The sequence below is a fragment of the Sporosarcina sp. HYO08 genome (genome assembly GCF_001563475.1).
Lineage (GTDB): Bacteria > Bacillota > Bacilli > Bacillales_A > Planococcaceae > Sporosarcina.
Genome location: NZ_LPUT01000028.1, coordinates 115343 through 173013, shown reverse-complemented (window position 1 = coordinate 173013; position 57671 = coordinate 115343). Strand labels below are relative to the sequence as shown.

The 57671-nt window shown below is 41.4% G+C and carries 54 protein-coding genes (2 of these 54 running past the window's edge); 17 read left to right on the top strand and 37 right to left on the bottom strand.

Annotation, left to right across the window (positions count from 1 at the left end; genetic code table 11):
- A protein-coding gene (locus AU377_RS12225; RefSeq protein ID WP_067408046.1) for an aspartate kinase crosses the window boundary here: on the top strand, positions 1-366 show its final stretch. 366 nt of this gene lie to the left of the window's left edge; the window shows 366 of its 732 coding nt (coding positions 367-732); the start codon falls outside the window, past its left edge; it ends in the stop codon at positions 364-366.
- 2 nt (positions 367-368) lie between these two features.
- Here AU377_RS12225 and AU377_RS12220 read toward each other — a convergent pair whose 3' ends face one another.
- The gene (locus tag AU377_RS12220) at positions 369-1445 is read right to left on the bottom strand and encodes a CAP domain-containing protein (protein WP_067408045.1); all 1077 of its coding nucleotides are present in this window, start codon (positions 1443-1445) and stop codon (positions 369-371) included.
- 285 nt (positions 1446-1730) lie between these two features.
- Between AU377_RS12220 and AU377_RS12215 the strand changes: the two genes are divergently transcribed.
- A complete protein-coding gene (locus AU377_RS12215) occupies positions 1731-2096 on the top strand; it encodes a YugN family protein (RefSeq protein WP_067408044.1) in 366 nt (121 codons plus the stop codon).
- A 114-nt stretch (positions 2097-2210) separates the two neighbouring features.
- Positions 2211-3269: a sporulation integral membrane protein YtvI gene (gene ytvI, locus AU377_RS12210; RefSeq protein WP_253724481.1), complete on the top strand. Its 1059-nt coding sequence runs from the start codon at positions 2211-2213 to the stop codon at positions 3267-3269.
- A gap of 32 nt (positions 3270-3301) precedes the next feature.
- On the opposite strand, the gene AU377_RS12205 is transcribed toward ytvI, so the two are convergent.
- The 7 genes from AU377_RS12205 to cyoE form a co-directional block, all read right to left on the bottom strand.
- Positions 3302-3763 (bottom strand): DUF420 domain-containing protein, encoded by a 462-nt coding sequence (locus tag AU377_RS12205; RefSeq protein ID WP_067408042.1) that lies wholly within the window; start codon positions 3761-3763, stop codon positions 3302-3304.
- 82 nt (positions 3764-3845) lie between these two features.
- Positions 3846-4769, bottom strand: a complete 924-nt coding sequence (gene ctaG, locus AU377_RS12200; protein ID WP_067408264.1) for a cytochrome c oxidase assembly factor CtaG — start codon at positions 4767-4769, stop codon at positions 3846-3848.
- A gap of 507 nt (positions 4770-5276) precedes the next feature.
- Entirely contained in the window at positions 5277-5624 is a 348-nt protein-coding gene (locus AU377_RS12195) for a cytochrome C oxidase subunit IV family protein (protein WP_067408041.1), read from the bottom strand.
- 1 nt (position 5625) lies between these two features.
- On the bottom strand, positions 5626-6252 hold the full coding sequence (locus AU377_RS12190; RefSeq protein ID WP_067408040.1) for a cytochrome (ubi)quinol oxidase subunit III: 627 nt from the start codon (positions 6250-6252) through the stop codon (positions 5626-5628).
- The gene (locus tag AU377_RS12185) at positions 6252-8126 is read right to left on the bottom strand and encodes a cytochrome c oxidase subunit I (RefSeq protein WP_067408039.1); all 1875 of its coding nucleotides are present in this window, start codon (positions 8124-8126) and stop codon (positions 6252-6254) included. The genes AU377_RS12190 and AU377_RS12185 overlap by 1 nt, the downstream gene beginning before the upstream one ends.
- A 35-nt stretch (positions 8127-8161) precedes the next feature.
- The gene (gene coxB, locus AU377_RS12180; RefSeq protein ID WP_067408038.1) at positions 8162-9226 is read right to left on the bottom strand and encodes a cytochrome c oxidase subunit II; all 1065 of its coding nucleotides are present in this window, start codon (positions 9224-9226) and stop codon (positions 8162-8164) included.
- A gap of 99 nt (positions 9227-9325) precedes the next feature.
- Positions 9326-10243, bottom strand: coding sequence for a heme o synthase (gene cyoE, locus AU377_RS12175; RefSeq protein ID WP_067408037.1), 918 nt, complete (start codon positions 10241-10243; stop codon positions 9326-9328).
- A 340-nt stretch (positions 10244-10583) separates the two neighbouring features.
- Here cyoE and AU377_RS12170 point away from each other — a divergent pair, with 340 nt between their 5' ends.
- Positions 10584-11483, top strand: coding sequence for a heme A synthase (locus AU377_RS12170; RefSeq protein WP_067408036.1), 900 nt, complete (start codon positions 10584-10586; stop codon positions 11481-11483).
- Positions 11484-11698: 215 nt separating this feature from the next.
- On the opposite strand, the gene pyc is transcribed toward AU377_RS12170, so the two are convergent.
- The 3 genes from pyc to AU377_RS12155 form a co-directional block, all read right to left on the bottom strand.
- On the bottom strand, positions 11699-15136 hold the full coding sequence (pyc, locus tag AU377_RS12165; protein ID WP_067408035.1) for a pyruvate carboxylase: 3438 nt from the start codon (positions 15134-15136) through the stop codon (positions 11699-11701).
- Between the two features lie 19 nt (positions 15137-15155).
- Positions 15156-16322 carry an FtsW/RodA/SpoVE family cell cycle protein gene (locus tag AU377_RS12160; RefSeq protein ID WP_067408034.1) on the bottom strand — a complete coding sequence of 389 codons (1167 nt, stop codon included), beginning with the start codon at positions 16320-16322 and terminating at the stop codon, positions 15156-15158.
- A gap of 190 nt (positions 16323-16512) precedes the next feature.
- Positions 16513-16794, bottom strand: a complete 282-nt coding sequence (locus AU377_RS12155; RefSeq protein WP_067408033.1) for a YlaN family protein — start codon at positions 16792-16794, stop codon at positions 16513-16515.
- A 287-nt stretch (positions 16795-17081) separates the two neighbouring features.
- Here AU377_RS12155 and AU377_RS12150 point away from each other — a divergent pair, with 287 nt between their 5' ends.
- Both AU377_RS12150 and AU377_RS12145 read left to right on the top strand, forming a co-directional pair.
- Positions 17082-17582, top strand: a complete 501-nt coding sequence (locus tag AU377_RS12150; RefSeq protein ID WP_067408032.1) for a hypothetical protein — start codon at positions 17082-17084, stop codon at positions 17580-17582.
- A gap of 12 nt (positions 17583-17594) precedes the next feature.
- Complete coding sequence (locus tag AU377_RS12145; RefSeq protein WP_067408031.1) at positions 17595-17798, top strand: YlaI family protein; 204 nt, start codon at positions 17595-17597, stop codon at positions 17796-17798.
- A gap of 25 nt (positions 17799-17823) precedes the next feature.
- Here AU377_RS12145 and AU377_RS12140 read toward each other — a convergent pair whose 3' ends face one another.
- Positions 17824-18162 (bottom strand): YlaH-like family protein, encoded by a 339-nt coding sequence (locus AU377_RS12140; RefSeq protein WP_253724479.1) that lies wholly within the window; start codon positions 18160-18162, stop codon positions 17824-17826.
- A gap of 177 nt (positions 18163-18339) precedes the next feature.
- Positions 18340-20184 carry a translational GTPase TypA gene (gene typA / locus AU377_RS12135; RefSeq protein ID WP_067408030.1) on the bottom strand — a complete coding sequence of 615 codons (1845 nt, stop codon included), beginning with the start codon at positions 20182-20184 and terminating at the stop codon, positions 18340-18342.
- A gap of 116 nt (positions 20185-20300) precedes the next feature.
- Here typA and AU377_RS12130 point away from each other — a divergent pair, with 116 nt between their 5' ends.
- Positions 20301-20486: a DUF5325 family protein gene (locus AU377_RS12130; RefSeq protein ID WP_067408029.1), complete on the top strand. Its 186-nt coding sequence runs from the start codon at positions 20301-20303 to the stop codon at positions 20484-20486.
- 72 nt (positions 20487-20558) lie between these two features.
- Here the strand turns inward: AU377_RS12130 and AU377_RS12125 are convergent, their stop codons facing one another.
- The gene (locus tag AU377_RS12125) at positions 20559-21350 is read right to left on the bottom strand and encodes an inositol monophosphatase family protein (RefSeq protein WP_067408028.1); all 792 of its coding nucleotides are present in this window, start codon (positions 21348-21350) and stop codon (positions 20559-20561) included.
- A gap of 143 nt (positions 21351-21493) precedes the next feature.
- Positions 21494-21691: a hypothetical protein gene (locus AU377_RS12120; RefSeq protein ID WP_067408027.1), complete on the bottom strand. Its 198-nt coding sequence runs from the start codon at positions 21689-21691 to the stop codon at positions 21494-21496.
- Between the two features lie 156 nt (positions 21692-21847).
- On the opposite strand from AU377_RS12120, the gene AU377_RS12115 reads away from it, so the two are divergent.
- Positions 21848-22474 (top strand): YktB family protein, encoded by a 627-nt coding sequence (locus AU377_RS12115; RefSeq protein WP_067408026.1) that lies wholly within the window; start codon positions 21848-21850, stop codon positions 22472-22474.
- Between the two features lie 172 nt (positions 22475-22646).
- Here AU377_RS12115 and AU377_RS12110 read toward each other — a convergent pair whose 3' ends face one another.
- The 10 genes from AU377_RS12110 to AU377_RS12065 form a co-directional block, all read right to left on the bottom strand.
- Positions 22647-22925: a UPF0223 family protein gene (locus AU377_RS12110; protein ID WP_067408025.1), complete on the bottom strand. Its 279-nt coding sequence runs from the start codon at positions 22923-22925 to the stop codon at positions 22647-22649.
- 13 nt (positions 22926-22938) lie between these two features.
- A complete protein-coding gene (locus AU377_RS12105; RefSeq protein WP_067408024.1) occupies positions 22939-23901 on the bottom strand; it encodes a nitronate monooxygenase family protein in 963 nt (320 codons plus the stop codon).
- Positions 23902-24096: 195 nt separating this feature from the next.
- Entirely contained in the window at positions 24097-25569 is a 1473-nt protein-coding gene (locus AU377_RS12100) for a helix-turn-helix domain-containing protein (protein ID WP_067408023.1), read from the bottom strand.
- Between the two features lie 161 nt (positions 25570-25730).
- Positions 25731-26990, bottom strand: a complete 1260-nt coding sequence (hutI, locus tag AU377_RS12095) for an imidazolonepropionase (protein WP_067408022.1) — start codon at positions 26988-26990, stop codon at positions 25731-25733.
- Positions 26987-28666 (bottom strand): urocanate hydratase, encoded by a 1680-nt coding sequence (gene hutU / locus AU377_RS12090; RefSeq protein WP_067408021.1) that lies wholly within the window; start codon positions 28664-28666, stop codon positions 26987-26989. The genes hutI and hutU overlap by 4 nt, the downstream gene beginning before the upstream one ends.
- Before the next feature lie 258 nt (positions 28667-28924).
- Positions 28925-30337, bottom strand: coding sequence for a dihydrolipoyl dehydrogenase (gene lpdA, locus AU377_RS12085; RefSeq protein ID WP_067408020.1), 1413 nt, complete (start codon positions 30335-30337; stop codon positions 28925-28927).
- A 4-nt stretch (positions 30338-30341) separates the two neighbouring features.
- Positions 30342-31670: a dihydrolipoamide acetyltransferase family protein gene (locus AU377_RS12080; RefSeq protein WP_067408019.1), complete on the bottom strand. Its 1329-nt coding sequence runs from the start codon at positions 31668-31670 to the stop codon at positions 30342-30344.
- A 121-nt stretch (positions 31671-31791) separates the two neighbouring features.
- Positions 31792-32769 (bottom strand): alpha-ketoacid dehydrogenase subunit beta, encoded by a 978-nt coding sequence (locus AU377_RS12075; protein ID WP_067408018.1) that lies wholly within the window; start codon positions 32767-32769, stop codon positions 31792-31794.
- A 3-nt stretch (positions 32770-32772) separates the two neighbouring features.
- Positions 32773-33888: a pyruvate dehydrogenase (acetyl-transferring) E1 component subunit alpha gene (pdhA, locus tag AU377_RS12070; protein WP_067408017.1), complete on the bottom strand. Its 1116-nt coding sequence runs from the start codon at positions 33886-33888 to the stop codon at positions 32773-32775.
- Between the two features lie 336 nt (positions 33889-34224).
- On the bottom strand, positions 34225-34851 hold the full coding sequence (locus AU377_RS12065) for a YkyA family protein (protein WP_067408016.1): 627 nt from the start codon (positions 34849-34851) through the stop codon (positions 34225-34227).
- 172 nt (positions 34852-35023) lie between these two features.
- Here AU377_RS12065 and def point away from each other — a divergent pair, with 172 nt between their 5' ends.
- The 3 genes from def to AU377_RS12050 all read left to right on the top strand — a co-directional run bounded on the left by def (position 35024) and on the right by AU377_RS12050 (position 37698).
- Positions 35024-35581 (top strand): peptide deformylase, encoded by a 558-nt coding sequence (def, locus tag AU377_RS12060; RefSeq protein ID WP_067408015.1) that lies wholly within the window; start codon positions 35024-35026, stop codon positions 35579-35581.
- A 236-nt stretch (positions 35582-35817) separates the two neighbouring features.
- Entirely contained in the window at positions 35818-36027 is a 210-nt protein-coding gene (locus tag AU377_RS12055) for a DNA-dependent RNA polymerase subunit epsilon (protein ID WP_067408014.1), read from the top strand.
- 3 nt (positions 36028-36030) lie between these two features.
- Positions 36031-37698: a ribonuclease J gene (locus AU377_RS12050; RefSeq protein WP_067408013.1), complete on the top strand. Its 1668-nt coding sequence runs from the start codon at positions 36031-36033 to the stop codon at positions 37696-37698.
- A 44-nt stretch (positions 37699-37742) separates the two neighbouring features.
- Here the strand turns inward: AU377_RS12050 and AU377_RS12045 are convergent, their stop codons facing one another.
- From AU377_RS12045 to AU377_RS12030, 4 genes are all read right to left on the bottom strand, one after another.
- Positions 37743-38402, bottom strand: a complete 660-nt coding sequence (locus AU377_RS12045) for a TrkA family potassium uptake protein (RefSeq protein WP_067408012.1) — start codon at positions 38400-38402, stop codon at positions 37743-37745.
- 170 nt (positions 38403-38572) lie between these two features.
- Positions 38573-39031, bottom strand: coding sequence for a redoxin domain-containing protein (locus AU377_RS12040; RefSeq protein ID WP_067408011.1), 459 nt, complete (start codon positions 39029-39031; stop codon positions 38573-38575).
- Positions 39032-39110: 79 nt separating this feature from the next.
- Positions 39111-39656, bottom strand: a complete 546-nt coding sequence (locus tag AU377_RS12035; protein WP_067408010.1) for a peroxiredoxin — start codon at positions 39654-39656, stop codon at positions 39111-39113.
- A gap of 192 nt (positions 39657-39848) precedes the next feature.
- A complete protein-coding gene (locus AU377_RS12030) occupies positions 39849-40172 on the bottom strand; it encodes a hypothetical protein (protein WP_172794062.1) in 324 nt (107 codons plus the stop codon).
- A 221-nt stretch (positions 40173-40393) separates the two neighbouring features.
- Here AU377_RS12030 and AU377_RS12025 point away from each other — a divergent pair, with 221 nt between their 5' ends.
- The 6 genes from AU377_RS12025 (at position 40394) to AU377_RS12000 (ending at position 46060) form a co-directional block, all read left to right on the top strand.
- Positions 40394-40936 (top strand): helix-turn-helix domain-containing protein, encoded by a 543-nt coding sequence (locus tag AU377_RS12025; RefSeq protein WP_067408009.1) that lies wholly within the window; start codon positions 40394-40396, stop codon positions 40934-40936.
- A 25-nt stretch (positions 40937-40961) separates the two neighbouring features.
- Positions 40962-42068: an ABC transporter ATP-binding protein gene (locus AU377_RS12020; protein WP_067408008.1), complete on the top strand. Its 1107-nt coding sequence runs from the start codon at positions 40962-40964 to the stop codon at positions 42066-42068.
- On the top strand, positions 42058-42882 hold the full coding sequence (locus AU377_RS12015) for an ABC transporter permease (protein ID WP_067408007.1): 825 nt from the start codon (positions 42058-42060) through the stop codon (positions 42880-42882). The genes AU377_RS12020 and AU377_RS12015 overlap by 11 nt, the downstream gene beginning before the upstream one ends.
- Positions 42866-43666, top strand: coding sequence for an ABC transporter permease (locus tag AU377_RS12010; protein WP_067408006.1), 801 nt, complete (start codon positions 42866-42868; stop codon positions 43664-43666). The genes AU377_RS12015 and AU377_RS12010 overlap by 17 nt, the downstream gene beginning before the upstream one ends.
- Positions 43663-44736: a PotD/PotF family extracellular solute-binding protein gene (locus AU377_RS12005; protein ID WP_067408005.1), complete on the top strand. Its 1074-nt coding sequence runs from the start codon at positions 43663-43665 to the stop codon at positions 44734-44736. The genes AU377_RS12010 and AU377_RS12005 overlap by 4 nt, the downstream gene beginning before the upstream one ends.
- 124 nt (positions 44737-44860) lie before the next feature.
- The gene (locus AU377_RS12000; RefSeq protein ID WP_067408004.1) at positions 44861-46060 is read left to right on the top strand and encodes an MFS transporter; all 1200 of its coding nucleotides are present in this window, start codon (positions 44861-44863) and stop codon (positions 46058-46060) included.
- Between the two features lie 70 nt (positions 46061-46130).
- Here the strand turns inward: AU377_RS12000 and AU377_RS11995 are convergent, their stop codons facing one another.
- The 8 genes in view from AU377_RS11995 to AU377_RS11960 are tightly spaced (at most 20 nt apart) and all read right to left on the bottom strand, a layout consistent with a single transcriptional unit that may run on beyond the window.
- Positions 46131-48719, bottom strand: coding sequence for a VWA domain-containing protein (locus tag AU377_RS11995; RefSeq protein ID WP_067408003.1), 2589 nt, complete (start codon positions 48717-48719; stop codon positions 46131-46133).
- Positions 48703-50460, bottom strand: coding sequence for a BatA and WFA domain-containing protein (locus AU377_RS11990; RefSeq protein WP_067408002.1), 1758 nt, complete (start codon positions 50458-50460; stop codon positions 48703-48705). The genes AU377_RS11995 and AU377_RS11990 overlap by 17 nt, the downstream gene beginning before the upstream one ends.
- A gap of 15 nt (positions 50461-50475) precedes the next feature.
- Positions 50476-51348 carry a DUF58 domain-containing protein gene (locus AU377_RS11985; protein ID WP_067408001.1) on the bottom strand — a complete coding sequence of 291 codons (873 nt, stop codon included), beginning with the start codon at positions 51346-51348 and terminating at the stop codon, positions 50476-50478.
- Complete coding sequence (locus tag AU377_RS11980) at positions 51345-52340, bottom strand: MoxR family ATPase (RefSeq protein ID WP_067408000.1); 996 nt, start codon at positions 52338-52340, stop codon at positions 51345-51347. Before AU377_RS11980 ends, AU377_RS11985 begins: the two co-directional genes overlap by 4 nt.
- A gap of 20 nt (positions 52341-52360) precedes the next feature.
- A complete protein-coding gene (locus tag AU377_RS15555) occupies positions 52361-53824 on the bottom strand; it encodes a hypothetical protein (protein WP_067407999.1) in 1464 nt (487 codons plus the stop codon).
- A 19-nt stretch (positions 53825-53843) separates the two neighbouring features.
- The gene (locus tag AU377_RS11970) at positions 53844-54695 is read right to left on the bottom strand and encodes an ABC transporter permease (protein WP_082732037.1); all 852 of its coding nucleotides are present in this window, start codon (positions 54693-54695) and stop codon (positions 53844-53846) included.
- Position 54696: 1 nt separating this feature from the next.
- A complete protein-coding gene (locus tag AU377_RS11965; protein ID WP_067407997.1) occupies positions 54697-55626 on the bottom strand; it encodes an ABC transporter ATP-binding protein in 930 nt (309 codons plus the stop codon).
- Positions 55623-57671: the 3' portion of a hypothetical protein gene (locus AU377_RS11960; RefSeq protein ID WP_067407996.1), read on the bottom strand. Its footprint extends 354 nt past the window's final position; the window shows 2049 of its 2403 coding nt (coding positions 355-2403); the start codon falls outside the window, past its right edge; it ends in the stop codon at positions 55623-55625. The genes AU377_RS11965 and AU377_RS11960 overlap by 4 nt, the downstream gene beginning before the upstream one ends.

The window sequence follows — 57671 nt, the reverse complement described above, 5'->3', positions numbered from 1 at the left end:
AATCGTACACTGAAGAAAACCAATTGCTTAATTATCCCTGGATTTCAAGGAATGAATCAGTCAGGTCAAGTAATGACGCTTGGAAGAGGCGGAAGCGATTTAACAGCGATTGCACTTGCAGCTGCGTTGGAAGCCTCTCACGTTGAATTTTTCAAAGATGTTCCGGGCGTAATGACAAGTGACCCACATAAAGTTGCTAATAGTGTGAAGTTAGATGTCCTAAAAATGGATCAATTTATGCCCCTATTAAATTGTGATCGACCGATCATTCAAATACGCGCCGCGAAATTTGCTTCTAAAAAAGCGATTCCCCTATATATTAGAGGAATCGCGGGGACAGAAAAAGGAACTTGGATTTTACCATAGCCTTATTTCTTTTGGTTATTCTTTTCGGCAGCGTTCATCCGAACAAAAACTTGTGTGTAATAATGTCCGTAAGCACCCGTTCCCAAATGCGTAAAATTTTTATCGAGTAAGACACTCCGATGTGCCGGAGAATTATGCCAGCCATGAACTGCATCAATCGCATCAATATAGTTGAAAGCAATATTTTCTCCGGCTTTCTTTTGCTCTACCGCCACTTCTTTCAATCGATCAGCCAGGTTGCCAGCTACTGGTGATTCATGAGAGAAGTAATTTTCTAGAGCCATATCCTTACTATGTGCTCTCGCGATCAACTCCAGTTGATCATTTTTTTTCAACTTAGCAAATCCATGTTTTTCTCTATATACGTTCGTCAATTCAAATATTTGCCGTTCCATCGCTCGGTCAACTTCTAATTGAACAGTTGAGGATGGACGAATAAATGTAATGATTTCCCCCATATATGTCATATCATACGGCTGGTGGATGACAAGTGTCACAGGATCGATAAAACGAATCGCCTCCAGCTCTCCATCTTCATCATCGATATAAAGATGGGCATATAGATTTTCATACGCAATGAGTAAACGGTTTTTCCTATCCTCACTATTCAGCGTAAAAGTGTACACACTTCCATCGATTTCAACATTGATTTCTGATTCTACGATCGTAAAACGATAAATATCTTCTACACTTTGACCAATTTCAAACGGCTCAACCATTGCCGCATAATCAGCACTGTAAACTTGATTAATCTTTCCATCTTTTACGCCAACCATCATTTTCGGTATATTTGTATAAATCCACCAGTCATAATCAAATTCTGACGGCTCTATCCGATTCGGTTTTCCGATCTCCTTGGAAAGACTTTCTGCACTTTTTCCAACCCAAGTCGATAAGCCTTTCTCCGGGCGAGCAGTTCTCTCTCCGCCATTACTTTCTCCCATATCCGGAACAGGAAGAGCAGTGCCATGCTGAACCGGTGATTCAAGCGGCTTGTTTTCTTTTACGCGATTCTCCATATAGTAAATAATGATAAGAACGATTAGAAGTAATACACTGACCCTCAAAAGGACTTTCATTTGTATTCCTGCTTTCATACTATTTATTAGGCATAAAACTTACATTTCAAAAAATAAAAGTAATTATATATTTTTATTATACCTTATTCGTTAATTGTTTCAGTAAAAGTCTTCCATTTCTTTTATAGCGGCCGATCCTTCTAAAGGAAAGGACTCCATACGTTCAAGTGAAGTTTTTTGGAATTTTATGTGACACAATGTTGTCATTGCAACTGCTTGGAATATGATCTATGATGAAGAGGTATAGTAATTTGTCTGAATGAACTAAAAAGGGGGACAAGTATTATGTATATTGAAAATACAGAGCTGGAAAATTTCGTTACCGATTTATCCGTACTTGATGAAATCATGCTAAAGCACGACCTTGTCCGTGCGGGACAATGGGATTATGAACGTGTAACATACGATAAAAAATATGTTGTAAAAGAAGGTACATACTATTTAAGAGTGTTTGGTGTCGCTATTGAAGGAGATGTCGATACACGCAAGGCAACAATCAAACTAAAAAAACCTGTGCTTGGAAAATATTATTATCCATTCGGCGTTGAATACGGCGATGATGAGATCTTTCCAGAAAGCCTTGTGAAGGACTGTGAGACAACGCTAAAAGCTGTCTACGAAGTTCTTCAACCCTATAACCTTCAAAAATAATCCCACTGCCGGAGAGCCCATTCTCCGGTTTTTTTCACCCCGATTTTCACGACTACTAAGACGTCTCTATTTTGGTTATAATTAAATTATTGAATGGTCTGGGGGAATGTTTTTTTGTCTAGATGGCTTACAAAGCGTAATTTGATCGTAGCGCTTACTATTCTATTGATCATCCTAATCTCTGTATTTATCGTACCTGTATCAATTCCAATTATTTTAGCTCTTTTAACCGCGATTATAATTGATCCCCTTGTTGTTCTTGCACAAAAAAAATTCAAAGGGAATCGTAAAATTTCTGTCATATCTGTTTTTATCTTCATTTTAGCAATTTTAACAGCCATTCTTTATTATTCAGTCACTTCCCTTTTCGGAAAAATTATTCAATTCACCAAAGAGGCGCCTGATTACTTTAACTCTCTATCAGGTGTTTGGATTGATATGCAGAGTAAACTATTTCAGTACACAGCCGATATGCCTTCTGAAGTTGTTTTAGCAATCCAAATAGAACTCGAAACAATTTTCGACTCTATGCAAGAAGCTATTCTTAGTTTTTTAAGCTATAAAAAAATTCTTGCCTTAATGACGGATATCCCTAATTTTATCGTAAGCCTGATTGTCTTTATGATTGCTTTGTTCCTTTTTATGCTAGAGTTACCAGAGTTGAAAAAAATGCTCTTTAGACATCTTACGACGGCGACAGCTGAAAAAGTACGTATTATGATTGCTAGATTAAATTCTGTCCTTTTCGGCTTTATGAAAGCACAATTACTTGTCAGCCTCATTATCCTCGCCGTAACATTTATCGGTTTACTCTGGATTGCCCCTAAATATGCAGTCATTATGTCAATTGTTATATGGATCATTGATGTGATTCCTATTTTAGGATCTATTATTATTCTTGCCCCATGGTTTTTGTATCAATTTATAAGCGGGGATATTGCGACGGGAACAAAACTAGCAATCCTGGCAGTCATTCTACTCATCATTCGGAGAACAGTCGAACCAAAAGTAATGGGAACACAAATTGGACTACATCCACTTCCTACGCTAATTGCCATGTTTATCGGTTTAAAGCTAATTGGATTTCTCGGTTTCTTTGTAGGACCACTTATTGTGATCTTGTTCACGACCGCGCGTGAAGCTGGTATTATCAAATTAAATTTCAGAATATAAAAAACACACCCTCTATTGAAGGTGTGTTTTCATTATGTGCCAAAAATCGCCTTGATCGTTGACGTTGTCGCTCCGCCAGTATAAATAACATAGAGCAGCAAATAGACTACCACACCGGTGATGGCTGTGAAAAACCATATAATGCTTGTCACAGGGCCAAGTTTCCGGTGTTTCTCAAGTCGATCTTTTAAGCCTAGATATATTGTCATGACGCCAAGAACCGCTCCCATCGTTGCAAGAACGATATGAAAAACGAGGAACACGGTATAGTAAATTTTTAAGTGTTCCGGACCGCCGAACGCAGTGTTGCCAACTAAAATTGTTCTAGACATGTAAATGATAAAGAACAATAGTGCTGATCCCGCGGCAGCAATCATTGTTTTTTTATGCGCCTCAATTTTCCTTTTTCTTATTAAGTTCCACCCAATTGCAACTAATACAGCCGAAAGAACGATAAAAAACGTACTAATTGTGGGCAGGAATGGTACACTCATGAACGATTCCCCTTTAAACTTATCACGAAGATTGCACGATCAATTGATCTTCCAGATAAGGCAAAATGAACTACTTTTCATTTTATCCATGCATTGTCAATTTTTGGCGCTCGAGCAAATCACGCTTTGTAATTTCATCGGCATTTTCTCGTTCGTGTCGATACCAAGCGATGAAAATTTTACCGATGACGACAACGTAAATTACTTCCTGGATCACCTTCATTAAAATACCGCCTAATTGCTGGTCATATAATGTCGGCATATTTGTAAACAGTTCCGGACCTGAAATACCTAATCCAGATAAGCCAGAAAGCGTGCTAGCAGGCACACATAATGCCATTGCCTTTAACCATGCTTCTCCCGAACTATACGTTTCGTATACAGGAACATCGACGAAGATAATAAGTGAACAAGCAGGCGTAATCAAAATCGCACTTAAAATAACATAACCAATCTTCTTCAGACCGTGCAGACGCGGCTGACCTTCCAATGTATTGACAATTGGCCACCATAAAAAAAGTGCAGAAATAAATAACGTTATCGTAAAAAATGCATGCAGAACAATGTTAAGTTTTACTTGATCGAGAACAAACGGGTGATGATACATAGAAAACATTAAGGCAAAGACGAGTAAACTGATAACTGGTTTCGTGAAAAGACGGATGATCCAATTTAAAATTGAAATATCCAAGACTTTTCTCCACATCCAGTTCGGAATTCCTATGATCAAAAAAGGAGCAGACATTAAGAGTAAAATTGCCATTTGTGCCATGTGAACAGAGAACAAAATATGTCCAAGTAAGTCGACAGGGGACCCTTTAACAATATATAGAACAATCATAGACGCTATAAAATAACTAATCTGCTTACGTGTGACAGGTTCACTTCCAACGAAACGGTGTCTCCACTTCATAGTAAATAGAAAGTACAATACACACAAAAGTACGATAGAAAGTAAAAAGTACGGACTCCATAACGCTCTAAATCCGAATATACTTAAAGGCATCATTACGCTCTCTCCTTCAAAAAGTCTCCCCTTTATTATAGAACGTATGTTATATGAACACAATGAACGAACTTTGACAAAATAAAAAAGCGGAAGCGGCCTGGGAGCTGCGACAGGCGTTGGAGGGCTTGCGGATAAAGGTACTTTTTGCCTTTATCAACAAGACCGAAACGACCCGAGCAGCTGGCCGCTGTAGCTAGACAATAGAAAAGCGGAAGCGGCCTGGGAGCTGCGACAGGCGTTGGAGGGCTTGGGGATAAAGGTGCTTTTCGCCTTTATCAACAAGACCGAAACGACCCGAGCAGCTGGCCGCTGTAGCTAGACAATAGAAAAGCGGAAGCGGCCTGGGAGCTGCGACAGGCGTTGGAGGGCTTGGGGATAAAGGTGCTTTTTGCCTTTATCAACAAGACCGAAACGACCCAAGCGGAGGGCGCCTACCGAGATGCAGCAGGCATAAAACAACTTGAAAAACCTGCGGATCCCCATCGTCCGCAGGTTTTACGGTAATTACCACCAAGTAATTACGATATAACCAAGGAGCATACTAAATGCGAGCAACATACCTGTGTACATAAATAACTTCGCAAAGCCATGTCCTTTTTCATTCATATGCATGAAATAATACAATTGTAAACCGACTTGAACTGCTGCAAATAGTAGCAAAATAGGAATTACAAAATATTTGGAAAACCCAAGGATATCTGCATTAAATGCGACAACCATTGTAAACGATACAAGCGTCAGGAAAATCATAAGCGAAAACATAATGATTTGCGCTTGCATAGATTTTTTCGCTCGTCTTTTCTCCAATTCATATTCAACCGGTGACTTTTTATAAATTTGGATGTCCGCCATATTAACCTACCACTCCCATCAAGTAGACTACAGTGAAGATAAATACCCAGACGACGTCAATAAAGTGCCAGTATAGCGAGAATGTATAATACTTCGTCGCGTTATACAAGTTTAGTCCACGCTTCGCGTTACGGAAGATTAGTAACGTAATCCAAACAAGACCGATTGCGACGTGGAAACCGTGCGTTCCAACCAATGTAAAGAATGCAGAACTGAATGCACTATTGTTATACGTAAAACCTAACTGTGCGTAATGTGCGAACTCATAAACTTCTAGCATTAAGAAGCCTAAGCCTAAAAACGCCGTAACAGAAAGCCAAATTTGCATCTTTTTGAAGTTATAGTTTTTCATATGATACATCGCAAACACACTTGTCAATGAGGATGTTAATAATAGCATCGTCATGACGAATACAAGCGGCAACTCATAGAGTTCCTGTGCCGAAAACTCTGGGCCAGAAATTCCTTTGTCTTTCAGTGCAATGTAAACACCGAACAGCGTCGAGAATAGAATAACCTCTCCAGCTATGAATAGCCAGAAACCAACGAACTTGTTCTTTGCTTCTAGCGTAGCCCGCTCCGGATTAGCCGGCCACGTTTCAGGGGTAAACTTCTTATTTAAATCCATTAAATTTTACCCCCTTTTTCCTTTAAATCTTTTAGAACTTGTTCTTTCTTAACATAGAAACCTAAGTCGTCTTTCAGTGAACGTGCAGACATTGTCGCAAATGTGAAGAATAGACCTAGAACAAGTACTGGCAGTCCCCATGATGTCTCTAAACGATACATTGCACCAAACCCAGCTACGAATATCCCTAATGTCATAAGGAATGGGATAATCGAACCATTTGGCATGTGGATATCTTGAACTGGCTCGGCTGGTGTTAAACCAGATTCGTTCCCTTCTTGCTTTTCAATCCAAACAGAGTCAAGTCCACGAACAAGTGGTGTTTGAGCAAAGTTATAGAATGGCGGCGGAGACGGAATTGCCCACTCAAGTGTACGTCCATCACCCCATGGATCGTTTGGAACTGGTTTCTTCTGCACATGAGATTTGATCACGTTAATCAAGAAGATAATGACCCCAATACCCATTAACATTGCACCTATTGTACTGATGAAGTTGGCCGAGTTCCAGCCTTGACCATCCATATACGTCCAAACACGACGCGGCATTCCCCAGAACCCTAACCAGTGTTGGATTAAGAATGTCAGATGGAAGCCGATGAAGAAAAACCAGAATGTCCATTTACCAAGTGTTTCACTTAACATGACACCGAACATTTTCGGCCACCAAAGCGTCATTCCAGAGAAAATTCCTAGAACAACCCCTCCTACGATTACGTAGTGGAAGTGCGCAACAATAAAGTAAGAATCGTGCAATTGATAGTCAAGAGGTGCTGCCCCTTGCATGATCCCCGTAACGCCACCCATAACGAAAGATGGGATAAAACCAAGTGCATAAAGCATTGGTACAGTAACTTTAATGCTTCCGCCCCAAATGGTTAGTAGCCAGTTAAAGATTTTAACACCTGTTGGTACAGCAATCGCCATTGTAGCAACCGCGAAGATTGCGTTCGCTGTCGGTCCAAGACCAACTGTGAACATATGGTGAGCCCATACCATGAAACCTAAGAAACCGATTAATACTGTTGCGAAAACCATTGAAGCATAACCGAATAGACGTTTACGTGCAAAAATCGGGAATACTTCAGAGAAAATACCGAAAGCCGGTAAAATTAGAATATATACTTCAGGGTGACCGAAAATCCAGAAAATATGCTCCCAAATAATTGTATTTCCACCCATCGTATGGTCAAAGAAGTTTCCGCCAAACAAACGGTCAAATGTTAACATGAACAAACCAATTGTTAACGGCGGGAATGCGAATAAAATAAGTGCTGATGCAACAAACGTAGTCCAAGTAAATAGCGGCATACGCATGTAAGTCATCCCAGGTGCACGCATGTTAATAATTGTAACAAGGAAGTTAATCCCTGCCATTAACGTACCACCGCCGGCAATTTGAAGTCCGATGGCATAGAAGTCAATTCCATGTCCTTCAGATGTAATTGCAAGTGATGTATAAGATGTCCATCCTGCATCTGGAACTTGCCCGAAAAACCATGATAAGTTTAAAAAGATTCCACCAAAAATGAACATCCATAGGCCTAATGAGTTAATAAATGGGAAAGCAACGTCCCGTGCCCCAATTTGGAGCGGCATAATGGCGTTCATTAAACCAAACAAGATCGGCATGGCCGCTAAGAAAATCATCGTCGTTCCGTGCATCGTAATCAATTCGTTAAAAAGACCTGCACTGACGAGATCGTTGTTCGGCTTAAGGAGCTGTAGACGAATGATTAGTGCTTCAATTCCTCCGAGGACAAAGAAAAACAATCCGCCAAGGAGATAAAGAATTCCAATCTTCTTATGGTCAACTGTCGTCATCCAGTCCCAAACCGTTGCGCCAAAACTTCTTTTTTGAGCAACTGAACTCAATGTGTTTACCTCCTCTGTTAATTCACATTAATAAATTATTCTTCAACTTTTAATCCCATCAAGTAAACTGCAAGTGCATCTAGCTCTGCTTCTGAATATTGTGGGAAAGATGGCATTGTATTGCCAGGTTTGTATTTCTGTGTATCTTTAATCCATTCTTTTATTGACTCTTCAGTATGATCCATGTAACCCGCTACACGGTTACGGTCACCAAATGTTGCCAAGTTCGGTCCAGCAGCGCCTGTCGTTCCGACACCAGATACCGCGTGACACCCAATACAACTTTGTGCAAAGAGTGCTTCTCCGTCAGTTGCATCGGCATCTGCCATCTGACCGTCAGTTGCTTGCATTGCGACAACCCACTGATCAAATTCTGCACGAGGCATCGTTTTCACCTTGAAGTCCATTAATGCGTGAGAGGGTCCGCATAGCTCAGCACATTTACCGTAAAACACACCATCTTTAAGATTTTTCGAGTCTTTTTCAAATGTTAGATAAAACTTATTGACGTTCTCTACGTTCGTATCAAGTTTACCGCCTACAGCTGGAATCCAGAATGAGTGCTTCACATCCGCAGCGAGTAAATTGAAATAAACTTTTTCATCCATTGGGACAACTAGTTCTTGCGCTGTCACAATTCCTAGATCAGGATATTCAAATTCCCACCAATATAATTTCGCCGTTACATCAACGACAAGGTTTTCTGCATTTCCATCTTCATCCACAGCGCCCATAGCTGTTACATCACCCAGTTTATAAGTATAGTAAACCGTTGGCACTGCAAGAATTAGAACGAGGATAATCGGAATTGTTGTCCAGATAAGTTCTAACGTATGACTTCCTTCAACTTGCTCCGGCATGTGATCCTCACCTACCTTCGAACGTCTAAAACGAACGAGTGAAATTAAGTAGATGATAACGACTACAATGATTACGAGTAACATAATTGCAGACGACAATAACAGCAAATTGAATTGATCTTGACCAACTTGACCTGCCGGTAGAAGCGTGGAAAGTTCTTCTTGTCCACAGCCAGCAAGGAAGACAGTAAGCGCTGCTAATAGAGAAAAGAGACGCCAATTTTTGAGTCTTTTCATCACGTAATGATACCTCTCTTTCTGAAAATTGTTTTCTAATCCTGGAGACTGCTGACCTCTCTATGATGAATTCTTATTAATAAAGAAAGAATTCCGAATTTTTTAGATGAATATCGAGAAAATAATCATCGCAACAAATAAAATCGTCATGTAATTCAGGGAATAAATAAACATCGATGTTGCCCATTTCAAATCTTCTTTTACTTTAAAACCTTTCAACGCTAAATATAGCCATCCTGCATTTAATACTGTAGCTAGAATGATAAAGCCGATACCAAGGTCAGATAGTAAGAATGGTAATGGGAATAAGAGCAACACCCATCCTAACATTGATTTTTTCGTTCTGGCAAATCCCTTTACAACAGGCAACATAGGAATGTTCGCCGCCCGGTACTCCTCCGTGCGCCGCATCGCAAGTGCGTAAAAGTGAGGCGGTTGCCAAATGAACATAATAAGGAACAGCGCCCATGCACCTGCACCAAGCGATGGTTCAACTGCTGCCCAGCCAATTAGCGGCGGAATCGCACCAGAGATGCTGCCAACAACAGTATTGCTTACATGCTTTCGTTTAGACCACATGGAATACAGCACAACATAACTAAATACACCGATCAATCCCCACACACCAGCTGCTGTTGAAGTTAAAAACAAGAGAACCTCACCAACAACGACAAATGTTAGGGCAAGAATGAGTACAGCCGATGCATTAAATCTTCCTGTTACCGTCGGCCGTGATTTTGTTCTTGTCATAATCGGGTCAATATCACGGTCAATTAGATTGTTTAGCGCCGCGGAACCTGCGAGAATGAGTGCCGATCCTCCAAGCGTAAAGACAAGGATATCGATATGCTGCACGAAGCTTTTACCCGTTAACTGAAACGCCAAAAACAAACCTGTGAAAACTGTTATGAGATTTGAATTGACAATACCAATTTTTATAAGTGCCAGGAAGTCCTTTAGCACAGAATTTGTTTCAACTTCTGTCTGAACCGACGTCGAAACAATTCGCCCATTTGTCACAGTACCCCTCCTTTCCTACATGGTCCAAGATGTAAATTGCCATTACAAATTGGAATTAAGTCATTTTTATCCAAAATAACCTATATTCCGCGGAACATTGACACTGCTACTCCTTCTAATGTCTATGATAGATCATTTCAATAGGTCATTTGTGAAGTCAAAGGGTCTTTTTTATGAACATTTTGTGAAATAAGGGTTACACATCTCCTTTTTAACCGTTTTTCATTGTTATTTCAAGCCTTTTTCGCTATTATCAAAATTGCAGAGGTATTATTGAAGTGCTAGAAACTTCTCAAAAAGTAACTTACGATCGTTATTATGAAAAGTAGGTGTCTTATTTTTGCAGTATAATAAATTCTTGAAATGGTTTGCAGTTGCTTCAACGATCGGGATGCTTTTGATCCTTCTTGGCGGCGCTCTTGTGACAAAAACAGATAGCGGTCTCGGGTGTGGAAGACATTGGCCTGGCTGTAATGGAAATCTTATTCCAGACGAAATTACCCCTGAAGTTTTAATTGAATTTTCTCATCGTCTTGTCACGGGCGCGGTTGGGATTTTCATTCTCGTATTGTCAATTTGGTCTTGGAAAGCAATTGGACACATACGCGAAACTAAATTTTTAGCATTCATGGCTGTGTTCTTCCTCATCCTGCAAGCGTTAATCGGTGCGGCTCAAGTTTTATGGGGACAAGGTGACTTTATCCTTGCGCTCCACTTTGGTATATCCCTAATCTCTTTTGCTTCCGTATTTCTATTAACGCTTCTAGTATTTGAAGTAGATCAGAAATTTGATACGGACAAAATCAATATCGGCAATAAGTTGAAATGGCATACGATCGGTGTCTCTGTATATTCTTATATTGTTGTCTATACAGGTGCCCTTGTGCGGCACACCGAATCAGAATTGGCTTGCGCCAGCTGGCCGCTATGTCGAAATACATTTGAATTACCGGGCGATATGTATGAATGGATCCAAATGGGACATCGTGCAGCAGCGTTTTTAATATTCCTTTGGATCGGTATCATTGCATTGCATGTCATCCGACATTATCGCGATCAGCGTGCAATCTATTGGGGTTGGCTCACTACATTTGCGCTCGTCACGCTTCAATTGTTAACCGGAATGACTGTCGTTCTCACGAAGCTTAACTTATACGTTACACTGTTACATTCGTTATTTATCACACTTATGTTCGGACTATTAACTTATATGCTCTTACTAGTTTCCAGGAGTAAATAACTTACGGAGAGACTGCCCATTGCGGCGGTCTTTTTTAATATATGTGTTCCGTTATTTAGATAAGAAATAAAAGTTGTAAAAGTTTTATAACTTTTGTCTATCTAGTGAACTTTCGAATTGTGTATGAACACGAATATTTTTAAAGGGAGTATTAGCCCATTGGAAAAAGGAGTACCTGTATCTCGGCACTCCTTTTTCTTTATGGCTTTTTACAATCAGTCTTCTAACTCGATTAATAAATCTCCTGTTACGATCGAGTCGCCAGCTGTCACATAAATATCTTTCACAACCCCATCGTATGGCGCCTGAATCGTTGTTTCCATTTTCATTGCTTCTGTAATGAGCAGGTGCTCACCGCGTTTTACTTTCGCTCCAACATCTACTGCTACCTTCAATACCATTCCAGGCATTGTCGCCGCAATATGTGATCTGTTGGCAGGATCCGCTTTTACTTTTCGAACTTGATCCGTTTCCACGCTTAGATCCTCAATAATAATTTCACGTGGCTGACCGTTCAATTCAAAGTAAATAACACGTGTAGCATCAGATTGCGGTTCTCCGATGGAAACAAGTTTGATGATTAATGTTTTTCCTTTTTCAATCTCAACTTCGATTTCTTCTCCTATACGCATTCCATATAGGAATTCAGGCGTACTAATAACGGAAACGTCCCCAAACTGCTTATTCATCGTGGAATACTCTTCAAAGACTTTCGGGTAAAGTGCATAAGCCAATACATCATGACTTGTCACTGGACGCCCTAGCTTCTCGTTCAATTCACCGCGCAGCTTCTCAAAGTCAACTTCTTCCAAAAGTTCGCCTGGTCGAACTGTAATGGCTTCACGCTCTTTTAAGACAACTTTCTGCAGTTCCTTCGGGAAACCGCCATAAGGCTGTCCAATATACCCTTCAAAGAATTCAATAACTGATTCCGGGAAGTCAATTGTTTCGCCGCGTGTAATAACACTTTCTTCGTCCAAATTATTTTGAACCATGAATAGCGCCATATCACCTACAACTTTTGATGATGGTGTCACTTTAACAATATCACCAAATAGCATGTTCACACGGGAATACATATTTTTAACTTCTTCCCAACGCTCCCCAAGACCTACACCTTTCGCTTGTTGCTGTAAGTTCGAGTATTGGCCTCCTGGCATTTCATGCACATAGATCTCAGAATGTGGGCTAATCATCCCACTTTCGAAATGCTGATAATATTTACGAACATCTTCCCAATAGTAGGATAGATCTTCTAGCGCTTTAACGTCTGCACGTACTTTACGCTCATTACCTTGCATTGCATAGTAAAGCGAGCTTGCTGAAGGTTGTGATGTCAATCCAGACATCGCGCCAAGCGCTGTATCGACAATGTCAACACCTGCTTCAATCGCTCTGCCGTACATAAAGATGCCGTTGCCGCTCGTATCATGAGAGTGCAAGTGAATTGGAATATCAATCGTTTCTTTCAGTTCAGAAATGAGTCGGTAAGCCGCTTCAGGTTTTAACAGTCCCGCCATATCTTTAATCGCAAGGATATGAGCACCTGCAGCTTCTAATTCTTTTGCCATTTCTTTGTAATAATTGACCGTGTATTTCGCACGGGAATCATCCAAAATGTCTCCTGTATAGCAAAGAGCTGCTTCTGCAACTTTCCCTGATTGACGAGTTGCATCAATCGCAACTTCCATTCCTTTAATCCAGTTCAAGCTGTCGAAAATACGGAAAACGTCTACGCCAGCTTCCGCTGATTCGCTAATAAATTCACGGATCACATTATCTGGGTAGTTTGTATAGCCAACCGCATTTGCACCGCGAACAAGCATTTGGAACATGACGTTTGGAATTTGCTCACGAAGTTTGAGCAGTCGATCCCATGGACTTTCTTTCAAGAAACGGTACGCGACGTCAAACGTTGCTCCGCCCCATAATTCGAAAGAAAATAGATCAGGCATCAATCTAGCCGACTCAGATGCGATCGCAGTAATATCTGCTGTACGCAAACGAGTAGCAAGCAATGATTGGTGCGCATCACGGAAAGTAGTGTCTGTTAATAAGACGTCGTTTTGCTCTTTAATCCAATTAACGAGACCTTCTGCACCGCGTTCATCTAAAATTTGTTTTGTACCTGCCGGCGGCGGTGTTAATAGATCAACAACCGGCTTGCGTACTGGATGGAATACTGGCTTAGACTGTTTTTCTAGTCCAGGGAATCCATTGATTGTTACATTTCCTAGGTAATTTAACAATTTCGTTCCGCGGTCTTTACGGTTCGGGAACAAAAATAGTTCAGGTGTTGTATCGATAAAGCTTGTATCGTAATCGCCCGCTAAGAATTTCTTATGTTTAACGACATTTTCCAAGAAAGGAATATTTGTCTTAATACCTCGAATACGGAACTCCACTAAGTTTCGGTTCATTTTATTTGCCGCTTCTTGGAATGTATTGCCCCAAGTAGATACTTTAACAAGTAAAGAATCGTAGTACGGTGTAATAACAGCACCTTGGAAGCCATTTCCTGCATCTAGACGAACACCAAAACCTCCGCCCGAGCGATAAACAGCTAGTTTACCTGTATCAGGCATAAAGTCATTCAATGGATCTTCAGTCGTTACGCGGGATTGAATTGCATAGCCGAACAAAGGAATTTGATCTTGTGATGGAATTTTCGAATCCCCTTCATGCAAGTTTTGTCCATCTGCAATGCGAATTTGTGCATGAACGATATCAATTCCGGTTACCATTTCCGTGATCGTATGCTCAACTTGAATACGAGGGTTTACCTCAATGAAGTAAAACTCATCGCCAGCTACAAGAAACTCAACTGTACCTGCATTCAGATATTTTACGTTTTCCATCAATTGCACAGCAGCATTACAAATTTTTTCACTTAAGCCATCAGGAAGTGAAATGGATGGTGCAATTTCAACCACTTTTTGGTGACGGCGTTGAATCGAACAATCGCGTTCGTAAAGATGAACGACATTACCGAATGAATCGCCAAGAATTTGCACTTCAATGTGCTTTGGCTTATTGATAAATTTTTCAACGTACATTTCATCGCTACCAAAAGCTGATTTTGCTTCTGATTTGGCACGCTCATACGCTTCGACGACCTCGTCCGCGTTATTCACGATTCGCATACCGCGACCACCGCCGCCTAAGGAAGCTTTAATGATGATTGGATAGCCATACGCATCACCAAACGATACAACTTCGTCGACGGAGGAAACTGGCCCATCACTGCCAGGAATAACCGGGATTCCCGCATTAATCGCTTGCGTTCTTGCTTTCACTTTATCCCCAAACATATCAAGATGTTCGGATGTTGGTCCGATAAAGATAATTCCCTCTTCTTCAAGGCGACGAGCAAACTCCCTATTCTCTGCAAGGAAACCATAGCCCGGGTGAACCGCATCTGCCCCAGAGTCTTTTGCAATCGCAATAATGCCCTCAATGTCTAGGTAGGCATCGATTGGTTTTTTCCCTTTCCCCACAAGGTACGACTCATCCGCCTTGTATCGATGGAATGACCCACTGTCTTCAGTTGAATAAATTCCAACTGTCGAAATATTCAGCTCGGTACAAGCACGGAAAATACGAATGGCGATTTCTCCGCGGTTAGCAACAAGAATTTTCTTAATCTTTTCCATCCACAAGGCACTTCCTTCTCTATTTGTTTTTTTCATATTTCACGAACATTGATACATTCATCAATATTCCTAAAGACAAAGATAACAGAATAACTGAAGTTCCGCCATAGCTAATAAACGGCAGGGGTACCCCTGTAAGCGGTATCAACCCTGTTAGGCCGCCCAAATTCACAAATGTTTGAATTCCAATTACACTGCCAATTCCTGCCGCTAACATGCGGGCATGGGGATCTTTTGCCCTCAAAGCAATAACAAATGCCCTTAAAACGATAAAACCTAATCCCCCTATGACAATAGAGGTCCCTAATACGCCTAACTCTTCAGAAATAACCGCCATAATGACATCGGTATGCGGTTCCGGTAAATAACCCATTTTTTGAACGGAGTTGCCAAGCCCCAGCCCCTTAACACCGCCAGCACCAATCGCGATATACCCATTGGCAATTTGATAACCCGAGCCTTGTACATAATCAAAAGGATTTAGGAATGATAGCAATCGTCCTACTCTACTCTGCGTCATGACTTTGTCCCACACAAAGTAGTAGATAATAATCGCCACCGGAATCATGAAGATCGCAACAAATCCGCTTAATTTCGCAAAGGTTTTTGCCTTAATACCACTTGCCGCCATGACACATAATGCCGTCATGACAATAATGAATGATGTACCTATATCGGTTTCCAACATAATCGATCCGATGACAATTGCAAGAATGGTCATTGGCGGTCCAATTGATTTGTTTATGCTGTCGATCATGCCCGACTCATATTTTTTCGCGAAAACACTTGAGAAATAGACGATCATTACAAGCTTTGCCACCTCGGATGGCTGCAAACTTCCGAAAGGTGTGTTAATCCAACTATTTGCCCCTACATGATCTCCTGTCCCAATAATATGGACAAGTGGCAGCAAAACAAACATGATCGTGACCATCGTCACCATAATTACTTTTCTCTTATAATTTTTATAGGGAAAGAAAGCTGCCAAAAAAAAGGCAGGTAAGGCTAAACAAAGATTGACTATTTGTTTACGAAAGAACAAGTTTGCCTCTCCCTTATAAAGATTGACAGCGGTTCCCATACTCGCGCTATAAATCATAACAAGCCCAAAAAGACAAAGGACTAAATAGACAAAGAAAAGTGGAAAGTCAAAATAGCGCAAGATTCTTTTAGCATAATTCTTCATAATTCAAACCCCATTTTTAATCTTACTTTTATAAGTTCTACTATTATATATAAGTTTTACTGCTATAAAATGTTGATTTTTCTTCCTATAAAGTTCATTTATCGAACTGCTCGTTTTGAGGCGCTTGTTTTTTCAACCGCAACAAGTTAAACAAAAAACTCAAACCTTTTTGTCAGTTTGAGTTTTCAGCTTATTCCCTCGTATATAATTCGTGTAAGACGTTCATTTCTTTTTCTAGCAAGGAAAGAATCTCATTTCCTTTCGCACGCTCAATTAGTCCAAGTTTTACAGCAAAATCAATTTCACGGGACAGCCCGTACATTTGTGTATCTAACACTTCTTCATAAAGTGGGCATTGCGGCATCGTCAAATGATCCATTTGCACTTTAATCAGTTGAGCAATCTTATCAGCATCAGCCTGAAGCTGCTTCAATGCCTTTTCTTGATAGGTTTCTTGCAATTCTATATCCATGAGGACGCCCCCCACCAACCTTTTATCGCTTGATTGATACATTTGTTGAATAAATTGTATCTTTTGATAGGAAAAAATGCAAGCTTTTCCCTTTCTTCACATTTGCTCTTAAGAAGAAAAACTTTTCCCAAACGGCTGAAAACGCTATACTAGGAGAAATGGCATTTTTACTTACCTTGACAAATACATTTTCCGGGGTAAGTAAAGCCTCCGGCCGATGCCACAGATTTTGATTAGCATTCGTGTTCTTTATGAACATAGAACCTTTTATATGGGGGTAACATCATTTGGAAACAATTATACCGATCAAAGGCAATGTGCGTTATTCAATCACACTCGATCCGACCGTCTGGATTTTTGATGATCGTCGAATTGACTTAAATACGTACTTTTCGGAGCTACGTAGCGAAGTCGATGAAATAGAAGAATATAAAAAAGACATGGGCAGTCACTGGTCCCGTGAAATAATGGAAGGCGCTACTTTCCCGCCGACATTGAAAACAGAAAAGATTTACGAGAAAACAAAAATGTTAACGGGAACTTTCGGGATTTTTCTACATAATTTCTTAAAAATTGCAGAACCGGATGAACATGCGAAAACATTAGTTTTTGAAACATCGGAGGGCAAAGAGCATCGTTTTCCTTATGATCAAAGAGAAGAGATCATTTTTAAATTTAGTCAGGAAGGAAAACCGCTAGTTGATGACGGACCTGTTCATTTACTCTTAAAAGACGGTTCCAATCAAGACCATCCCATTCGAAATATAATGGCAATCCGAGTTGAATAAGGAGAGATTTTTATGCGTGTGAAATGCGTCATTTGCGAACAAGTAGGTCAGCTACCCGACCACGCTCCGCTTGCAAAGAAACTAAGAAATCGTCCGATTCATACTTATATGTGTGAGCAGTGCCATGATCGCATTACTGAAAAAACAATCGCACGAATCGCCACCGGCAATTTTATATTCAGACGCAGCTCACATCCAACGGAAGAGGATTTTTAACGAAGTAAAAAACGACTCGGTTGCCTTACGCAACCGGGTCGTTTTCCCCTTTGTATTCTTTTAACCTTCGAACACGGTAGATGATCAAAATAAGTGCTGCTACAATAAGTCCTTCTACAATTGGCAGGAAAAAGGCGAGGAAAGTTAAAACGAGACAGCCGAAAAACAAAAATATATAAATGACAAGGCTTTGAAGAGGATGAAGCTTTTTCGCAAAACCTAGTTTGTAAACGATCGCAGACATCAGAAGAACGAGACCAAACAAGATATAGCCCGCAATTGTATAGGAAGGCATCACTTCATAAATAAAGCGCGCAATCCCAGACATTCTGCCAAAAACGAACTCTGTATCCTCTACTTTCATTCCATATACATTCCTTTCTTAACCTCACTACATAGAAGCGAAATACTTATACCATATTAACATACTGCTGCATTCAAAATGTTTCATTCGCTTTAATAAAAGCAGCATTGTTCGAATTTCGACACAATGCTGCCTTTATTAATTGTAGGTATTCATTTGGCCTTTTTGTTAGCCAACTTAAGATTCGGCAAGTTTTTTCTTTTTCTGAATTCGCTCGCGTTCATTTTTATCCAGAACTTTTTTACGAAGTCGAATCGATTCTGGTGTAACTTCGCAGTATTCATCGTCATCCAAATATTGCAGTGCTTCTTCTAATGACATGATACGTGGCTTTTTAGTTGTGACCGTTTGATCTTTCGTCGCCGAACGAACATTTGTGGCTTGTTTTGCACGTGTTAAGTTAATCGTTAGGTCAGTGTCCCGTGTATTTTCACCAACGATCATTCCTGCATAAATAGGTGTTCCGGCTTCGACAAACATCGTACCTCGATCTTCTAGTTGCGAGATACTATACGGAGTCACAGCGCCATTTTCCATTGACACAAGCACGCCATTACGCCGGCCGCCAACTTTTCCGTGCACGATTGGTTTATACGTGTCGAACGTGTGATTCAAAATTCCGTAACCATGTGTCATTGTTAAAAATTCCGTTGTATAACCAATTAATCCACGTGCCGGCACTTGGAAAACAAGACGAACTTGTCCATTTCCATTATTAATCATATCAAGCATTTCGCCTTTTCGTGCACCAAGCGATTCAATGACAGCGCCTGTGTATGCTTCAGGTGTATCGATCTGAACACGCTCATATGGTTCACATTTGACACCATCAATCTCACGGATAATGACTTCTGGTTTTGATACTTGCAGTTCATATCCTTCGCGTCTCATGTTTTCGATCAGAATGGAAAGATGCAGTTCACCGCGTCCCGAAACAACCCAGGCGTCTGGAGAATCGGTCGGTTCAACTCGCAGTGAAACGTCCGTTTCCAACTCAGCTTCTAGGCGTTCTTCAATTTTTCTTGCTGTCACCCATTTACCTTCTTTCCCTGCAAATGGACTATTATTGACAAGAAACGTCATTTGAAGTGTAGGTTCATCAATATGCAGTGCCGGAAGTGCTTCTGGATGATCTACCGGACAAATCGTTTCACCAACATCTATCGCTTCCATTCCGGAAACGGCGACAAGATCTCCAGCAAATGCTTCTTCAATCTCGACACGCTTCAATCCTAAAAATCCAGCCATTTTTGTTACTCTGAAATTTTTGATCGACCCGTCCCGTTTTAAAACGGAAACATGCTGTCCGACTTTCATCGTTCCACGGAAAATCCGTCCGATCCCAATACGGCCAACGTAGTCGTTGTAGTCGAGTAACGAGACTTGGAATTGCAGCGGCTCCTCTCGATTGTCTATTGGCGCGGGAATATGTTCAATAATGGAATCATATAGAACTCTAAGCGTTTCTTCTTGCGTTTCTGGATCCGGGGAAAGACTTGCCGTTCCATTGAATCCGGATGCATAAACAACTGGAAATTCAAGTTGCTCATCATTCGCATCCAGTTCAATAAATAATTCAAGCACTTCATCAACAACTTCTGTCGGACGCGCAAAATCCCGGTCTATTTTATTGACAACGACGATCGGTTTTATATTTTCTTCAAGCGCTTTTTTCAAAACGAAGCGGGTTTGCGGCATACACCCCTCATAGGCATCAACAACAAGCACGACACCATCTACCATTTTTAAAATCCGCTCGACTTCACCGCCAAAGTCGGCATGTCCCGGCGTGTCTAATATGTTGATTTTTGTTTCTTTATAATGCACCGCAGTATTCTTTGCTAAAATTGTAATTCCACGTTCACGTTCAATATCATTCGAGTCCATTGCCCGGTCATCGACTTGCTCATTCGACCGGAAAATCCCTGATTGTTTTAAAAGCTGGTCGACAAGTGTTGTTTTTCCGTGGTCAACGTGTGCGATAATTGCAATATTACGTAAATCTTCACGTTCTTTTAACATCGTTTCACTCCATTAGTCTTTTTTCGGATGGTTAACTGTGTTATTATAGCACATAGGCTTTCAATGCAAAATTATTTTCTCGATAATTTGATAAATAAAAAATGGAGGGTGTTTTTTTGAAAAACGTAAAATGGGTTTTCGTTTTTTACTCCATTGCCGCAATTGCTGCCATGTCTGCAATTGGGATCGCTGTTGCGATGCGCAGCTTCTTATTCGCATTCATCGCATTTTTTGCACTTATGTTCATTATGGGCAACGGCTTTAAGACGAAAAAGAATATGCGTGAGCAAGGATTATTATAACGTCCAGATTAGTGTACCCAAAATTTCTAAAAGGACTATTCGATCTGTTTTACAACGATCGAATAGTCCCTATTATTTTAAGCAGATATACTTTTCCATTATTTCTTTATGCAGACCAGGTCTAGCGACGATAAAGGTTTCTTGTCCAAGCAGACGCGGCTTTTCGCCTTTCATAGTCGTAGTGAGTGCGCCAACTTCTTGAGCAATAATCATTCCGCCTGCAATATCCCACGGCGATAGCCTCATGGACAGATAAGCATCAATTTTCCCCGAGGAAACATAGGCAAGTTCAATGGCTGCTGATCCATAAGATCTCGTCCCTCTACAAGATTTCACCAATTCTATTATTGGCTCATGCTCTACATATCGATTAGGGGCAACCCAGCTTGCATTAATACCAATTATCGCTTCACGAAGCGGAGTCGTTTCCAATGTAGGTAACCGTTCATCATTGAAATAAGCGCCTTCTCCTTTAGCCGCGTGATAAAAATCATCCCGCATGACATCATATATGTACCCAAGCATGCCAATCCCATCGGCATAAATCCCTAGTGAGATGGCAAAGTTTCGTTTTTGATGAACAAAATTCATCGTCCCGTCAATCGGATCAAGTATCCATACAATTCCTTTTAAAGACTCAAGTTCACTGCCGTACCCTTCCTCACCCAAAATTTTATGATCAGGAAAATCACGGCCAATCCGTTTAACAAAAAACCGCTCGATATCCCGATCAATATTCGTCACCAAGTCATTCGCATGTGCTTTCGAATCGATATCAATGTGACTGAAAAAAGATACACGTATTTTATGCCCGGCTTCTTTAATAAGCGATTTTGCATAGCGGTCAATAATTCCCCAGTTCATGGCACTTCCACCTCTTCCAGTCAAAATATTTTCAACTTCAAAGAAAGGACTTAACCTACATTATAGCATAACAAAAAGGCATTCCGTTGCACATTCTCTTCCGAGAAAGGTGCACGAATGCCTCTTTTGACAAGCAGCATGGTTTACGCGAAACCATTTAAAACTTCCAACTCGTGGCGGATTTCCATAAGTCTTTTTTTGCTTTTCATCATTTGTTCTTCGTCTTCTTGTTGGATCGCATCATACAGGGTTGCCAATTCATAATCAAGTTCAAGATTTAGCATCTTCACATATTCCTTTTCCACGTCTGTTTTACGAATTACATGTACAACTTGTTTCATAGGAAACACCCCTTTTATTGAATAACGTCAATTTTCAGTTACTTATTAATAAGTTATGCTACACTAATACTTAGAACTAGTTATTAGCCATCCTTACTGAAATTATTCCCCTTTTTCTGTTACGATAAACGTATCTTTGCCAATAGGGGGATTCAAATGGATATTAATTTTTGGAACAGTGAAGATTTTGATGTTTTTTCGATTCCCGGACTCGAAAATCGAATGAGTGCCCTTCAACGTTTGGTTCAACCGAAATTTGCTACTTTAGGTGAGCATTTTTCACTTCAATTATCTTCACATGGAACGGATGAGTTTTTTCCACATATCGCCAAACATGCAAGAAGGACAGTAAATCCGCCAAATGATAGTTGGGTTGCTTTCTCTCCAGCGAAGCGGGGTTATAAAGCGATGCCTCATTTCCAGATTGGGCTTTGGAACACACATTTATTCATTATTTTAGCGATCATTTATGAAAATCCAAATAAACCTGAGATAGCGGAAAGATTGCTGAAGAGGATGGAAGTGCTAACAACGCTGCCGGAAACATATATTGTCTCTGGCGATCACATGAAACCGGAGGCGGAAATCATCCAAGAAATCGGAGAACAAGGATTGGAAAATTTGCTTTGCCGTTTGCAAACAGTTAAAAAAGCAGAATTTCTCGTAGGTCGCCACTTAGCGCGCGACAAAGCCGCCTCACTGACAAACGAGCAGTTTTTTAGCTTTGTAGAAGAGACTTTCGATCGTTTACTTACAGTATACGATGTTGTCATTGGAAAATGACTTCAAATGGAGAATTGTAGCCTGTGAGTGATTAAAGAAATGGAAGTAAAAGGCGGAAATATGTTACTAAAACCCCCTCAGCCTGATTGAAAACGCTTGTGCCAAGGAAGGCAGCCTAAGTTCGTCGCATCCTGCGAGCCCGAGCGTTTGTCACCTGGCTAAGGCATACAGCTTAACGCTGTACGCCTTGTATCCTATCCCCATCTTTACCGGCTTTTGCAGCCTTTACGACAGGATAACTTCCATAGCCGCTCACCTGCTCAAATTCTTTAAAGAGTGTTTTTTCCTCTGCCATCGATGGTACAACTTTTTTAAAATTGCGATACGCATCCATCAATTGATTTCGTTCAACACTTGATTCGTACGCTTTTTCAACAGCTTCGAAAAAAGAAACGACTTGAATCATTTCATCTGTCGACCAATCGTATCGAAGTGGATAATTATATTCCATGTCTTAAACTCCCTTATTTAAAATTCCAGTTATTTCGAATGGCGATCGCTTCCTTGACCATTCGTTCAAATAGCTTAGCGACGGACGGAACGTCTTGAATCAGTCCCGCCACTTGCCCTGCCCATCCAAAGCCATTCTCGGCATCCCCATCGTAAATAAAACGACAATTTGCTTGACCGCTTATAAAATCTTTTAACCCTTCATACCCTACACCTTTTTCCTCAAGCGCTAGAATTTGATCTACCCAACTGCCTGTCAAAACGCGCGCAGGTGCGCCAATCGTTCTTTTAATAATGGTTGTATCCGTTTCGCTGCTTGCTAAGAGAGCATCTTTATAGGCTTTCGAGGCATGAACACACTCTGCTGTCGCGATAAACCGCGTCCCCATCTCAATTCCTTCAGCTCCCAGCGCATGCGCCGCCATCCACCCACGGCCATCCCCAATGCCTCCTGATGCAATGACAGGAATCTTAACCGCATCTACGACTCGAGGCACAAGAACCATTGTTCCTACATCATCTCGTCCTAAATGCCCGCCGCCTTCATGCCCAACTACCATGACGGCATCAGCACCCAAAGATTCGGCCTTTTGCGCTTGTCTCTTAGCCGCAACAAGCACAAGCGTCTTGACATCGGTGTTTTCAAGTCTTTTGAAGAATGGTGCGGGATTTCCTCCAGTGACTGACATAATGTTAACGCCTGCTTCTAGTGCAGCTTCCATCATATGTTCAAAAGGACGACCATGTTGTCCAATTGCAAAATTAACGCCAATGGGCTTGTCTGTCTTTTCTTTCGCCTTCTGAATTTCTAGTTTTAAGGCTTCTGGTGACTCTAGGCTCATTGCTGTAATTTGCCCTAACCCGCCTGCTTCAGATACTGCCGAGGCAAGCTCAGCGTATGCAAGATGCGCTAATCCCCCTTGAATAATTGGATATTGGATGCCTAGTAATTCAGTTACTCTTGTTTGAAATTCCATTCTTCATCCCCCCAGCTCCCTATTTCTTTCTTCACCCACATCGTTAAAACCTGCTGTATAATCTCTTGATTATATAGTTAACGAATTCATATTGCCTTTGCTAGCAGGCAGCCGACAATGTCGGGAAACATGAAAACAACGCGGCTGTCTCCAAACGAAGAGCCTGGCACTTCCGAGACAACCCCATCCCGCAATTCATCCCATTCGATAGGCGAACGGCGTACAGTTTTCAAACTGCTTAAATTTGGCAGTGAAATAACTTTGGTGAGTATAGCCGACTAAACGGGATATTTCCTCGATGGAGAGATCTGTTTCCTTAAGCAGTCTTCTTGCTTCTCCGATACGTATACGGTGCAACGTGATGCGAAATGATTGATCAGACTCCGCCGCGAATCGGCGACTCAATGTACTTTTGTTAATGCGCAATGCTTCTGCGCAGTTTGCCAAGCCCCACCCGGGATCCCAATAATTTGCTTCAATTAAGGATCTTGTCCTTTCTACGAGGGATTGCTTGTCATCCCGCAAATGTAATTTGGCGGTTTCATCCGAAATGAGTCGAATTGTAAACGCAAGCAATTCCTGTACCATTTCGTAAATAATTGGACCTCGGATAATCTGTTGGAAAACTACATAATAAGCCACTTCCCATTCATCCGTTTGCAGTTTGTGAGATTTCATATAACGCCGGATTTGCGCAAGGACACTCGTTAGGCGAATGCGGACCATTTCCGGATCGGGATACGGTCTTTTATAAGTCAGAAATTCTTTTTCCACCCAATGACGAATTTCTTTCGCATCCCGCTTTTCCAACATTTCAATCCATTCCCGCTGTTCGAGCGGCGTGAGAAATGGGTCCATCGGAAGCCACTGCACTTGCTGTTCATTCGATAGAATAATATCATAGCCTTCGAAAAAAATTTCTTCCGTTCGCTGTTTCGTTTGTTCGTAGGTTTCCTTGATCGATTGGGCTGTTGTAAGTTCATGATAGACAATCGCTAACGGCTCCCCGACCCGCTCTTTCCATTGTCCAAGAAACTTGCGGTATTCTTCTTGGAAAAAATCCTTATCCTTTGTGTCATGGACACAGAGGATAAAATCAGTAAGCGCAAAAAACTGATGTGTTTTTGTAAATGGGAATTTTTTCAAGTCATCATAGATTAAAGGAAGCATCGATGACTGTTTCGGTAAAAATGCAGCCATCGTTATTGGCTCTATTTGTACGCGTTCCGAAAAGAACAGATCGGCATAGTCGATGGGAGTAACCGTTGCTTCACTGTTCATCCTCATCGTGTGTTGACGCTGTTCATTTCGTAACTGATAGCGGATCTGTTGAATTTGCTTAATTAGTTCTGTTGGGGAAAATGGGCGGAAAAGCACATCTTCCGCATGAAAGCGCAGTCCTCGGTAGGCAGTTTGAAAAATGCGTTCAGAGGAAATTCCTATCCAGCGAATATTCTTTTGTTGCAATTGCTCTTCAATGTTTTTATTTTGGGTTGTCCATGCATCCATATCCAAAAGCAGTAAGTCCGGTATATTTTTCTGGACCTGTTGAACGTATTCTTCCAATGAAGCAAACGTCGTCATCACCACACCAGACAAATGAGTCTCAACAATCCACCGGATTCCTTCCGCTTCCAGCCTATCCTTTGCCACCAAATGGATTTGCAAGTCAATCACATCACTTTTACGAAGTATTTAACTTGATTCAGCTACGTATTCAATCGAACCGTTTCTATCAGTCACTACTTTTATTGTATACCAACACGTACTAAAATAGGGGAAACCATTTTCACGGTTTCCCCTTTAACAAACAGCACGCCGCTGTTTCATCATCCCACTACCTGCACGCCTTTTTTCCACACAGACTTCACATGATTAACACCAAAGAAATATTGGATTTCTTGATAATTTTTCGCATTCCATAGGACGATATCCGCCTGTTTCCCCACTTCAAGCGAGCCTACTTTGTCTTCGCACTTAATTGCACAAGCTGCATTGTATGTTGCTGCGGTCAATGCTTCAGCCGGCGTCAGTCGCATCGAAATACAGGCCAAGTTCATAACAAGCGGCATGGACGTCGTTGGTGATGAACCTGGATTACAGTCCGTAGAAATGGCGACAGCAACGCCTTCATCTATCATTTTCCGTCCGGCCGCTGCTTGTTCACGCAAATACAGCGCAGTGGCCGGAAGCAGGCAAGCAATTGTGCCTGCTTTCGCCATTGCCTTGATCCCTTCATCGGAAGCTTTTAGTAAATGCTCCGCTGAAATGGCACCGACCTTTGCTGCGAGCTCTGCCCCGCCGTATGATTCAATTTCATCGGCATGGATTTTCGGAATCAGTCCCAAACGCTTGCCCGCTTCCAATACACGCTCTGATTGTTCAGGTGTATAGACTCCTTTTTCACAAAAAACATCATTAAAGACAGCAAGCTCTTCCTTGGCAACTACAGGCAGCATTTCATCGGTTAATAAATCAACAAATTCATCTTCCCGCCCTTTGTATTCAACCGGGATGGCATGCGCCCCCATAAATGTCGGCACAATATCGATGGCATGTGTTTCTTGCAAGGCCTTCATGACCCGAAGTTGCTTCAACTCCGTTTCCAAATCCATGCCATAGCCGCTTTTTCCTTCGATCGTAGTAACGCCATGTGCCAAGAACAAATCGAGACGCCTCGTTGTTTGCTCCATCAATTCTTCTTCCGATGCCCCACGCGTCATTCTCGTTGTGGCATGAATGCCACCGCCGGCATTCATAATTTCCATATATGTAGCCCCTTCAAGCCGCATCTCAAATTCACGTTCACGGCTGCCTCCGTATACTACATGTGTATGGGGGTCTACCAACCCGGGAGTAACAAGATGACCCGTTGCATCCACGACCTCTGCCTCATGCAACCGTTCTGCATAACGGTTTTCAAGGTCTGCTGTCGTTCCAACCGATTGAATCATACCGTCTTCAATCCATAAGCTACCATCTTCTACTAAGCCAAGATCGGACATCGCTTCTTTTGAGCGAGGTCCTTTCCCGGAAGATGCAAGTGTCGCCAACTGGGTTGCGTGTTTAATCCAAAGCGGTTTCGTCATTGTTGATCATTTCCTTTAGCCAACATTGGAATGTGAACCCCTTTTTCACGTGCCGTTCGTTCTGCTATTTCATAGCCGGCATCCGCATGACGCGCGATCCCCATTCCTGGATCTGTTGTCAATACGCGCTGAAGTCGAATTTCCGCCTCTTTCGTTCCATCCGCTACGATGACCACCCCGGAATGAATAGAATAGCCCATTCCGACGCCTCCCCCGTGATGTAAGGAAACCCAAGTCGCACCGCCCACTGCATTGATCATGGCATTCAAGATCGGCCAATCCGCAACGACATCCGATCCGTCTTTCATCGCTTCTGTTTCACGGTTCGGAGAAGCAACAGAACCTGAATCAAGGTGGTCGCGCCCAATAACAATGGGCGCACTTAATTCACCGCTCGCCACCATATCATTGATAATTTTCCCAAAGCGCGCACGTTCCCCGTAACCGAACCAACAGATGCGGGATGGAAGTCCTTGAAATTCGATTTTTCCTTGCGCCATACGAATCCAGTTGCAAAGATGTTCGTTATAGCTGAACTCACGTAAAATTGCTTCATCTAATTTATAAATATCTTCCGGATCACCTGATAACGCCACCCAACGGAAAGGACCTTTCCCTTCGCAAAATTGCGGACGGATATAAGCAGGGACAAACCCCGGGAAATCGAATGCATTTTGAACGCCTTCATCTTTCGCGACTTGTCGGATGTTATTGCCATAGTCAAATGTAATGGCTCCTTTATCCATCATTTCAAGCATTGCCCGGACATGTGTAGCCATCGATGCTTTGGACAGTTTTACATAGCCATCGGGATCATTCGTACGAAGTGTTTCAGCGTCTTCTAATGACATTTTTGAAGGGATGTAACCGTTTAACGGATCATGTGCCGAAGTTTGATCTGTCAGTACATCTGGAATGAAGTTCCGGGCAATCATTTCAGGTAATATATCAGATGCATTCCCTAATAATCCGATGGATAGAGCTTTACCTTCTTTTTTCGCTTCTTCTGCCAAACGGATCGCCTCATCCAATGAATCTGTTTTCACATCTGTATAGCGTGTTTCAATGCGGCGGTCAATCCGCGTCTCATCCACCTCGATACCGATGCAGACACCGCCTGCCATCGTCACTGCAAGCGGTTGTGCGCCGCCCATGCCGCCAAGTCCAGCCGTTACCGTAATCGTTCCTTGTAAACTACCATTGAAATGCTTTTTTGCTAGCTCCACAAAAGTCTCATATGTCCCTTGCACAATCCCTTGTGAACCGATGTAGATCCAGCTTCCCGCTGTCATTTGTCCATACATCATCAACCCTTTTTTATCGAGCTCATGGAACGTCTCCCAGTTTGCATAAGCCGGAACGATATTTGAATTGGCAATGAGAACACGCGGTGCATCGGTATGCGATTTAAAAACAGCAACCGGTTTACCCGATTGAATGAGTAGCGTTTCATCATTTTCCAGTTCTTTTAATGATCTTACAATCGCATCAAAACTCTCCCAGTTCCTTGCAGCTTTTCCGATTCCGCCGTAAACAACTAGTTTTTCCGGGTGCTCTGCTACTTCCGGATCTAAGTTATTCATCAACATACGCAGCGCTGCTTCTTGTTGCCAGCCTTTTGTATTCAATTCTGTCCCTCTATAGCGAATCACTTTTGCCCCTGCAACCGTTTTCATAAAAACGCCTCCTATTTGTTTGTAATTTCATTATATATAGAAAGTTCAGTTATATTTTTATGAAATAGTGACTTTTTTATATTTTGTTTGCTATAAATTATCTTACGAACCATCTTTTATGATTGGTCGCAGAAAAATCACAAGTGCATGGTCCTAGCCTGTAGTGGACTTCCACCATTTAGCAATTACTCATAACGGACACAAAAAAACGTCTATCCAGTAATCAAATTACTAGATAGACGCCCTTTTTCAACCTTATTATTTTGCCATCATATGAATCGGTTTGCCTAAAGCAACTTCCGCTGCTTCCATCGCGATCTCTCCCAATGTTGGGTGCGCATGGATGGTCATTGCGATATCTTCTAGCGTCATGCCAGCCTCAATTGCCAGACCTAGCTCTGCGATCATATCGGATGCATTTTCACCAACAATTTGCGCACCTAATAGAAGGCCGTCTTCTTTACGTGCAACAAGCTTCACGAATCCATCTGTTGCATCAAGAGACAAAGCTCTGCCGTTTGCAGCAAATGGGAATTTCCCGCCTACAACTTCATAACCTTCATCTTTCGCTTGCTTTTCGTTCAAACCAACTGTTGCAAGTTCAGGGTCTGTAAAGCAAACTGCTGGAATTGCCAAGTAATCTACTTCGGACGCTTCCCCGGCAATCGCTTCAGCCGCAATTTTCGCCTCATAGGAAGCTTTATGCGCAAGCTGCGGACCAGGAACAATGTCACCAATCGCATAAACGTTTGGAAGGCTTGTACGGCACTGTCCGTCAACTTCGATCAAACCGCGATCCAAGAATTTAACGCCCATTTCTTCCAGACCGATTTCGTCTGTGTTTGGACGACGACCCACTGTAACAAGTACGTAGTCTGCTTCTACTTTCTTTTCTTCGCCTTTTGCTTCGTACGTTACTGTTACACCGTTTTCTGTCTCTTCAACACCTTTAGCAGATGCTTTCACGACAACTTCGACGCCTTTTTTCTTCAAACTTCTCTTAACCATTTGTGTCATTTGTTTTTCGAAGCCAGCAAGGATGTCATCCGCACCTTCAATAATCGTCACTTCAGAACCAAGATTCGCATAAGCAGAACCTAACTCCGTACCGATATATCCGCCGCCGATTACAACGAGCTTGCCTGGTAGTTCCGGCAGATTGAGTGCACCCGTTGAACTAAGAACACGTTTTGAAAACTTGAAAGTTGGAATTTCAACTGGACGTGAGCCTGTTGCGATAATCGCATTTTTGAATTTATACGTTTGTGCAGAAGTTTCATCCATTACACGAACAGTTTCACTATCTACAAAATACGCTTCACCTTTAACGATGTCGACTTTATTGCCTTTTAACAGCCCTTCAACACCGCCTGTTAACTTTTTCACAACGCCGTCTTTAAATGCTTGCGCCTTGGAAAAATCTAGCTTAACGTCAGTTGCTGTAATTCCCATTGCATCTGATTCTTTTGCAGATGCATAGCGATGCCCAACAGCGATTAGCGCTTTAGAAGGAATACATCCTACGTTTAAGCACACACCGCCTAGTGTATTTTTTTCAACAATTGTTACTTTCTGACCTAATTGTGCAGCACGGATTGCAGCTACGTAGCCTCCAGGACCGGATCCTACGACGAGCGTATCTACTTCTATTGGAAAATCGCCTACTACCATTTCATCATGCCTCCATTAATAATAGTTCTGGATTTCCGAGTAATTTTTTCAGGTGGTTTAATGCCGCTTGGCCGGTTGCACCATCAATTACTCGGTGATCGAACACTAATGATAATGCTAACATAGGAGCTGCTACAATTTCACCATCTTTTACAATTGGTTTTTCAGCAATTCGGCCAATTCCTAGAATTGCTACTTCTGGATGGTTAATAATTGGCGTGAACCATTGGCCGCCAGCAGAACCAATATTCGTAATTGAACATGAAGCACCTTTCATTTCTGCGGGTGATAATTTGCCTTCACGCGCTTTGACAGCAAGTGTGTTAATTTCATCAGAAATTGCAAAGACCGATTTACGATCTGCATGCTTGATGACCGGAACGAGTAAACCGCGCTCAGTGTCCGCTGCAATTCCAATATTGTAGTAATGCTTTTGAATAATTTCTTGCGTTTCATCATCAAGCGACGTATTTAACGCAGGGTATTCACGCAACGTCGATACAAGCGCTTTGACGACGTACGGTAGATACGTCAATTTAATATCTTTCTCAGCCGCAATATCTTTGAACTTCTTGCGGTGTGCGACAAGCTCCGTCACATCTACTTCGTCGAGTAATGTAACATGTGGCGCTGTATGCTTCGAGTTGACCATTGCTTTAGCAATTGCTCTACGGATTCCAGACATTTTTTCACGCGTTTCTGGGAAATCTCCTTCAAGATGAACAGGAGCAGGTGTAGGTGCCGCTGTTTGTTCCGTTGCGATATTTTCCGTTTGAACAGTTTCTTCAGCAGATGGTGCTTCAACTTGCACTTGGCCCCCGCCAAGGAATGTGTCAATATCTTCTTTTAAAACACGTCCATTTTTCCCTGTGCCGGATACTTGACGAATGTCAATCCCTTGCTCACGTGCATATTTACGCACAGATGGCATTGCAATAACACGGTGGTTCGGATCAACGTCACCAGTTGCTTGCGCCGCAGAAGCAGGTGTTGCAACGTTTTGTTCTACAGTAACTTGGCTTTCTTCTTCAGCTTTTGGCTGCTCTGCTTCTGTTGTCGTTGTATCTGCATCAGAAGACTTTGCACCTTCATAGCCTGGTGCGTCGAATGTAATTAACACATCGCCAACAACCGCAACCGTTCCTTCTGCAACAACAATTTCTTTAACAGTTCCAGTTACTGGAGATGGGATTTCAACAACCGCTTTATCGTTTTGCACTTCAAGAAGTGTGTCATCTTCATTGATTTTATCGCCTTTTGCTACGAACCACTTTACAATTTCACCTTCATGGATACCTTCTCCAATATCAGGTAATCGGAATTCAACTGCCACGCGATTCACCCTTTCATATATTGTTACGTTTAGTTATTTTCAAACGAGTTGTTAGCATTTCACATCAGAACGGCGTTAGGAGCTTGCAGCAGAAGCCCCAGCCGCCCCCTTATTCTAACAATTAAAACGTCAAGACTTTTTTAGCTGTTTCAATAATGTCGTTTACATCTGGAAGCCATACGTTTTCACCTTGGGCAAATGGATAGACTGTGTCCGGCGCCGTGACGCGCAGAACAGGAGCCTCAAGGTTTAAAATCGCTCGCTCTGTAATTTCAGCTACAACGTTCGCTGCAATTCCAGCTTGTTTTTGCGCTTCTTGAACGACAATTGCACGATTTGTTTTTTCGACAGACGCAAGAATTGTCTCAATATCAATTGGTTGTACAGTACGAAGGTCAATTACCTCTAGTGAGTACCCTTCTTTTTCAAGTGCCTCAGCTGCCTTCAAGCTTTCGTGTACCATCGCACCGTAAGTAATGACAGACAAATCTTTACCTTCTCGCTTAATATCCGCTTTACCTAATGGAATTGTGTACTCTTCTTCCGGAACCTCTTGTCTAAATGAACGATAAAGCTTCATATGCTCAAGGAAAACAACTGGATCCTCATCGCGGATAGCGGAAATAAGTAAACCTTTTGCATCGTATGGTGTTGAAGGGATGACAACTTTAATACCTGGTTGTGACGCAACAAGGTTTTCAAGACTATCAGCGTGCATTTCAGGTGTTGCCACTCCGCCTCCGAATGGAGAACGAATTGTCACCGGTGCGTTGAAACGTCCTGCACTTCGGAAATTCATACGGGCTAATTGACCACTTACCGAGTCAATCACTTCATATATAAAGCCAAAAAACTGGATTTCCATAATTGGACGGAAGCCTGTAAATGCAAGACCTATTGCCAGACCACCGATTCCCGACTCCGCAAGCGGAGTGTCAAAAACTCGTTCTTCACCAAATTCTTTTTGAAGACCTTCTGTTGCGCGGAATACCCCGCCGTTATTCCCAACGTCTTCACCGAAGACGAGGACGTTTTCATCATTTTTTAACTCCGTGCGCATCGCATCGGTAATTGCTTGAATCATCGTCATTTGTGCCATCGGTTACTTCGACTCCTTCTCTGTATAAATCTCAAGCTGCTCTTGTAAGTTGTACGGCAACTCGCCTCTATGCATAATTTTAATAAAGTCGCTCACTTTTTGTTTTGGAGCAGCGTCTGCTTCTTTGATCGCTTCTTTAATTTCTTCTTTTGCCCGCTCGATTACTTCATTTTCTTTTTCTTCATTCCAGAGACCTTTTGCTTCTAGGTATTTTCTGAAACGAATGAGTGGATCACGCTTTTCCCATTCGCTATCTGTATCTGAAGTACGGTAACGCGTTGGATCGTCTCCCGCCATTGTATGCGGACCATAACGGTAGCAAAGTGTTTCGATTAATGTTGGTCCATCCCCATTAATTGCACGTTCACGAGCATCGCGCGTTACAGCATAAACCGCAAGTGGATCCATACCGTCTACCAAGATACTTGGAATACCTGCTGCAATCCCTTTTTGTGCAAGTGTTTTAGCAGCAGTTTGCAGCTCACGAGGTGTTGAAATCGCATATTGGTTATTTTGAACAATAAATACCGCTGGAGAACGATAAGCTCCCGCGAAGTTAATGCCTTCGTAGAAGTCTCCTTGAGATGTTCCACCGTCACCCGTGTATGTTAATGCAACCGCTTTCGTTCCACGTTTTTGGAATCCAAGCGCAATACCTGCCGCTTGTATATATTGTGCACCGATAATAATTTGTGGCGGGAATAAGTTTACGCCGTCTGGAATTCTTCCGCCTTGGAAGTGCCCGCGTGACCATAAAAATGCCATCGATAATGGAAGACCATGGAACAGCATTTGTGGAACATCACGGTAACCTGGAAGGATAAAGTCTTCTTTTTCCATCGCAAAATGCGAAGCGATTTGCGAAGCTTCCTGTCCCGCAGTAGGCGCATAGAATCCTAGTCTCCCTTGACGGTTTAATGAAATTGAGCGCTGATCTAAAATTCTTGTATATACCATTCTTGTCATTAATTCGACAAGTTTTTCGTCTGATAATTGTGGGTCCGCTTCTTTATTCACGATTTCGCCATCTTCATCCAATATCTGGAACATTTCAAACTTTTCTTCAATTGCATGAAGTGTTTCTATCGGATCGAACTGCTTTGCTTTTTTTGCAGCCATTTCGGCAACTCTCCTTTATAACTGTATTATGATTCAGTGATGAATCTATTGATACAATGTCTTTCTACTTTCAGTATACTTAATCAAATCTTATTGGTCAATCCCCGTATCTCCCCTTTTCTAAGTATCTGGTAATAGAATGACTTTTCGAATATTACAATACTGTATTAGCACAAGTGGAGATCTGTATTATAATAGATTTCATCATATATGAATTAAATCTTGTTGCTGTTTTACAAATTAGAAGCGGTTCCCATTCGATGAAAATCGGGGAAAAAGACGAAAAAAGAGCAGAGAATGACTATTCCCTACTCATCATTTCCTTATTCTCTTTTGTCAAAAAACACTGAATACCTCATCTTTTAATTGATTGATATTTACAGTCGAATTATTGAAAGCGTCAATCGCTGATTGCACACGTTCATTTTGATCATTTACCTGCTTTACTTTTTCTTGAAGTTTAGGTAAATGTGTGTCTTTCACTGCGATCATTTCATACAATTCTTTTTGAAGAGTTGTCAATTTTTCATAGGCAATAACGAATGTCGAATGTAGCGCATATCGGTCATCAAAAGCTTCTTTTAGTTGTTCCACTTTGCTTTTTTCTTGGCCTTCCAATGTTGATATGATCGGATCAAACTCCTTCAGCAACTTATGCGCTTCTTCCATTGAAGCTTTTTCTTGTTCAATTAGCTGGACCCTTTTCACAAGCATTTCTTCCATTTCCACAACTTTCATTAACAGCTGGTCATATTGCTTTTGCGTTAACCCCATAACATCATTAAAGAATTTTTGCTCTTTTGTTTCCATATCTATTAGAAGAACTTGCGTTTCATTATATTTTGTTTCCGCTTTATTCAGATCATTGATCACTGAAGACAACTCACTTTCAACTGATCGACCGAAACAACCAGATAAAATGAATGTTGACAAAATTAAGCAGTAAAATATTTTTTGTTTCACAGTCAAACCCCTCCAATTATGAATAAACTATAACGTTTCCATATCTTCAATTCAAGGTGCTTTCCCTATAGATGAAGCGGTGGACGAATAAATCAATGGGAATTTCTTTCACCCAATTTGCGATTGCATTATACTATTGTGTAAACGAACACTGTCGAAAGGAAGCGTAAACATGATTTTAATGAAAAACATCGTCAGAGAAGGTCATCCCGCTCTTCGAAAACGTGCGCAAGAAGTCCCTTTTCCACTCGCAAAAGAAGATCGTAAACTATGCGACGATTTACTTGAATATGTAAAAAACAGCCAAGACATCGAGCTAAGCGAACGGTATGGTCTGCGACCCGGAATTGGACTTGCTGCCCCGCAAGTTGATGAGTCCAAAAGAATTTTCGCTCTTCATATTCCTGAAACCGGAAAGGATCCCTTAAGCTTCGTTGCGATCAATCCGAAAATCATAAGTCATTCTGTCGAAAAAACGTATTTAACGTCTGGCGAGGGCTGTCTATCCGTGGATCGGGACGTAGAGGGCTATGTTCCCCGTTATGCACGGATTACGATAAAAGCTTATGATACGGATGGGAAAGAGTTCAAAAAAAGGTTAAAAGGACTTCCGGCCATTGCATTTCAACATGAGCTTGATCACTTGAACGGTATTATGTTTTTTGATCATATCGACAAAAAAAGTCCATTCAAGGACATTCCAAATGCGATTCCATTTGATCGAGACTGACAGCTTCTTGACAGATAATTCAAAAAAGGCTATAATATATTTAGGGAGTGATATAGCCATGTATAAACGCCTGAAAAAAAAGTTATTAAAGCGTCTAAATGGCATTCTCGGTAAAAAAACAATAGCCTAAAACTAATCAGCTCACCATATGCATGGTGGGCTTTTCTTTATTTTAAGGAAATGTCGTGATATTATATAGAGAATGAAAATGATCGTTTGAAAAAGGAGCGCAAATCATGATTTACAAAATTTACTATCAAGAAAACATGCATCAAATTCCTGTCCGCGAAAATACAAAAAGCATGTACGTAGAAGCAGATTCGGAGAGAGCTGTTCGGAAGAAATTGAAAAGCCGCGGATATAATATTGAATTTATCCAATTAATTGAAGGCGAACACTTGGAATACGAACAGGCCGATCCGCATTTCGAGATTGAGAAGGTTTAACGAATGAGATCGATCAAAAACAATGAAACAGCCGTTTTCGCTTTAGGCGGACTAGGTGAAATCGGTAAAAATACGTACGGCGTACAATTTCAAGACGAAATTATTTTAATTGACGCTGGTATTAAATTTCCCGAGGATGAGCTACTAGGAATTGACTACGTCATTCCAGACTATTCATACCTCGAACGCAATGCAGATAAAATTAAAGGTCTTTTTATCACTCATGGACATGAAGATCATATTGGCGGTATTCCCTACTTACTGCGGAAAATAAACGTGCCGATTTACGGTGGAAAACTTGCACTCGGTCTTCTTCGCAATAAGCTCGAGGAGCATGGGTTGCTTAGAACAACGAAAATGATCCCGATTCAAGAAGACGATGTGATTAAGTTTCGGAAAACTTCCGTCTCTTTTTTCCGTACAACACATAGTATTCCCGATGCCTTTGGTGTAGTCGTTAAAACGCCTTCTGGCAATATTGTTCACACAGGAGATTTCAAGTTTGACTTTACACCTGTTGGAGAACCAGCCAACTTAACTAAAATGGCGAAAATCGGAAATGACGGTGTCCTTTGCTTATTAAGCGACAGTACGAATGCCGAAATTCCAAACTTTACGATGTCGGAAAGAAAAGTAGGTGAAAGCCTAAATGATATCTTCCGTAAAGTACAAGGTAGAATTATATTTGCGACGTTTGCTTCTAATATACACAGACTTCAGCAAGTCATTGAAGCTGCACTCACTTACAATCGTAAAATTGCTGTTTTCGGCCGCAGTATGGACAATGCCATTACGATTGGTCGCGAGCTCGGGTATATTGATGCACCAAAAGAGCTTTTTGTCGATTCTCAGTCGCTCAATCGATTGCCTGCGAATGAAGTCATGATCCTTTGCACAGGAAGCCAGGGCGAACCAATGGCAGCACTTTCTAGAATCGCAAATGGTACGCACCGCCAAGTTCAAATACAACCCGGCGATACCGTTATTTTTTCTTCTTCACCAATACCAGGAAATACACTTAGTGTAAACAAGACGATTAACGCTTTGTTCCGTGCGGGTGCAGAGGTCTTACACGGGTCATTAAACAATATCCATACATCTGGGCATGGTTCTCAAGAAGAGCAAAAGCTCATGCTCCGTTTGATGAGGCCAAAATTCTTTATGCCGATCCACGGAGAATATCGCATGTTGAAAATGCACTCAAATCTAGCCGTTGATTGTGATGTTCCGAGGGAAAATACCTTTATTATGGGCAATGGTGACATCTTGGCCTTGACCCAAGATGAGGCTAGACTTTCTGGTCGTATTCCATCCGGTGATGTGTATATTGACGGGAGTGGAATTGGAGATATCGGAAATGTTGTATTGCGGGATCGACGAATTCTCTCTGAAGACGGGCTCGTCATTGTCGTCACGACAATTGATACAAAACGCAATAGAATTGTTTCCGGTCCTGATATCATTTCACGTGGATTTGTTTATATGCGTGAATCAGGATCGATGATTTATGAAGCACAGCAAATGCTATCCAGACAAATTCAAAAAAGACTTTCCAATGGAAATACTGAACTTCCTGGCTTAAAAAATGATATGATCGATGAACTCGTTCCTTATCTATATGAAAAAACAAAACGAAAACCAATGATTCTGCCGGTTGTAATGGAAGTATAAGAAAATCCCGCAAAATGCGCATAAAACGCATTTGCGGGATTTTTTCAATGTAATGCTTTCTTTTCGAATTGGTGTATATCCAAATCGGAGCCAATGACGATTAGTACATCGTCTAATTGGATTTTTTCAATCGCTTGAGGAGAGACAAGAATTTGATTGCCCCGTTTAATTGCTACAATATTCACACCATATTTAGCTCGGATATCTAAGTCAATTAATGTATAGCCCGCCAGCATTTCATTGGCCCTGATTTCAACAATCGAATATTCATCCGACAACTCTAAATAATCAAGTATATTATTTGAAAGTAAATTATTAGCAATTCGAATACCCATATCGCGTTCTGGATGGACGACTTGATCTGCTCCTATTTTTTGTAACACCTTGGCATGATAATCACTTTGTGCTTTTACGGTGATTCGCTCCACACCAATCTCTTTTAACATGAGCGTTGTCAGTATGCTCGCCTGGATATTTTCACCAATTGCAACAACGACATGATCAAAATTTCTTATGCCGAGTGAACGTAGAGCAGACTCATCCGTCGTATCGGCTGTCACTGCTTGCGTTGCAATGGATGCATATTCGTCCACTCTTTCGGCTGAAATATCAATTGCCATCACATCGGCACCTAGTTCAACAAGTTCTTTTACAATACTCCCACCGAAACGGCCGAGTCCGATGACGACAAATTCTTTTTTCATTACGACCTCTCCCCTATCCCCATCATAGATGCGATTAGTGTATCATATCGTTTCCTGCACCTCAATTGTAGGCAGATCTTTTCCTAGTTTACGGAAATTCCTCTTCTTTACCTGGGGGTCCTTCCATTGTTGAAAGAAAAAACCCGAAGCATTAGACTTCGGGATCATCATTACTCTGTTGCTTTTTTCATTTCATCTAATACACGATTCACTCGTTTTTCGAGCATTTTCATACCGCCGCCACCAGCTTGGAAATGACGAAGCTGTCCGTCTTTGTCGAAGACATAATAGGCCGGTACATATTGATTATCGAATTTGTCTGTCAGCTTCGCTTCACTATCTACAAAAATTGGTTGTGTAATATCATGCTCCGCTGCAACAGCTTTAATCTGTTCTAAATCTAGATCATCTTCCGAACGTGGCATATGAATCGCAACGACATTTAAGTCTTCTTTAAAACGGTCACGGAAGTCATTGACGTCTGGCATCGCTTCTTTACAAAGGTGGCAGCTCACTGACCAAAAATGGAATAATGTTGGCTTTTCTCCAACTAAATCTGCTTTTGCTTTTTCACCATTTAACCATGTAGTTGCGCCATCAAGTTCTGGCATTGGTTCGCGTAATTTCATGCTATTTCCTCCTCGTTTTGAAAAAAATCCCCACAGCACAATTTTGCGTGGGGATTTGAACTGTTAAAGTTGAATCTAATTATAGAGTTTTCTGACCTGGTCTCCAGTTTGCCGGGCAAAGTCCGCCAGTTTGAAGTGCTTGAAGAACGCGAAGCGTTTCGTCTACATCACGGCCAATATTGTTGTGGAAAACCGTTTGATATTGTAATTCACCTTCAGGGTTGATAATGAATAGACCACGAAGTGCGATACCTTCTTCTTCAATTAAAACACCATAGTCTTTTGAAACTTGGTGATTTGTATCCGCTGCTAGTGGGTATTTCAACTGCTCAAGTCCATTATCTTTACGGTCTGTATTGATCCAAGCTAAGTGTGTGTGAATTGTATCTGTAGATACACCGATAATTTCTGCATCAAGATCTTCGAACTCATCATAACGGTCAGACATTGCTGTAATTTCCGTTGGACATACGAACGTGAAGTCCATTGGATAGAAGAACAATACTGTCCATTTGTCATTTTTCATGTTTTCTTCCAAGCTCACTTTACCAAAAGACTTATCAGCTAGAACCGCGTCCATTGAGAATGCTGGAGCTTGTTTACCTACCATACGTGCTACTACCATTAGAAAACCCCTCCAAAAAAATTTCTATTAACTAGGATAACCATCCTGTACAATCCTTATCCAGAATAACAAATGGCCCTCTATAATTCAAACAGAGAGCTCGTAAAAAGGTCAAATATCGGCAATTATGGCGAATTAATGACAGAAAACTTAATTCTTTAAATTCGTTATTATTAAGGAATGAGTATTGTACTATTCTTCACACTTGGAAGGCTTTTCAGGTCTTCCTAAACAATATTCACAAGTGGGATCTGAGCAAGATTCCTCCCGCCATTCATCACACACTTTGCAATATAAAGAATCATATTCGTCATGATAGTGCAGCTTTTCGAGGCATACGTGACAATGGTTGAATAACTCGGACCGTTCAATCATTTTGCCATTTTTCAATAGAAATGTTCCCTCAATCGTTTTAGATTCATCGATATCGGCAAGGGAACCCAAGTATTCTTCAAAGTTTTTCACTATCCATTTACGATCATCTGGATCCAAATAAAAAACCTTTTTCTCCCCCATACGTAATCCCCCTTTTTTTAATCAATTATACCACGGGCTTCATCGTATACCATTTGCAAACTTCTATTTTCAGCGCAATGTTTCAATTCAATTTTGTAATTTAATGTTGAAAAAAAGGGGTTGATTTCCATTTGGGATTTTGTATAATTAAAAAGGTTTAAAGTAAACTTAAAGTATAGTAATAATAAACATCGGTTCTCTTATACTAAAGGAGAGATGGTATGCAAATAGGCAGTAAAATTAAAAGCCTTCGTTTAAAGAAAGGTCTCACGCAGGAAGAGCTTGGAGAGCGAACAGATTTAACAAAAGGTTATATTTCACAATTAGAGCGTGAGTTAAACTCACCATCTATTGAAACCTTATTCTCCTTACTTGAGGTGCTAGGGACAACGCCAAAAGAATTTTTTGATGAGCCTAAGAAAAATCTGAAAGTCGTCTATACCCCAGATGAGCAAACAACCTATACGGACGATGAATTAAAATACAGCATTCGATGGCTCGTCCCACGATCCAATGAAAATGAAATGGAGCCTGTTTTCATCACATTTTCTTCCGAAGGAGAATTCAAAAGATTTGAACCATCGCTAGCTGAAACATTCATCTATGTATTAAAAGGCAAAATCGAAATTGAGATTGGCGATACAACTTGGTTAGCTGTTGAAGGAAATGCTTGTTATTATGAGGCATCCGAAAGCCACCGGATTTTTAATGCACATAGCGGAACGAGTAAATTTATACTCGTAGCTACTGAATCGTACTTGTAACAACTACTATTAAGGAGGGTCATCCATGACAGCCCAACCGATCATTCGTTTTGAAAATGTAACTAAAAAATATCAAGAAGATACAACTATTTTGAATGGTGTTTCTTTTGAAATGGAGCGCGGAAAATTTTATACGCTGCTCGGACCTTCCGGCTGTGGAAAAACGACTATTCTTAGACTCATTGCGGGCTTTACTGAGCCTACTGAAGGTGCCATTTATTTTAATGGGAAAAAAATTAATGAAGTTCCTGCCAATGAGCGCCAAGTGAACACAGTGTTTCAAGATTATGCACTATTCCCTCACTTAAACGTTTATGAAAACATCGCTTTCGGTCTTCGTATTAAAAAAGTGAAAAAAAATGAAATTGACCGCCGCGTACGTGAAGCATTAAAATTCGTCAACTTAGAGGGCTATGAACAGCGCGAAATAGCCGAGATGTCAGGCGGACAACGACAGCGCGTTGCCATCGCACGAGCGATCATTAATGATCCCGAAGTCATTTTACTAGACGAGCCGTTATCTGCGTTGGATTTAAAACTTCGTTCAGAAATGCAATATGAGCTGCGGGAATTGCAGCAGCGACTTGGAAAAACTTTTGTCTTTGTAACGCATGACCAAGAAGAAGCGCTTGCCATGTCCGATGAAATATTCGTGGTGAATGCCGGGGAAATTCAACAGTCCGGTACACCGCTAGATATTTACGATGAACCGATTAATCGTTTTGTTGCAGATTTTATCGGAGAATCGAATATCGTTTCGGGCACGATGATTGAAGACTATGTCGTTCAATTTACGGGGAAAACTTTTGAATGCGTCGATGCTGGCCTTAATCCAAATGAAAAAGTAGACATTGTCATTCGTCCAGAAGACTTGGAGTTAACAGCGGTCAATAAAGGGAAAATTAACGTTACAGTTGATACGCAACTATTCCGCGGCGTTCATTATGAACTCTCTACGTATGATGAAGACGGCAACGAGTGGCTCGTCCATTCAACAAAAAAAGCGGAAGTCGGCACCAAAGTTGGGCTCGACTTTGAACCAACGGACATTCACGTCATGCGTCTGAATGAAACGGAAGAGGAATTTGATGCAAGACTTGAGGCATATGAGGTTTCTGCCCATGAACAATAAGCCGCTTCGTTCGATTTATTTGATCCCGTATACGGCGTGGGTCCTATTATTTGTCATAGCCCCCATTGCGCTAATTGTCTATTATTCATTTTTTGATTTAACAGGTCAGTTTACGCTCAGCAACTATGCAAACTTTTTCTCATCGGTCTATTTAAAACTAACGATTAGCTCGTTCTGGTACGCCTTTCTAATTACGCTATTTTCACTGCTTGTTGCTTATCCAACGGCTTACTTTTTAACGAAGACGAGACATAAACAGCTTTGGTTACTGCTTATTATCATCCCATCTTGGATCAATTTACTGCTTAAAACGTATGCGTTTATCGGATTGATGGGATTATATGGACCGCTTAATGCCTTTCTAGAGACGATTGGAATCGGCAAACAGCAAATTTTGTTCACAGATTTTAGTTTTGTTTTTGTTTCCGTCTATATCTTTATTCCTTTCATGATATTGCCGATCTTTAACGCGCTTGACAAGTTAAACCCTGCGCTCATTGACGCATCCCGGGATCTCGGGGCAAATGCTTGGACGACATTTAGACGGGTAATTTTACCGTTAACGATGAATGGTGTGAAATCTGGGATTCAAGTTGTTTTTATTCCTGCGTTGTCGTTATTCATGATCACTCGACTAATTGCAGGTAACAAAGTCATTACACTTGGTACAGCGATTGAGCAGCAATTTCTTGTTACTCAAAACTGGGGCATGGGCTCAACGATTGCTGTTTTCCTAACCCTATTCATGTTTCTTATTATGATCATTACTAGTGGAGGCGAAAGGGGGACGACTAAAGTTGGAAAAGTTAAGTAAGCTTCCAAAGATCTATTTGGCGGTCGTCTTCATGATTTTATATGCGCCAATCTTTTATTTAATTTATTACTCCTTCAACTCCGGCGGCGGGATGTCGAATTTTGAGAATTTTACTTTGGAGCATTACGCGGCTGTTTTTGAAGATAAGCGGTTAATCGTCATTACACTTAATACAATTATCATTGCGTTGCTTTCTGCCCTCTTATCAACCGTAGTCGGTGTGCTGGGTGCATTAGCGATTTACTTTATGAAGAACAAATCGATGCGCAAAGCAGTACTATCATTAAACAATATTTTAATCGTTAGTCCAGATGTCATTATCGGTGCATCATTCCTTATTTTATTTACAATTGCAGGGGTTAAGCTTGGGTTTACATCGGTATTACTTTCGCATATTGCATTTAGTATCCCAATCGTCGTCATTATGGTTTTACCGAAGCTATTTGAAATGAGCCCAACTTTAATTGACGCGGCGCTTGACCTCGGTGCAACGAAGCGAGATGTCTTAACACGTGTTATTATTCCATTTATTAAACCAGGTATTTTTGCTGGATTCTTCCTCGCTCTCACGTATTCGCTAGATGATTTTGCCGTCACATTTTTTGTCACTGGGAACGGATTTTCAACACTTTCCGTTGAAATTTATTCAATGGCACGTACCGGCATTACCCTTACGATCAATGCATTATCAGGTCTAATTTTTGTTGTCACGGTCCTTATTGTTCTCGGTTATTATGCAATTAGCCGCAAAGCTAAAGCACCGCTTGCGGAGGTGAAAAGATGAAAGACTTAATCCGTGGAGTCATTCTGATCGTCATCATTTCATTTGTTTTAATGGTCATTAATTCAAAGCTTGGTGAAGGCGGAAGCCGATCGAGTAAGGATTCCATTACTGTCTATAATTGGGGCGAATACATCGATCCTGATCTGCTTAAGCAATTTGAACAAGAAACTGGCATCAAAGTGATATATGAAACATTTGATTCAAATGAAGGAATGATGGGGAAAATTGAGCAAGGTGGAACGTCTTACGACATCTCGATGCCTTCCGAATACATGGTTGAAATGATGGCAGAAAAAGATCTCCTTCTTCCGATTGATTATGATAAAGTGCCGAATATCCAAAACATCGATCCCTATTTTTTAGATTTGCCGTTTGATCCCAAAAATAAATACTCGATTCCTTATTTTTGGGGAACGCTTGGGATTGCGTTTAACCCAACGCTACTAGAAGGACAAACATTTGAAAGTTGGGATAGTCTGTGGGATCCGTCTCTTAAAGGACGTGTGGTTCTCGTCGATAGTGCACGTGAAACAATTGGTATGGGATTAAATTCGCTAGGGTATTCATTAAATTCAACTGATTTACGTGAGCTGCGGCAGGCGACAGATAAACTTAATACACTTATTCCGAATGTGAAAGCCGTCATTGGTGATGAAGTGACGCAGTTAATGGTGAACAACGAAGCGGCAATCTCACTTACATGGTCTGGGCAGGCTGCGGACATGATGTATGAAAATGAAGACATTGACTACATTGTGCCAGAAGAAGGATCGAATTTATGGTTTGATAATATGGTCATTCCACGCACAGCCAAAAATATCGATGGTGCACATGCCTTCATCAATTTCATGCTCGATGCTGAAGTTGCTGCACAAAATGCGGACTATGTAGGCTATTCAACGCCTAACGAAGCGGCTTTAACATTAATGGATCCCGAGGTCATTGAAGACGAACGTTTTTACCCGGATGAGGAAACTCGGAGTCACTTAGAAGTATATAAAAACTTGGGACTTGAAATGCTCGGTATTTACAATGAATTGTTTTTAGAAGTTAAAATGAATATGAATTGATAAGATTCCTCCGTTATTTATGCGGAGGAATCTTTTTGATCTTTTAAAAGCTCCTGAAGATGTAATCCTAAAAATGCTGTGCTAAAATATTTAGTATTACGAAGTTTTGATTGGGGGTGAAAATTTGGCAGAAAAGACGAATCAATTTGCTTTATACATATTAATGTTTAATATGTTTATCGCGATGGCAGGGATTGGACTCATCATCCCTATTATGCCGGAATACTTAGCAACTTTTGGTGTTGCTGGACAAGCACTTGGTTTTTTAATTGCCATTTTTTCATTTGCACAATTTATTTTTTCTCCATTCGCTGGTGAATTATCCGATCGGCACGGAAGAAAGAAAATTATTATTATCGGGTTAGTCATCTTTGGATTTTCTCAACTTGCTTTTAGCTTGGCAACACATCTTTGGATGCTTTACATTGCCCGATTTTTTTCCGGTCTTGGTGCAGCGTTTATCGTCCCTCCTCTTATGGCTTTTGTTGCAGATATTACAACATTGGAAACGAGAGGACGCGGCATGGGATTATTAGGCGCTTCGATGTCGCTAGGCTTTATGATTGGGCCGGGGATTGGCGGATTCCTATCAAAAATCAGCCTGTTGTTTCCATTCTATTTCGCGACTGCGGCTGCTTTATTTGCTGCGCTGCTTTCTTTATGGATTTTACCGAATCCGAAGCCTGACGTGTCTAAACAAGCGATGAAACAAAAAAGCGAAAATCTCTTACAACAGCTTAAACGATCAACAAAAACGACTTACTTCGTTGTACTTATCGTGATGTTCGTCTTTTCATTCGGGCTAGCGAACTTCCAAGCAACGATTGCTTTATATGTCGATCATAAATATGGTTATACACCTTCTCAAATTGCCATCTTAATTACTGTCGGTGGATTTATTGGGGTTATCGTTCAAACGTTTGTCATTAATCCGTTGTTTAAACGATTTGGTGAAATGCGGGTCATTCTTGTGAATTTAGTCATTGCAGCCTTTTCAATGTTAGGCATCTTATTTGTCGATGCATTTTTATCCATTTTATTTGTTGCTGCTATTTTTTCAACCGCGACTTCTCTATTACGCCCTGCCGTCAATACATTAGTCTCAAAGCTTGCGGGACAAGAGCAAGGATTTGCGGCTGGTATGATGAATGCCTATATGAGCTTAGGGAATATGGTAGGTCCTGCACTCGCTGGAATCATTTTTGATCTGAACATTACGTATCCTTATATTCTTGGCACTCTTATTTTACTCATTTGCTTTGGCATCGCATCTGTTTGGGCAAAACAAAATGTTGGATTGTTAGCGACAATTAGAACAGAATAAAAGCTGGGGTTGTCCTAGAAGTGCCTAGCTCTTCGTTTTGGACAACCTCAGCTTTTTTACACTGGACTTATTATCTGCGTTTTTTCGACTTTAACAATTGTTCAAGATGTCCTTCCGCCACCGTTGGCTCCTCTTGGACCACAGGATGTTCGCGATTGCCAAGTGATGTTTTGAAAAAGCCGAACCGCCGTAAAGTGATGTCAAGAAAAAACAGAATCATTGCTGTGAGCACGAGCCAATTCGTGATGGGGCGTTTTTCGCTACTGACGGCAGGCAGTGAACGAAATGCCTCTGATGGATTTTCGAGAAGTTCTCCACCCGTTCGATCAGCAATTTTTTCCATAACGTTAATATTAGGAGCTTTTAGCTTATATTCCTCACTGTATGGAATAGAAACACCTGCCTCGGATAATCCGCCTTTGTCGTCACTCACACTAAAAAACACAAGACCCGGTTTCGCATCAACTGTGACACGAAGTTTACCAGGTGCCAGCGGTTCGGATGTAAATGGCACTTCCTGTCCATTTTCATTAACCACTGCAACCTCTAGAAATGCCGCTTTTCGCGTGCTGTCTGTGATAGTAAATGTACCGCCTCGTTCGTGCTTAATGACATATGGAACGACTTCGTAATTTGGCAATACCCTTGTTAAAGCCGTATTCCAAAATTCAGGATAGTGTGCCCATCTTGCAAAATCTCCTGTCCACTTCCCCGTTGAATCCGATGTAAAGGCAACTGTTCTCCCAAGACCATACATCCACTCTGCTATTATGGGATCTTCCTGAGGACTCTCTCCAACAATAGTCGCTGCCCGCTTCGCGGTCGTTGCGATGTACGCATTCATTTGCGGCACACCTTCACTGAAAAGTGCTGTCCATTCAGGAACGTTCCCAACTTGCATATAAAAAGGATCATCTACAATATAGGTGCGGGTCATCATTGACGTTTCACGCGTTAAAATGGCCGGGATCGTAGACTCGTCAATGACATTATAAAAACGTCCCCCACCGCTTTCAGCCATGTCCTCCAGCAAATTTCCATCGGCGTCCGAACCAATTGCGACGGTTGTTAATGTTACGCTATTTTCTTTTCCAGCTTCGATCAGCTCTTCATAACCAGGGGGCATTTCTGATTGTCCGTCGGTGAGCAATATAATATGTTTTCTTTGCAGTTTTAAGTCGGCCAATGCCTCATATGCTTTTTCTACACCTGGGAAAATATTCGTTCCCCCGCCGGCCGGTATGGACAGTATTTGATCGATTGCTTCTTCTCTATCTGTTAAAGGGCCGACAGGAATGACTTCCCACACCCGATCATCGAAAGCAGTAAAACCGAAAGTGTCATCGTCACGAAGTAGTTCAACGGAACGAGCCGCTGCTTCTCTTGCAAGTGCAATTTTGTTTCCCGCCATACTGCCTGAACGGTCTAACACGATGATTAAACCGAGAGATGGAATTTGTTCCTTGCCTTTCACTTCCATTTCAACAGGTAAAAGACGTTCAATCGGTGATTTGAAATAGCCGCCAAGTCCAAAGCTTTCTTCCCCGCCCACCATTATAAAGCCCGTTCCAAAATTTTTAACGGTTTGTTCGATCATCATCATTTTTTGTTCACCAACGAAATGTCCCGGGACATTATCAAAAATGATCGCGTCATACTGTAGATAGCTTGACTGCGCTTCTGGCAGATGACTAGCTTCTACCACCTCAACATTCACAATCGTCCGATCTAATAATGTAGGAATTACCGATGGATTTCTATCTGTTTGAACGATGAGGACGTTTGGCGATTGTGTCATTTTTGTCATGGCAAACATTTCATTATTCTCTAAATAAGCGTCGTCCGGTACAATGAGCTTCGCTTCATATTTAATCATTCCACTTCCCGTAGCTGATGTGTGAAAGGAAAAAGCATTATTTCCCGGTTCAAGCTCGATGGATTCACGGATAATTTCTTGATCATTTTGGAATACCAACAATGTCCCTGCTGTTTTCGATGATGAGCTGACCTCCATCCGCAGCAACTGTCGTTCCCCTTCGAATGCTCGAATCGGTGTTTCAAACAATTCAATTGCCGCCTCATTTGACAGTGGATTCTCTAATAACACTGTATCAATTTGTATATTTCCGCTACTATATTTTGATAAGATGTTATCGATGGAGCCTGTCGTTTCAAGACCATCCGATAGTAAAACGAGCCGCGTCGCGCGGTCTCTTTTACCAATCGCACTTGCCAAATCCATCGCTTTTGCAATATCTGTCGAGTCTTTTCCTTCCATAGGCTCTACGACTGGTACCGAGACTTGGGCAGCAGTTAGGGGCACATCCGCACGGAAACTGCCCGCAAATGAATAGATGCCAATCGATTGGTGTGCTTTCCGGCTTTTCAAGCTTTCATTTATCCATTCATCGGCTTGTTTCCCCGCACCTTCAACCGAGACAGAACGATCGACTAAAAATAAAATTTGCTCTTCTGAGACACGCAGTTTTACATAGGGAGAAGAGAGTGCAAATAAAAGCAAAAGAATCGCTGCACTCCTTAGGTAAAAAAGAACTTTGCCCGATCGACTTTTTTTGAATGATTTCCAAGTATAGAACATATAAATCCCAATGGGAATGAAGAGCAACAGCCAATAAGGTTGGTCAATTCGGAACTCCACGTCTTCGTTGCACCTCCCATTCGATAAGCAAAAGCATTAAAATTGGGATCAGTAAAATCCAACCAATCCCTTTTTTGCCTTGTTCGTTTTCTTGTTGTTCCTCCAGCTGTCCAATTCGATAAGAGGTCCCCTTTTGAAGTTCTTTCTCCACCTGTTCTAATTGGACAACCAACCGTTTTTCTTCTTTCCCATCTGCCACTTTATAAATTCCTGGACGTGACGGTGCTATGAAATTTGAACCATCTCTATACGTCGCAATGTATTCGTCTTGTATCGTAAACACTTCCAATTCATTCAACCCGCTCATCAAAATGGCTTTCCGTTCATTCGGGGTAAACAGTCCAAGGGAATTCTGTTCCGCAGTAAATGTTTCACTAACACTCCATATAAAGAGTGGAAATGACGGGTGGAGCGGCCAATCCGTTTGGTCAATATCAGCCAGAACGATCAAGTCCCCCCTTCCCGAACGTTGGATGAAAGGTTTTCCATCAATATCCGCAATCGTTGTAAAATGATTGAATGGCGGATACAACGATTGAACATATACATCTTCTAAATTGACAAGCATAAAGAGTGGATCAGATGACGTTTCAATCGCACCTTTGCTTTCGGTAGCCGAGACATCATTTCTCCCTATAAGCAAAATCGGCTGCTCACTTTTCTCAAGTAATGACACATCATTTGTTACTGCGAACGCACCTGCATGCAATCGCATTTCGTTTACCGAACCGGTTGACACGACAGCACCGACTGCCTCAAAAGCTTTATAAATAAGCTCATGTAAAGAACGGTCTACAATAACTTCTTTTTCTTCATTCCCTACTAATGAAAAAGCGTGATTGTCCACTTCGTACTCATCGTTCACAATCATTTCAGCGTGTAAAGCATTGCTTGTAGGAAGTTTTTCAAAAGGTATGAACAGCTCTTTACTTGCCTCTATCGTAAAATTTTCAGATGCCAATCGCTGATCTGACAAGGCATCGAAAATTTCAATCTTCCCTGATTGCTGTTGGTCGGACTGATTGACGATTTTAACAATTGCCTCTGTTCCTTCTGTCGCTTGAAGTGCACCAAATTTGTCGATCGAAATGTTTACGACTGCATCATTTAACCCGTGAACTGTCCAAGAGTGGTCAGGCTCTCCCTCATAAAAAGTGCTTCGATCGAGATAATCTGTATAGATATGAATATCGGAACCGCTTTTTGTCGCTAATGATTGAACAAATTCAATCGTTTTAGCCATTTGCTCATTTTCATACGTTATTTGTAATTGATCGATGGCTCCGATGATCACTTTAGGGTCCGTTTCTTTCTGGACGACGATTGCGGGTTCTTTCCCAGACGTTACAATTGTCATCGGTTGTCCCGCCCGTTTTTCCACAACTGTTTTCATCTCAGCCCGTTGATGATCAAAATGTGTGACACCATTTTTTGTTGCTAACATACTTGCTGAAGTATCAATGATGAAAATGGTTTCATCGGCCACTTCTTTCTCCGTCATTACATAAGGTTTTAACAATAAAAATACCATTACTAATAGTGCTGCCATTTGTAAGTAGAACAATGCATTTCTTTGTAAATTTCTTAAATAAGGTGAAACTTGTAATTCACGCTCGTCTTGTTGCCAAAAAAGTGTAGATGAAATCGTTTTTGACTCATAACGTTTTCGAAAAAAGTAATAAAAAAGGACGGTCAACGGGAAAATTGCCGTCCAACTATTGATGAACTGATCGATTCCCACTTTTCGTCCGCCTTTCTAGCGAAGCCACCCTGCATGACGCATTTTTTTCGTTACCGTTTCCATGACGCCTTCTTTGACACGGGCATGGAAATACTGAATGCCAAACCGATTGCAAATTGCCGCCATCTTTGCTTCGTGGCTCGCCTTTTTGTTTAAATAGCTTTCGATCCGTTGACGTGAAATGCTAATATCGACCTCTTTTTCATTTTCAATATCAATGAGTTTTACGTCCCCTTCTACTTGTGGATGTTCTTCTTCATCGGATTGGACGAAGATTAGTCGCGTGTCATGGCAGATGCCCGGCAGCTTGCGGAATAGTTGCGTCCATTTTTCTAGTTCCTCTAATCCGTCTGTAATGATAAATAGCACAGTAATTGCTTTTGGCATCCCTTTCAAAATCGTCTCTGTGAATTCTTCAGTCGTTTGAGGGGTTTCTAGCGTTGCAATCATTTTTGTCCACATTGCACGCTGGACTATGCCCTTTTTGCGAAAAAACTGCTTTTTCCCATTGATTCTCGTTGAAAAAGAAACGGTGTCTCCGCTCGATAGCCCAATTTGGCCGAGCGCAATGGCAAGTTGCCGCGCAAATTCCCACTTGCCATCCACACTCATCGACTTTGTAGCGTCAAGCACAATATGAATACGCATTTCTTGTTCATCTAAAAACTGCTTAATATAAGGCTTTTCCGTCCGCGCATAGACATTCCAATCAATATGACGTAAATCATCACCTGGATGGTATTCTCTAAAATCAGAAAAATCCAGTGATGAGCCTGTTTTCCTTGAACGGTGCGTTCCCTTATGGGCACCGAGTCTTTTGGATTTTGAAACGATTGCAAACGAACTTAGTCTTTTCGCTAATTGGTTCGGGAGCAGCTCGTGAGTCAATTCGCAAATGCCCCTTTCCGACTTTCATTCAAAAGTTTTTCAATAAGCGCATTCACATTGATCCCTTCGGCCTCTCCTTCATAATTCAGCAAAATTCGATGGCGTAACGCCGGCTGTGCAACATGTTTAATATCCGCGATCGAGACGTGAAAACGGCCATCCATGAGTGCCCTCGCTTTTGCTAACCGAATAATAGATTGAAGACCTCGTGGACCGCTTCCATATTGCACGTACTTTGTCCACTCAGTAGATGATTCTTCATGATGATGTGTATTCGCAACAAGCTGAACGGCAAAATCAAGGATTTCCTCGGCCACAATAACTGCCCTTGTCATTTTTTGTGCTTCTACTACTTCGTTTGCATTCATGATTTTTTGAATCGCAATATGTGCTGTGCCGGTTGTACGTTGAACAATCTCTTTCAACTCATCCCTGCTCGGATAAGGCAATAAAATTTTACATAAAAAACGATCCATCTGTGCTTCGGGCAGTGGATAAGTACCCTCCATTTCAATTGGGTTTTGAGTTGCCAAAACGAAAAATGGCTTCATCATTTGACGTGTCTCGCCAAGTACAGTAACCGTCTTTTCTCCCATTGCTTCTAGTAACGCACTTTGTGTTTTCGGGGTCGCTCGGTTAATTTCATCCGCTAATACCATTTGGCTAAAAATTGGTCCTTCCTTAAAAACAAACCGCTGTGTTCCACTGTTGTTCCGTTCTAACATACTCGTTCCTGTAATATCGGCTGGCATGAGATCGGGTGTAAATTGAATGCGCGAAAACGATAGGTCAAGCACTTCCGAAATCGTGCGGATGAGCATCGTTTTCCCCAATCCCGGTAAGCCCTCCAGCAGCGCATGCCCTTCTGCCAAAATTGCATAGAGCGAAAATTCAATGGCTTCTTCTTGTCCGACGATAAAAGTCCCAATTTCTTTTTTTACTTTGTGCAGCTGATCGCTCATTTCTTGAAATTGTTCAGGTGCATAAGACATGTAAACACTTCCATTCCATATCATTCAATTGAAGAAAAGTAATCGGATAAAATATGCTTTAAATCAGTTGGCAATTCCATCTTGTCCGTACTCTTCAAATAAGCATCTTTATAATTACCGATGACTTCTTTGTAAGGGCGGATCGTTCCTTTTTCAACTAGACCTTCCACATCGCGTTCTTCTATGAATTCACCTTCGCTGTTTTTACCGCCAACGATCGATGGATCTTCGGTAGATCCAAACCGTCCACCCGGAATCGAAAGTAAATTTCTGCCGCCAGACCCTTGTCCTGCACCTTGACCTTGGCCTTGACCCTGACCTTGACCTTGACCCTGGCCTTGGCCTTGACCTTGGCCTTGACCTTGGCCTTGGCCTTGACCTTGGCCTTGGCCTTGGCCTTGGCCTTGACCTTGGCCCTGACCTTGGCCTTGGCCTTGACCCTGATCCTGACCTTGACCTTGGCCTTGACCCTGACCTTGACCTTGGCCTTGACCTTGGCCTTGACCCTGACCTTGACCTTGGCCTTGACCTTGGCCTTGACCCTGACCTTGGCCTTGGCTCTCGTTTGTTGATCTAGGGGATTTATTGTTGTTCGGTGTTTGCTGTGAATCCAATGTCGCCAATGCCGGTAATGATGGTGCCCTACCGATTTCGGATAGATCCGAATACGTATTCCCAGCTTGTTTAGCAAGTTGATCTGTAATCTTTTTCAACTCGGATAATTCTTTTTCTTCCGCTTTAGTTAATGCGGCATCGGAATTACTTGTTGATTCCGCGAAGGTTTTTTTCGCCCTCAACTTTTGCTCTTGCAATCGTAACTCCTTTTGTTTCTTGACAAGTTCTTTTAATACCTCTTCAGACAGCTGTGTCTCTTCAAGTTTTTTCACAAGCTCCTCTAATTCTTTTTTCACTTGTGGGATTGTTTCTTTCTTTGCCATCTCTTGAACATTCTTTTTAACTTGCCGGACAATTTCTTTTTCTTGTACAATCGTTGTTGCTTCCAGTTGCGAATTAGAAGGAAATAGTAACAACAATACTAGGCAGGCTGACAAAAAAATTAAGGAGCCAAGCATTTTAGGATTGATGTACTTTTTCTCTCGCTGTTTAAATTGTTCATAAACACTTTTCATTTTCTTAGTCGCTGAATGGACTAACGCAGATGATAAATTTGTTTGGTTATGATGGGCATCCAAAGCAGTAATAAGCAAATTATGGGGCATATAACGATCGAGTTCCCATACAGCTTCCTGTAACTGAACTCTTTTATAAACGATCACAGCACTATAGAGTAACAATACGACTAGACCCACAGTAAAGGCAATCCACTTATAATGAGGGAAGACAAATAAGCGGGAAACAGACAAAATAAGCACAGCACTTAGTATGGATAAACAGAAACCCGTCTGAAGCATCCAAACAACTCGTTCCAATTGCAGCCAACCTAATGCGGCCTTTACATATTTTAATAATGCTTTCCGCTCCATTCGCCTTTCCCCTCCTTTATTATTTAGAACGTTTCATATTCACCCGAAGCTTCTTAACAGAAAGAAATAGGGAAATAATGGTAATCGCTAGATAAAATAATAAATATCCTCCCCATATTGGAAACTTCACCTGTGTCATACCTGTAATCCCTTCAGTAACACCAGGAACCACAATTGTTGCAAATAGAACTGCCGGGTTAATGGTCGCAAAAAAATGTCCCATATAAGAAGTTGGCGGCGCTCCTACACTTGTGTGTCCCATTGTCGTTACTTGGATGATTACAAGAAATAGAAAACCTGTAATAATTGATAAGAATAACATCGTTCCATATGTTGCGATCATAGACACGATCGTTTTTCGAATAATTGTAGAAAACAGGACGCCAACGCTGCCAATCGCTAGCATCGTCACAAATAAAAACAGCAATACTTTCATAAACTGCATCGGAGAAATCCCGCCGAATAAAAAGACTAAACTATAAATCGGCAATCCCGCGATAATTAATAAGAGTAAAAAAGCAATAGATGAAAGTAGTTTACCGATAATAATTTGAAACGAGCTTTGTGAAGTCGTCAATAATATGCCCAGCGTTTGTTTCTCACGTTCAGCACTGATTGTTCCAGCTGTAAGTCCGGGCGTTATAAAAAGGACAAGCCCCAACTGAATAAAAGCAAGTAAGACAAATAACATTAAACTTTCATCCGGTCGGAAATACGATACACCTGTCATACTCATCGTTGTAAAAATAAACCCGAAGACAAAAATACAAATGGCGATCAAATAAAACAAAACACCGTTAAAGCTTTTACCTGATCGAAATCGAAGCTTCAACTCCTTGAATAATACAGGGTTTTGAAAAGCTGCCTTCACCTTACACATCTCCCTTCGTAATTTCCATGAACACGTCTTCTAGATTCGTTACGTGCTCTCTAAAAGAAAGGATTGGGATATTTTGTGAAATTGCTCGTTTGAGTAAATCGATCTGCTCTTCTTCAGTTCCCTTATAAATAAAAGACAATTCGTTAGGTTGATCTGTCAATGCAATTGAATGAGCATGCGGTTCTGTCTCAAAAAAGGAAAGTGCTTGTTCCGCAGAACCCGCAAAGCGAACATAGATCGCTTTCTCCCCTTTTAATTGCGCTTGTATTTCAGCAACCGAACCGTGAGCGACGAGACGTCCGCTGTCAATAATGCCGATCTCATCACACATTTCAGCCAGTTCCGGTAAGATATGCGAAGAGATTAAAATCGTCTTGCCCATCTTTTTTAACGTTTTTAAGATCTCCCTCATTTCCACTCGCGCCCGCGGATCGAGCCCCGATGCCGGCTCATCTAAAATGAGTACACTTGGATCATGGATAAGACTTCTCGCAAGACAAAGCCGTTGCTTCATTCCACGGGATAGAAGATCTACGTAGGTGTATCTTTTGTCTGACAGATTCACTAATTCTAATAGTTGAGGAATTAGCTTTTGGCGCTCCACTTCTGGAATACCATAACTGGCCCCGTAAAAATCTAAATACTCATCTGTTTTCAATTGATCGTACACACCGAAAAAGTCAGGCATATAGCCGATCATTTTTCTAACTTCCTTTGGATTCTCCCTTACATTTATCCCATTAATAAATACATCACCTGTAGTAGGCTGCAACAAAGTTGCTAATATTAAAAAGGTCGTCGATTTGCCTGCCCCATTCGCACCGACAAAACCAAAAACTGTACCTTCCTGCAACGTCAAATCCAAATTGTTAAGCGCATAAAAACGTCCATATTTTTTGGTTAGCCCTTTTATTTCAATCATTGTGCCACCTCGCCACTTAACCATAATTCCGGTGCACGGCCTTCTGTCCCGTGCATCGTATTACTTACACGGAGCTGCAGCATGATCGTCCCATCCGGTGAAATATAATCTTCAACATGACTCGTCATTTCAACGAGTTTTGAATCTTTTACTTTCTCGAATTTACTTAATTTCGAATTCCAAAGTTCTACTTCGTATAATCCATTTTGGATGTTTTTCAATTTTAGTGATTTCCAGTTCATGTTTCGATCAACAATGTCGGCTGGTAATTGCCACTTTTGTTCGTACATTGGCTCTTCAAAATAATAACGATTTCCTGTGGGAGCAGCTTGACCTGCTTCCATTTGGCTTTTCTCACCGACTAAAGACATGCCCATCATTTCTGGCTCTATTTCAATCGTTCCCGAAAATGACATTTCTACATCGATCGGCTGCATAATCATCGCCAATGATGAAATAGAAGGACGGCCATTTTCAAGCTCAACTGGAATGATTTGTGCATTGGTATAACCGATAATCATTGGTTTTTGCGCAAATTGCATAAACTGACTCGTAAATGTAAAAAGGCTTTCCTTACGAAGTTCAGTGAGATCATTGACGTTTGTAGGAGATGGGTTCATATACGTATTAAACATAGGTCGACTCGCAACGAGCGCAGAAGTTTTTAATGTCTCATTCACTTCCAGCGTTTCACCCGCCCCCATATCTCCCAATGGAATTAACTTAGTGCCTGACCAAATAGCCGCATCTTTCAATTCAAAAGGGAAAGTGTTTGTAATCGTTCCTGTTAATTTTTTTTGATCGACTTTTAACGTTGACTCATATTGACCAAGTTGTTCCAGCATAGTTTTTCCATAAATGGACTTAACTGACCAATAGCCAATATCAAATAAATGCATTTTCGCCCCCGTTTGCCCTCTTTCGAGCATTGCCTGTTTATGACTGGAAGCATCTGATGGTCCAAAGAAATTCGTTGTGGAAACAGCAGCATTCATCGTTGTACCCGCCGGTGCAGTTAACGTAAAATCGCCCGCCTTATTAGACAATAAGGATTGTGCATAATAGCCCGATAAACTGCCATCTTGCTCCGCTTGTAAAACGGCTGTTACTTGAATTTGTGCATTTCCAATACGATTTTTCGCACCGATTGCAAAAATAGCGATCGACGTAATGATAGCAATCGTCGGAATGATCCACCACGCATGCTCCCTTTTGTCTTTTCGTTTTAACACAAAATATAAAACTGGAATTGTTACAATGATGTAGAGAAGAATAAGTCCAAATAGCAGCGGTGTAGATACTTTAAAAGATGGAAATAATTCATTGCTATCTCCAATCGTATGGCTAATCCCCTCCATTGGACTTTCAGAATACATAGTCGTATGTTGAATGAGTTTGTCTCCGGAGGCTACTAACTGATTCCAAAGCGCAGTCACATCTGGCATTGTAGCCAACGGGGCATCCCCCAATGAAAAAGCCGTCTGAATAATCGCTCCTTGGCCTATCGTTTTATACGCGACAAGTACATTGGAAGATGATGTAAACAAGGAGTGACTGCCTTCATGACTCGTTGTATTGTACATAGAAATTTGTCCCTTGAAGCTTCCTTCGCCCGCCCAGCCATCTAGTGCTGATGCATCTGCCTTAATTTTGTCTTCTAATGTAAATGGCAAATAGTCTGAAAGGATCCCTACTTCTCCCTTCAAATTATCAGAAGCACCGACAATCATTATTCCACCAGCACGTACCCAATTTAACAATGCTTTCTGCCTGGCTTCTGACAAATCAGCGATCGGATATTCATCAATAATGATATAATCGGCCGCCCCCCAGCCGTCTGCATCATTTGGCAATAACGATTTTTCCATTTTAGATGCATAGATCAATTGCTGATTCGTCGCATTCGGCACTTTCACCGTTTTCAATGCGCTTAATCGATCAGGTTGATTTGTAAACGCGACGAGAAATTTTGTGTCTCCGTAAAACATTGATGTTGTGAATTGCTGTGCACCTTTATGTGCAATTTCTTTTCCCTTTTCCCATCC

Coding starts and splice junctions, on each gene's coding strand:
- AU377_RS12220 (WP_067408045.1), bottom strand. CDS start 1,445: ATGAAAGTCCTTTTGAGGGTCAGTGTATTACTTCTAATCGTTCTTATC.
- AU377_RS12215 (WP_067408044.1), top strand. CDS start 1,731: ATGTATATTGAAAATACAGAGCTGGAAAATTTCGTTACCGATTTATCC.
- AU377_RS12205 (WP_067408042.1), bottom strand. CDS start 3,763: ATGAGTGTACCATTCCTGCCCACAATTAGTACGTTTTTTATCGTTCTT.
- ctaG (WP_067408264.1), bottom strand. CDS start 4,769: ATGCCTTTAAGTATATTCGGATTTAGAGCGTTATGGAGTCCGTACTTT.
- AU377_RS12195 (WP_067408041.1), bottom strand. CDS start 5,624: ATGGCGGACATCCAAATTTATAAAAAGTCACCGGTTGAATATGAATTG.
- AU377_RS12190 (WP_067408040.1), bottom strand. CDS start 6,252: ATGGATTTAAATAAGAAGTTTACCCCTGAAACGTGGCCGGCTAATCCG.
- pyc (WP_067408035.1), bottom strand. CDS start 15,136: ATGGAAAAGATTAAGAAAATTCTTGTTGCTAACCGCGGAGAAATCGCC.
- AU377_RS12160 (WP_067408034.1), bottom strand. CDS start 16,322: ATGAAGAATTATGCTAAAAGAATCTTGCGCTATTTTGACTTTCCACTT.
- AU377_RS12155 (WP_067408033.1), bottom strand. CDS start 16,794: ATGGATATAGAATTGCAAGAAACCTATCAAGAAAAGGCATTGAAGCAG.
- AU377_RS12145 (WP_067408031.1), top strand. CDS start 17,595: ATGCGTGTGAAATGCGTCATTTGCGAACAAGTAGGTCAGCTACCCGAC.
- AU377_RS12140 (WP_253724479.1), bottom strand. CDS start 18,162: ATGAAAGTAGAGGATACAGAGTTCGTTTTTGGCAGAATGTCTGGGATT.
- typA (WP_067408030.1), bottom strand. CDS start 20,184: ATGTTAAAAGAACGTGAAGATTTACGTAATATTGCAATTATCGCACAC.
- AU377_RS12125 (WP_067408028.1), bottom strand. CDS start 21,350: ATGAACTGGGGAATTATTGACCGCTATGCAAAATCGCTTATTAAAGAA.
- AU377_RS12120 (WP_067408027.1), bottom strand. CDS start 21,691: ATGAAACAAGTTGTACATGTAATTCGTAAAACAGACGTGGAAAAGGAA.
- AU377_RS12115 (WP_067408026.1), top strand. CDS start 21,848: ATGGATATTAATTTTTGGAACAGTGAAGATTTTGATGTTTTTTCGATT.
- AU377_RS12110 (WP_067408025.1), bottom strand. CDS start 22,925: ATGGAATATAATTATCCACTTCGATACGATTGGTCGACAGATGAAATG.
- AU377_RS12105 (WP_067408024.1), bottom strand. CDS start 23,901: ATGGAATTTCAAACAAGAGTAACTGAATTACTAGGCATCCAATATCCA.
- hutI (WP_067408022.1), bottom strand. CDS start 26,990: ATGACGAAACCGCTTTGGATTAAACACGCAACCCAGTTGGCGACACTT.
- hutU (WP_067408021.1), bottom strand. CDS start 28,666: ATGAAAACGGTTGCAGGGGCAAAAGTGATTCGCTATAGAGGGACAGAA.
- lpdA (WP_067408020.1), bottom strand. CDS start 30,337: ATGGTAGTAGGCGATTTTCCAATAGAAGTAGATACGCTCGTCGTAGGA.
- AU377_RS12075 (WP_067408018.1), bottom strand. CDS start 32,769: ATGGCACAAATGACGATGATTCAAGCAATTACCGATGCGATGCGCACG.
- pdhA (WP_067408017.1), bottom strand. CDS start 33,888: ATGGCTGCAAAAAAAGCAAAGCAGTTCGATCCGATAGAAACACTTCAT.
- def (WP_067408015.1), top strand. CDS start 35,024: ATGATTTTAATGAAAAACATCGTCAGAGAAGGTCATCCCGCTCTTCGA.
- AU377_RS12055 (WP_067408014.1), top strand. CDS start 35,818: ATGATTTACAAAATTTACTATCAAGAAAACATGCATCAAATTCCTGTC.
- AU377_RS12050 (WP_067408013.1), top strand. CDS start 36,031: ATGAGATCGATCAAAAACAATGAAACAGCCGTTTTCGCTTTAGGCGGA.
- AU377_RS12045 (WP_067408012.1), bottom strand. CDS start 38,402: ATGAAAAAAGAATTTGTCGTCATCGGACTCGGCCGTTTCGGTGGGAGT.
- AU377_RS12040 (WP_067408011.1), bottom strand. CDS start 39,031: ATGAAATTACGCGAACCAATGCCAGAACTTGATGGCGCAACTACATGG.
- AU377_RS12035 (WP_067408010.1), bottom strand. CDS start 39,656: ATGGTAGTAGCACGTATGGTAGGTAAACAAGCTCCAGCATTCTCAATG.
- AU377_RS12030 (WP_172794062.1), bottom strand. CDS start 40,172: ATGGGGGAGAAAAAGGTTTTTTATTTGGATCCAGATGATCGTAAATGG.
- AU377_RS12025 (WP_067408009.1), top strand. CDS start 40,394: ATGCAAATAGGCAGTAAAATTAAAAGCCTTCGTTTAAAGAAAGGTCTC.
- AU377_RS12020 (WP_067408008.1), top strand. CDS start 40,962: ATGACAGCCCAACCGATCATTCGTTTTGAAAATGTAACTAAAAAATAT.
- AU377_RS12015 (WP_067408007.1), top strand. CDS start 42,058: ATGAACAATAAGCCGCTTCGTTCGATTTATTTGATCCCGTATACGGCG.
- AU377_RS12005 (WP_067408005.1), top strand. CDS start 43,663: ATGAAAGACTTAATCCGTGGAGTCATTCTGATCGTCATCATTTCATTT.
- AU377_RS11980 (WP_067408000.1), bottom strand. CDS start 52,340: ATGTCTTATGCACCTGAACAATTTCAAGAAATGAGCGATCAGCTGCAC.
- AU377_RS15555 (WP_067407999.1), bottom strand. CDS start 53,824: ATGGAGCGGAAAGCATTATTAAAATATGTAAAGGCCGCATTAGGTTGG.
- AU377_RS11965 (WP_067407997.1), bottom strand. CDS start 55,626: ATGATTGAAATAAAAGGGCTAACCAAAAAATATGGACGTTTTTATGCG.